Here is a 57,671-nt window from a genome sequence, read left to right on the forward strand (position 1 = left end):
GAGTACGGGATGGGCGGAGCGCCCCCTGTGACCCAGGCGACGTGGTGTGCCCCACACATCGAGCGAATGTGGAACGGGACGAACCGGTCGTAGCGTTGAAGTGGGTTACGGGGACTTGCATGTTCGGTTCGGTACGGGGACTCGTGGTCCTGACGGTTCGGGGATTCGGCAACGATGGAGAAGCGTGTGATGACGGACAGTAGGCGGCGCAAGGGTCTGATGGCCGCGTCCGCCCTGCTCGGTGGCGTGCTGGTGCTCTCTGCGTGCAGCGGAGGCGACAGCGACAGTGCCTCCAAGGGCGACAGCGGCACCGACACCTCGCAGGCCAAGGCCGACGAGGCGGCGGCGGCGAAGACCTCCGAGGCCCAGATCAAGATCACACCCGGGGACGGCTCGAACAACGCCTCCATCAACAACGCGGCCCAGGTGGCGGTGACCAAGGGCACCCTGACGTCGGTGGAGATGACGACGGCGGACGGCACCGCGGTCGCCGGTGAGATATCCGCCGACAAGACCAGCTGGAAGCCGAGCGCCCAGCTGGAGCGCGCCACCACCTACAAGGTGACCGCGGAGGCCACGGACACCAAGGGCCGTACCGCCCACGAGAACGCCTCCTTCACCACGGTCTCCGCCGGGAACAGCTTCGTCGGCTACTTCACCCCCGAGGACGGCTCGACCGTCGGTGTGGGCATGCCCGTGTCGATCAACTTCGACAAGGCGATCACCGAGAAGGCGGCCGTGCAGAAGGCCGTCACGGTCTCCTCGACCAGCGGTCAGGAGGTCGTCTGCCACTGGTTCAACGACACCCGCATGGACTGCCGGCCCGACGACTACTGGCAGGAGAACTCCACCGTCACGCTGAAGCTGGCGCTCGACGGCGTGGAGGGCGCGAGCGGTGTCTACGGCGTGCAGCAGAAGACGGTCACCTTCAAGATCGGCCGCAACCAGGTCTCCATCGTCGACGCCAAGACGAAGACGATGAAGGTCATGCACAACGACACGGTCATCAAGACCATCCCGATCTCCGCCGGTTCGCCCGAGAACAAGACGTACGAGGGCAAGATGGTGATGTCGGAGAAGTTCAAGGAGACGCGCATGAACGGCGCGACCGTGGGCTTCACCGACGACGACGGCAAGGGCGAGTACGACATCAAGGACGTGCCGCACGCCATCCGTCTGACCACCTCCGGCACCTTCGTGCACGGCAACTACTGGAGTTCCAGCAGTACTTTCGGCAGCGCCAACGTCAGCCACGGCTGTGTCGGCCTGGACGACACCAAGGGCGCCAACGACAAGAGTTCGGCGGGCTACTGGTTCTACACCAACTCGATCATCGGTGACGTCGTCGACGTCCGTAACACCGGTGACAAGACCGTCGACCCGGCCAACGGTCTCAACGGCTGGAACCTGAGCTGGGCGGACTGGAAGGCCGGTTCGGCCGTCTGATCCCGGGTCCCCCTGGGGGAGTTCACAGCTTTCCGATGCCGCCCCCAGGGGCGGCATCGGTGTTTCTGGGGTTCACCACAGCCTTCTCATGCATCTCTTATGCGGGGCTTATCCCGCCATCACACGGTGTACCTACCTTGCGGCCATGTTCTTCACCTACCTGAGGCGCGAACTGCGCCGCCGCAGAAAAGCGGCACTCGTCGTCGCCTCCGGGCTCGCGCTCGGCATCGCCCTGGTCATCGTGGTCACGTCCGTGTCCTCCGGCATGTCGAAGGCGCAGGACAAGGTCCTGGAGTCGCTGTACGGGCTCGGTACCGACATGACCGTCACCAAGGCCGCCGCGGCCCAGACCGGCACCGGTGACGCCCAGCGCCCGCGCTTCCAGTTCGACGCGCAGGACAACGACTCCGACACGGAACAGAGCAGCGACCGGGTGATGGTCCAGGGCTTCCAGACCCTGGCCTCCTCCACGGTCACCAAGGTCGGTACGCAGAAGGGCGTTTCGGACGCCGTCGGCGGACTGAGCCTCCAAGTCATCAAGGTGAGCGGCCAGTTCAGGCAGGGCCAGTTCCAGCAGGACGAGAGCGCCAGCGGCGGCACCGGCAACCAGCAGGGCGGCGGCCCGGGAGCGGGCGGCAACGGCGGCTCAACCGGCGCTCCCCAGGGGCGTGTTGAGGGCGGCGGCGCCGAGTTCGACGTCAACAACTACTCGGTGTACGGCACCGACGTCACCAAGCCGGAACTCGGCCCGCTGACCTCCTCGAAGATCACCAGCGGCCGTACCTTCACGACCTCCGAGACCGATGCCAAGGTCGTGGTCGTCGACGCCTCCTACGCCAAGGAGAAGAAGCTCAAGGTCGGCAGCACGGTCACCATCAAGAGCGTCAAGTACAAGGCCATCGGCATCGCGACGCCCGAGAGCGGCGACGCGGCGGCCAACCTCTACATCCCGCTGAAGCAGGCCCAGACCCTCAGCGACTCCAAGGACAAGGTCACCACGATCTACGTCCAGGCGACCGACTCCCAGCAGATCGGCGCGGTCAAGTCGACCATCCAGAAGAACATCTCGGGTACGACCGTCACGACCTCCGCCGATCTCGCCGACACCGTCTCCGGCTCCCTCTCCACCGCCTCCGACCTGGCCTCCAGCGTCGGCAAGTGGCTGTCGATCGCGGTGCTCGTCGCGGCCTTCCTGGTCGCGGGCCTGCTCACCTCCTCGGCGGTGTCCCGGCGTGTGCGTGAGTTCGGCACGCTGAAGGCGCTCGGCTGGAAGTCGGGCCGGGTCACCCGGCAGGTCGTCGGCGAGGCCATCGTCAACGGCCTGGTGGGCGGCGCCCTCGGTATCGCACTCGGCCTCGCCGGCGCGTACGTCGTCACCGCGATCAGCCCCGAACTCCAGGCGGAGCTGGGCAGTTCGGGCGGCAACGGCGGCGGTCCCGGCGGGGGCGGCGGCTTCCCCGGCGGCGGAGGCGGCCCCGGCCGCCAGACAGCGACCCAGGCCCTCTCGGTCGCCCTCACGGCCCCGGTAGCCCTCTCCACGATCGCCCTGGCGGTAGGCCTGGCGGTGGCGGGCGGCCTGATCGCGGGCGCCTTCGGCGGCTGGCGAGCATCAAGGCTCCGCCCGGCGGACGCGCTGAGGAGAGTCGAGTAGCGAGGGGGTTCGCTCAAAAACGGGCGGCGGCGGGGGCTTTCAGGGGCGCGGGGAACTGCGCGACAAGCCCCCACCGGCGGCCAGCCGACAAACAACCCCTCGCACCCCAATCCCACCCAGGAGCCACCACCATGTACGAACTAAAAGGCGTGACCAAGACCTACACCCGAGGCAAAAAAACGGTAGACGCCCTCGCGGGCATCGACCTCACCATCGCCGACGGCGACCGCCTCGTCATCCAGGGCCCCACCGGCGGCGGCAAGTCCACCCTCCTCCAAATGCTCGGCGGACTCGACCGCCCCACGGGCGGCAGCATCGACCTCGACGGCACAGATCTCGCCAAACTGTCCGAGAGCCGCCTCACAAAAGTCCGCAGCGAGAACATCGGTTTCGTCTTCCAGAGCTTCAATCTCATTCCGACCCTGTCGGCCCAGGAAAACGTCGAGACCGCTCTCGTACCGCTGGGCGTGAAGACCAAGGAACGCCGCGAACGGGCCGCCGAGGCACTGAAGTCGGTCGGCCTCGGCGAGCGCCTCGGGCACCTCCCGGGCGAGATGTCCGGCGGCCAGCAGCAGCGCGTCGCCATCGCCCGTGCGCTGGTCAAGCAGCCGAAGGTGCTCCTCGCCGACGAGCCCACCGGGAACCTCGACGAGTCGATGCGCGACGAGATCATGGACGTACTCGAAACCATGTGGAAGGAGCTGGGGCTCACTTTCATCATGGTCACGCATGATTCGGCGATCGCGAAGAAGGCCCCGCGGCTGGCCACCATCCGTAAGGGGAAGATCACGGTGAAGGAGAACGCGGGCGCGTAGGAATGTGACCACCGGCGCGTAAATGGAGAAAACCGGCGCGCAAAGTTTCGTAACTGCCTCGTAACAGCCCACTCGTGAGCGTCCAGTCTATTGAGCGGCTGATCACCCCTCGGCATAATTCACGGTCGGGGGGTGTACGCCTGTGCGTACGGGACCGCCCCCAGCCGGATGAACGGGGAATTTCTCCGGCACCTCAGCCACAGGCTCCAGGGGGAGACTTGCGCAAACAAGTGAAAAGAGCATGCGCGGCAACCGTAGCCACGGCAGCCGCAGTTGCCCTCGCGGCGGGCATGACCGGCCCGGCATCCGCGAAGGGCGAGGCGAAGGTCGAGCAGCAGCGGGTGACCGACGCTGCCCAGAAGCTCAAGCCTGCGCACCGCATCACCCTGATCACCGGTGACCGGGTCGCCGTCGACGCCAAGGGCCGTGTGATCGGCCTGGAGCGGGCGGCGGGGCGCGAGAAGATACCCGTACAGATCCGCAAGATCGACGGGCACACCCTCGTCATCCCGGCCGACGCGGCCCGGCTGGTCTCCAGCGGCAAGCTGGACCAACGGCTGTTCGACGTCACGGAGTTGAACAAGGCGGCGACCCGCAAGTCCCAGCAGAAGGGACTGAAGGTCATCGTCGGCTACACGGGGGCCGCGGCGGCCACCAAGGCCGACGTCCGCGACGCGGGCACGCTGCGCCAGACGCTGAAGTCCCTGAACGCGGACGCCGTACAGACACCGCAGAAGGACACTCCCGAACTCTGGGACGCGGTGACCAACGGTGACAGGACCGCCGCCGGGATCGCACACGTCTGGCTCGACGGCACCCGTAAGGCCAGCCTCGACAAGTCCGTGCCGCAGATCGGCGCGCCGAAGGCGTGGGCGGCCGGGTACGACGGCAAGGGCGTCAAGATCGCCGTCCTGGACACCGGGGTCGACGCCACCCACCCGGACCTCAAGACCCAGGTGATCGCGGCCAAGAACTTCTCCACGGCCGCCACCACGGACGACAAGGTCGGCCACGGCACGCACGTCGCGTCCATCGCGGCGGGCACCGGGGCCAAGTCCGGCGGCAAGTACAAGGGTGTCGCACCCGGCGCCAAGATCATCAGCGGCAAGGTCCTGGACGACACCGGCTCCGGTGACGACTCGGGCATCCTCGCCGGCATGGAGTGGGCGGCCGAGCAGGGCGCCCAGGTCGTCAACCTCAGCCTCGGCGGCCAGGACACCCCCGAGGTGGACCCGCTGGAGGCGCTGGTCAACAAGCTGTCCGAGGAGAAGGGCATTCTCTTCGCGATCGCGGCGGGCAACTCCGGTCCGGAGTCGGTCGGTTCGCCGGGCAGCGCGGACAAGGCGCTCACCGTCGGCGCGGTCGACGACAAGGACGTGCTGGCCCCGTTCTCCAGCACCGGCCCGCGCGTCGGCGACGGCGCCATCAAGCCGGACGTGACCGCGCCCGGCGTGGACATCACGGCCGCGGCGGCCCCGGGCAGCGCCATCGACCAGGAGGTCGGCGAGAACCCGGCCGGCTACCTCTCCATCTCGGGTACGTCGATGGCGACCCCGCATGTGGCGGGCGCGGCGGCGATCCTCAAGCAGGAGCACCCGGACTGGACGTACGCCGAGATCAAGGGCGCGCTCACCGGCTCCGCGAAGGGCGGCAAGTACACGCCGTTCGAGCAGGGTTCGGGCCGGATCCAGGTCGACAAGGCCATCAAGCAGACCGTGATCGCCGACCCCGCGTCGGTGAGCTTCGGTACGCAGGAGTGGCCGCACACCGACGACACCCCGGTCACCAAGCAGCTGACGTACCGCAACCTTGGCAAGACCGACGTCACGCTGAAGCTGTCGGCGACCGCGACCAACCCGAAGGGCCAGGCCGCTCCGGCGGGCTTCTTCAAGCTGGCCGCGACGACGGTGAAGGTCCCGGCGGGCGGCAGCGCCTCGGTCGGCTACACCGTCAACACCAAGCTGGGCGGCACCCTCGACGGCGCGTACTCCTCGTACGTGACGGCGACGGCCGGCGCGCAGAGCGTCCGTACGGGCGCGGCGGTCAACCGTGAGGTCGAGTCGTACGACCTGACGGTCAAGCACATCGACAAGACCGGGCAGCCGACCGGCGAGTACAACACGATCGTCGCCGGTTACTCCGGCCTGGCCACCGACCGCGGTTACCAGGTCCCGACCTCGGCCACCGGCACCACGACCATGCGTCTGCCCAAGGGCACGTACCTCCTGGACGCGTGGATCGCGAAGGACTTCACCAAGCCCGACCTGGGCGGTGAGGGCCTCGACTGGGTGGTCCAGCCGAAGCTGGCGGTCACCAAGGACACCTCGGTGACGATCGACGCCCGCACCACCAAGGCGGCGGACATCACGGTGCCGGACGCCGACGCCAAGCCGCTGGGCGCGATGATCAGCTACATGTACGACGACGCGGGCATCGGCATCGGAGTCGGCCTCGACTCCTTCGCCAACCTGCGGATGGCGCACCTCGGCGCGGAGACCCCCGGCCTCTCGCAGACCTGGTTCGGCCAGTTCAGCAAGGGTGCGGGCGCCGAGTACGACGCGATCACGACCGCCAAGGTCAAGAAGATCACCGGCGACAAGGTCCGGCACTTCAAGGCGAGCGAGTTCGCCACGGTGTCGAACAAGCTCGGTGGCGGGGCGCCGGGCAAGACCGGCGCGCTCGGTGCGATCGCGTTCCTGCCCGAGGACGTCGCCTTCGGCGGCCTCGTCGAGCAGGCGCTGCCGGCCACGCGTACGCAGTACGTGTCGACGGGCGAGAAGGTGCAGTGGCTGTTCGACTTCACCCAGTTCAAGGGGAAGGACGCACAGGGCTTCTCGATCCCCGAGGCCTACTACACGCTCGGTTCCGCGCAGACCCTGAAGGCGGGCGGCAAGTACTACCGCACGTTCAACACGGCGGTCTTCGGACCTCGTCTGCTCCCGGACTACGGCCTCTTCCGTGACGGCAACTACATCTACGGCCTGATCCCGCTGTTCTCCGACGGCGCGGGCCACCCCGGCTCGTCCGACTTCACGTCGGTCGCCACGACGCTCTACCGCAACGGGAAGAAGGTCGCCACGACCGACGACCCGCTGTTCGCCGAGAAGCCGTTCACGGTTCCGGCGGGCGACGCGGAGTACAAGCTGACGACGTCGGTCAAGCGCAGCGTCAAGGTGGCGCAGGCGTCCACGCGGATCGACGCGAGCTGGACGTTCCGGTCGAAGAAGCCTGGGGAGAACGGGGCCAAGCTCCCGGCGTCCTCGGTGCGCTTCAACGCGCCGGTCGGCCTGGACAACAAGGTCGCGGCCGGTACGAAGGTCACGTTCCCGGTCGTCGTCGAGGGTGCGGCGCGTGGCAGCAACCTGAAGTCGCTGTCGGTGTACGCGTCCTACGACTACGGCAAGACGTGGAAGAAGCTGACGGTGAAGGACGGGAAGGTGACTGTCGTGAACCCGAAGAAGGGGGAGGCGATCTCCTTCCACGCGAAGATCGCCGACAAGAAGGGGAACAAGTCGACGATCTCGATCTACAACGCGTATTACGGCAAGTAGCTCGCCGTTGACGTGATGGCGACGGCCCGTCGGGGGATGCCTCCGGCGGGCCGTTTCCGTGTTTTTCCTCGCCCCCGCCGCCCCTACCCGTCCCATCCCTGGGGGCTGCGCCCCCAGACCCCCCTTTGTCCTCAAACGCCGGACGGGCTGACTATCCAGCCCCTCCGGCGTTTGAGGAGCGGGGGTTCGGGGGCGGAGCCGCCGAGGATGGGACGGGTAGGGGCGGCGGGGGCGAGAACAGCTACCGGTTCAGGAGCCCGTGCCCGCCTTTGTTGCGTCGCGGCCCCAACTCGCCAGCAGGCGCAGGGCCTCTGCCGAAGGCGAGGACGGTTCTGCGTGGTAGACGATCAGGGTCTGGTCGCTGTCGTCGGGGAGTCGGAACGACTCGTAGTTCAGGGTCAGTTCGCCTACCAGGGGGTGGCGGAAACGCTTCACGCCGTGGCTTTTCTCCTTGACGTCGTGGGTGGCCCACAGGCGTCGGAACTCCTCGCTCTTCACCGACAACTCGCCCACCAGGGCGGAGAGTTTCGGGTCCTCCGGGTAGCAGCCGGCGTCCATGCGCAGGTGGCAGACGATGTCGATCGCCTTCTGCTCCCAGTCCAGGAACAGGTCGTGGTACTCGGGGCGAAGGAACACCAGCCGGGCCCAGTTCCGGTCCTGCGGCGGCAGCTCGGCCCAGTCGCCGAAGACCGCCGCGGCCATGGCGTTCCACGCCAGGATGTCCGTACGCCGCCCGGCGACGTACGCCGGGACGCCGTCCATCGTGTCGAGCAGCTGCCGCAGCGTCCCGCGTACGACCTGTGCCCGCACCGACGGCTTCTTCTTGTGCTGCTTCGGCTTCGCGAGGTGGGTGAGGTGGGCGTGCTCCGCGCCCGTCAGCCGCAGGGCGCGGGCGATGGCGTCCAGGACCTCCGCTGAGACGTTCCGCCCGTTGCCCTGTTCGAGCCGGGTGTAGTACGCGACGGACACCCCGGCCAGCTGGGCCAGCTCCTCGCGGCGCAGCCCGGGCACCCTGCGGTGCCGGCCGAAGTCCGGCAGCCCCACGTCCTCCGGCTTGAGCCGGGCCCGTCGGGTGCGCAGGAACTCGCTCAGCTCGGCACGCCGGTCCAGGGCCTGTCCTGCGCCGGGAGCCGCCGGATGCACGGAATCGGGCTGTTCGTCCATGCGGTCCAGTATTCCCGGTCGTACGAACACCAGCCTGACCCCGCCAGTGGTAGGACCGGCGGACGTACGCAGAAGCGTGGGCTGGGTGAAAAGCGGAACGTTGGGCAGACTGATCGCCGTGCCCGGTCAGAAGGCGGCCGGGGACGGAATCCCCCCTAGGAGACCCCCGGCATGACCACTGTCGCTGCATACGCCGCCCCCTCCGCCAAGGCTCCGCTGGAGCGGACCACGATCGAGCGTCGTGAGGTGGGCGAGTTCGACGTCCTGATCGACATCAAGTTCGCCGGCATCTGCCACTCCGACATCCACCAGGCCCGCGAGGGCTGGGGCGAGGCCATCTTCCCGATGGTCCCCGGCCACGAGATCGCCGGTGTCGTCGAGGCGGTCGGTTCCGGTGTCACCAAGTTCACGGTCGGCGACCACGTCGGCGTCGGCTGTCTGGTCGACTCGTGCCGTGAGTGCGAGAACTGCCAGGCCGGCCTGGAGCAGTACTGCCTCAAGGGCGGTGTCGGCACGTACAACGCCCTCGACAAGAACGGTGAGCCGACCTACGGCGGCTACTCCGAGAAGATCGTCGTCGACGAGAACTACACCGTCCGTATCCCCGACGGCCTCTCCCTCGATGTGGCCGCGCCGCTGCTCTGCGCCGGCATCACCACGTACTCCCCGCTGAAGCACTGGAACGCCGGTCCCGGCAAGAAGGTCGCGATCCTCGGCATGGGTGGCCTCGGCCACATGGGCGTCAAGATCGCGAGCGCGCTCGGTGCGGAGGTGACCGTTCTCTCGCAGTCGCTGCGGAAGAAGGAGGACGGACTGAAGCTGGGTGCGTCGTCCTACTACGCGACCAGTGACGAGGCCACGTTCAAGGAGCTGCGTGGCACCTTCGACCTCATCCTGTCGACGGTGTCCGCTCCGCTGAACCTGGACGCGTATCTCTCGCTTCTCAAGACGGACGGCGCGTTCGTGAACGTGGGTGCGCCCGAGGAGCCTGTCGCGCTCAACCTGTTCTCGGTGATCGGTGGGCGTAAGACCCTTGCGGGGTCTGGCATCGGTGGGATTCAGGAGACCCAGGAGATGCTGGACTTCTGTGCGGAGCACGGGTTGGGGTCGGAGATTGAGCTGATCAGTGCGTCTGAGATCAACGAGGCGTATGAGCGGGTGCTCGCGAGTGATGTGCGGTACCGGTTTGTGATCGACACCGCGACGATCTAGTTCCGTCGGGGGGTGCGTACTCGGCTGCGGGTGCTTCGTGGCTTGTCGCGCAGTTCCCCGCGCCCCTAGGGGACGACGGGGCTGCGCCCCTGTCCCCTAGGGGCGGCCAGGAGCCATAGCAGGTACGGGCCGCCCACCAGTGCTGTTAGTGCCCCTACTGGGATTTCCAGTGGGGGCATTAGCATGCGGGCCGTCAGGTCGGCCCCGACCAGTACCACTGCGCCCGTCAACGCCGAGCCCAGCAGGGGTAGTTGAGGGGTGCGGGTGAGGCGTTTCGCCAGTTGGGGTGCGGTGAGTGCTATGAAGCCGATCGGGCCGGCGGCGCCCGTTGCTGTGGCGGCCAGGACGACCCCAAGGACCGTCAGGCCGAGCTGCGTTCGCTGTACCCGTACCCCAAGCGCGGCTGCCGTGTCGGTGTCCAGGCCCAGGGGGCGCAGCGCTCGGCTCGCCCAGATCAGCGCGGGGAGGCACAGCAGCAGTACGACGGTCAGTGGGCCCGCCTGTTCCCAGCCGCGCCCGTTCAGGCTGCCCGTCAGCCACAGCTTGACCTGTTCGGCGGCCTCCAGTTCGCTGTCGGTGAGGTAGAGCTGGACGACCGCCGAGAGTGCGACGCCGATGCCGACCCCCGTCAGCACGAACCGGCTCGCCTGCATTCCGCGCCGCCAGGCGAGCACGTACACCAGCGTGGCAGCCGCGAGTCCGCCCGCGACGGACACGGCGGGCATGGCACCCGGCGAGGCGACGGCCCCGGTGGCGAGCGCCAGCACGGTCGCGGCGGCGGCCCCGTGCCCGACGCCGATGACGTCCGGGCTGGCCAGCGGATTGCGCGTCACGCTCTGCACGAGCGCCCCGGCGAGGCCGAGGGCGGCCCCGACGAGAGCCCCGAGCACGATCCGGGGCACCCGCAGCTCATTGACGACGAGATCGTGGGGGCCGCTGCCGCTTCGGACCGTCGCCCACACCTCACCGGGTGAGATGTACGTCTGCCCGACACACGCTGACACCCCCATCACGAACGCGAGTACGACGAGAAGGGCGACGGCTACGAGGGCCGACCGCCGGTGCAGGAGGAGGGAGAGACGGTGTCCGGGCCGCAGTACGGCGACCCCGCGAGGGAGGGAGCCCGGAGTGCTGGTGGTCACGTACTCGCCACCTTCCGCCGTACGAGCACCACCAGCACCGGCACGCCCACCAGCGCCGTCATGACACCGGCGGGGACTTCGGCGGGCGCCCGTACGACCCGTCCGGCCACATCGGCGGCCAGGAGCAGGGCCGCGCCGAGGAGGGCGGACAGGGGGAGGATGCGGCGATGCCCGCCGGGGACGAGGCGGCGGGCCAGGTGGGGTACGGCGAGGCCGATGAAGGCGATCGGCCCGGCGGCGGCGACCGCGGCGGCCGTCAGCAGGGTCGCGCCGAGCGCCGCAGAACCCCGTACGACGTGCACGCGGTGCCCGAGTGCGCGGGCCGTGTCGTCGCCGAGCGCGAGGGCGTCGAGGCCGGGGGCGCAGGCCAGCACGAGCAGCGCCCCGGCGACGAGGAACGGCAGCATCCGCGCGACCGTGTCCGCGTCCCGTCCGCTGAGCGCGCCCACCTGCCAGAAGCGGAACTGGTCGAGCGTGGCGGAGCTGGAGGTGAGGACGACGGTGGTGGCACCGCCGGTCATCGCGGCCAGCGCGGTGCCGGCGAGGGCGAGCTTCACGGGGGAGGCGCCGCCCCGGCCGCGCGAGGCGATGGCGTAGACGAGACACGCGGCTACGACAGCACCGGCGAAGGCGTACCAGACGTACCCGCCGAAGCCGTTCGCGAGGCCGAGCGCGATGGCGAACACGACACCGGCCGCCGCGCCCTGGCTGAGCCCGAGGATGCCCGGGTCGGCGAGCGGATTGCGGGTGACGGCCTGGAGCGCGGCCCCGGCGAGCCCGAGGGCGGCCCCGGCGGTGAGCCCGATCTCGGTCCGGGGCACCCGCAGCGAACGTACGACCAGTGCGTCCGGGGTACTCCCGCCGTGCAGCAGCGCGTCGAGGACGGCACCCGGCGGCACGGGCCGGGTGCCGACGGCGAGGCTGAGGAGGGAGACGGCGGCCACTGTGACGATGGCCGCCGGCCAGGCGATACGGGGGCTCACTTGCCGATGTGCTCGGCGAGCTGTCGTACGACGAGACGGGCGGCGGTCGGACCGGCGTTGAGGTACCAGGGGTCGTCGTCGACCTTGACGGCGTGACCGGCGGTGACGGCCTTCATGGACTTCCAGAGCGGCCCGGCGACGACGCTCGCGGCATCGGTCTCGCCCGCGTCCCCCTGTACGGAGTAGAAGATCCAGTCGGCGTCGGCGGTGTCGATGCTCTCGGCCCCGATGTCCTCCGAAATCGCCCTGAACTGCTGGGACTTGGGCCGTCCGAGCCCCATGTCGACGGCGATGGACCCGGTGAAGGAGGAGACGCCGAACATCCGGGTGCGGTCGGGGGTGAAGCGGACCATGGAGACGGTGGTGGAGCCGAGCGCCTTGCCTTGCTCGGCCGCATCGGCGGCGATGTCGTCGACCATCTCCTGAGCGGCCTCGCCCTTACCGACCGCCTCCCCGACGAGCAGCAGATCGCGCTTCCAATTGATGCCGTTGCCGGCGGTGACGACGGTCGGCGCGATCTTGGAGAGCTTGGGGTAGAGGTCGCCGAGGGAGTCGTTGGCGAGGATGAGATCGGGCTTGGCGGCGGCGAGGGTTTCGAGGTTGGGTGCCTGCCGGGTACCCGCGTCGGTCATGTCTCCGAGCTTCGCCTTGTACTGCGGGAAGGCGTCGGCGAGGTAGTCGGGGACGAGCCCGGCGTTGTCGGCGCGGGTGGTGGCGGCGGGGACGAGCCCGAGGGACAGCAGGTCGTCGAGCTGACCGGTGCTGAGGACGGCGATCCGGGTGGGGGCGGTCTTGAGGGTGGTCGTGCCCTTGAAGTGGGTGACGGTACGGGGGAAGGTGCCGTCCGTGCCGACGTCGGAGCCCATGCCGTCGGCGAGGGCGGAGGGGGCGGCGGAGGGCCCTTCGGAGGCGCCCTCGGAGGCACCCATGACAGGGTTGCGGGCTTCTGCGCCGGCCGCCTTGGCATCGTTGTCGGAGGCCGACGAGCAGCTGGTCAGCAGCCCTCCGGCGAGGATCGCGGCCACGACGGCCTGCCACTTCAACGTACGCACTTGTCACTCCGCAACAGGTCAATTTCTAAGGCAAGCCTTACCTTAACTTGCCTGTCGGGCTGGGTGGACACGGGGTCGTAGCGTGGGAGATGGAGACAAAGGGGGTTCACAGATGACAGTCCAGCTGAACCACACCATCGTGGCCGCGCACGACAAGAAGACCTCGGCGCGATTCCTGGCCGACGTCCTCGGCCTGGAGGTGAGCCCGCAGTACGGCCCGTTCGTCCCGGTCGCGATACCCAACAGCGTGACCCTGGACTACATGGACACGCAGGGCACGATCACGCCCCAGCACTACGCGTTCCTGGTCTCGGAGGACGACTTCGACACGATCCTCACCCGCATCCGGGAAACGGGCCTCATGTACTGGGCAGACCCCTTCCACCACCGCCCGCACGAGATCAACAGGAACGACGGCGGCCGTGGGACGTACTTCGAGGATCCGAACGGACACAGCCTGGAGATCCTCACTCGGCCTTACGGGAGCGGGAGTGGGTGAGGGCGGCGGGGGTTGAGCGGCTCGGGTGCCAGGGCTGTCCGGGGCTACAACCCGCTCGGCCGGCTGGAGAGCCACTCGGGGTGGCGGTCGCGCAGTCGGTCGCGCTCCTCCGGGGTGGGCATGATGACGTCCGCGCCGCCGTCGTAGGGGTGATGGATGCCTTGGAGTCCGGTGTCGGTGATGAGCACGCCGCTGAGGACGTCGTCCGCGACCGCGCGGAGGATCCCGTCGACGCTGCCTCGTCGCCAGATGCGGCGGTCCGCGTAGAGGTGCGTGTACGTGTGGAACTCGGGGTCGGGATCGTCCTCGTACGCCAAGGTCAGCCAGCGGGAACCCGCGGCGTGCAACTCACCCCGCTCGGGCGGGAGTTCGTCCCCGTGCGGCTCCCAGGACCAGGACACGGTGATGACGTACACCTCCGAGCCGTCGAAGAGTTCGTCCAGGACCGTGTTGTAGCGGTCCAGGGCGATGGCGTACTCGTCCTCGGTCTCCGGGTAGCGCTTCGAGCCGGGCAGGCTGTGGAAGCGCACCCAGCGCTCGCTGTAGGCAGCGCGCAGCTCATGTCCGACGGGCGGTCCCTTAGGCCATTGGCGTTGCCACAGCGCCGACAGACGATCTCTGTCGAGGTCCTCGTTCATCTGGTCATTCGGTCTTTCCCTTCGTACGGGTCATCCGGTCCCGTTGCACAATTACTCGGTGAACGACGGTACTTCGCCCATGACGGCCACCCAACCGCCGCCTCGGCTGATCGATGACGACCAGCTGACCGGGCACTCCGTCGTGGCCAACAACACGATGAACCGCGAGCGGGTGTTGACCGGCGTCAACAGCTACGCGCGCGAACTCGGCTTCGATCCGGTCGAGTTCCTCGACGGGTGTGGTCCCGCGCCGTCCTGGCTCGACCTGTGCAGTGGGGAAGGGCTGGCTCTCCGTGCGGCGGCCCGGAGGCTTCCGGGGGTGGCGATCACCGGCGTGGATCTGGTCGGCCCGTTGCGGATGCTCGACCTGCCCGACGGTCTCGAACTCGTCGCCGCCGACCTCGGTCAGTGGTCCCCGGGTCGTCGGTACGACCTCATCACCTGCGTCCACGGCCTCCACTACGTCGGCGACCGCCTCGCCCTCCTGGAACGGGCGGCCTCCTGGCTCACCGGCACCGGCCGACTGGTCGCCCACTTCGACCCCGCGACGCTGCGGCGCCCCGACGGCACCGACGCCTCCCGCCCGGTCCTAGCGGCGTTGCGCGCTGCGGGCTTCGACTACTCGGCCCGGCATCACCGGCTGACCTTGCGGGGCGGCCGGTCGATCGAGCTTCCCTTCACCTACCTGGGGGCCGACCCCGACGCGGGGCCCAACTACACCGGGCAGCCGGCTGTGGCGTCGTACTACCGCCAAGTGGTCAGTGCGCGGTGTCCCTGACGAGTCGGACGAACGGGGCGCGACCCTCGCCGCCGTCGGGCAGGCGCCAGCCGGCGGTGATGTGGCCCTGGGTCTCGGTTGTGTCGGCCGCCGGGTCCTGCTGCTCCGGCGAGAGGATGCGCGTCACTGCGAGTGTCAGGGTGCGCGCAGGGGTTTCCACGACTACGGCGGTGCCGTGCTGCCCATCGGTGATGGTGAGGGAGGTGACCTCGGCCTCGGCCTCCGTTCCCGTGAAGTGGCTGATGACGGAAGAGTCGGGAGTGTCGGACACGCTCTGGGCCTGCGCCTCGGTGCGGCCCTGGAGGAGGGCGATCAACTGGGCGCCGAGGACCGGGTCCTGGGTCCCGTCGTACACCCAGCGCTTGCCCAGCACCCCGTGCTCGGACGTGCCCACAAGTGCCTCCTCGGCTCCGTCGAGCGGGGCGCCGCGGTAGCTGAGGGGCACGTGGTAGGAGAGCGGTGTCCTGCCTGAGGCGTCCGTTACCACCATGAACTCGATGCCCACTTCCCCCTCCGGATCGTCGAGCCGAAACCCGCCGACCTTGGCCAACTCGGGCGCACGCCCCGTGCCGACGTACCAGGGCCGCGTGGGCAGCCAGGCGGCGAGCAGTTCCAGCTTGCCGGGGGACATGGTCGTGTGATGGATGACAGCCATGCCCCGTGAACTTCCGCCGTCGGCAGATGATTCCCCTGCCGCACTGTTGTTTGGAGGTGGGCCGTTCGAGCCCTAGCCTGGCCACCGTGAGCGGCGGTGACAGGCCGCGAAAGGGGGACTGGCGCAGTGGAACTCGCCTTCGCAGGCCGGGTGATCGAGTGGCGCGGGCCGGCGCCGTACTACTTCGTCCCCGTGCCGGACGAGGAGTCCGCCGACATCCGCGAAGTGGCCGCGATGGCCTCGTACGGCTGGGGTGTGATCCCGGTCGAGGCGCGTATCGGCGAAGTCGTCTTCGAGACGTCCCTCTTTCCGAAGGATGGGGGCTATCTGCTGCCGCTCAAGGCCGCCGTACGCAAGAGGCAGGACATCTCGGTGGGGGACGACGTCGCCGTTGAGATCTCTGTTCGTCTCTCCAGCCTCAAGCGGTGAGTGCTGCATAGGGAGAAAAAACTCCATGCGTCGGTTCGTACCTCTCTGCGACCATCCCGGAATGGCGCACAGTTTCGAATCGCTGGTCATCCGGCACACCCACCGCCTTGCCACTCCCAAGGGCTCCCTCGGGGCTTTCGCCGGTCAAGGGGCCGCCGCCGCGCGGCAGTTCGACGTGGCGCTGGCCTCCGTGGGCTTCAAGCTCTCGGCGGAGTTGCTGGAGCGGCTGTCGGGGCTGTCCGAGGCCGCGGTCCTGCACACCGCCAGGCGGACGCTGCGTACCGTGAGCGAGATGGTGGGCGACCACGTCCGGCACAACGCGTACTTCATCGACTTCCCGGCGAACGTGCCGGACACCGAGGAGTTCTGGACGCGGTGCGTGGCGCAGGCACTCGGCGACGAGAAGTCGCGGCAGGGCGTGCTCACGCAGCTCGCGCACGGCGTGCTGGATCTGCTCAGCCTCCCCTCGTACGGCCGCTACCAGCACACGTACGAGGAGATGCTCGCCGCCCAGGACGAGCTGATCGCCTCGGCGGGCGACCGGGTCACCGTGCTGCACCTCGGGCGGGACCTGGACGATGAACTCACCGACCTGTACCTGGCGTTGGCGGGCAGCACGACCCCGCTGGGCGAGGACGACCTGCGCGACCTCAAGGCCCTCGCCGAGCGGTGCGCGCTCGGGCCGCAGCCGGAGGCGATCCCGGTACGGGAGATCCGCGCGGTCGTGAACGAGGCCCGCGTCGGTGTCGGCGCGTCCCCGCTCCTCGACACCGTCACCGACGTACTGCGGCTCGCGTGCGCGCTGTCGGGCGGTGACGTGACCCTCCAGGAGCCGACCCCGTTCCGGTCGCTGTCGCGGCCGGTGCGGCGGGCGCTGCTCGCGGGCCTCGACGCCGTGATCGCGGCGAACCCGGCGAAGCTGGCCGACGTACACGCGCACCGGGAGCCCTTCAAGCGGCTCGGTGAGCGGCTCCACCCGCACGAGTACCCGCGCTGGCCGCACGCCGCCGACGTGTTCGCCGTCGCGCGGGGCGAGAAGGAGGCGCGGTCCTTCGACAGCCGGGTGGACAAGCTGCTCGACGAGTTCGACGTGCTCGGTGCGGTGAAGCTGCTGGAGTCCGCTCCGGGCCGACTCTTCCGCGCCCTCGATCTGCTGCTGCGCATCGCCGCCGATCAGGAGGAGCGGGACGCGGTCGTGGCCGCCGCGGTACGGGTCGCTCCCGGGGTCTCCGGCCGGGTCGTGCTGTCCGTGCGCGAGCACTTCCACAACCGCGAGCGGGAGACCGACGCACCCCGTATCTTCGTCAACCGCCGGGGCCGCGCCTGGGTGACCCCCGACCACCGCCCGACCGTACCGGCCGCCGACCGCGACCGTCTGACCGCCGCCCTCGACGCCGAACTGCGCCGCCGGCTCCCGGCGCCGGGCCGGCTGCTCATCGACCCGGACGTCCTGGACGTGGCGCTCCCGCTCAGCGGCAGGGCGACCGCGCAGGGGCTCGGCGTACTGCCGCGAGGGTCGGTCTCGGCGGTCGACGGCGAACGGCTGCGCTTCTTCGTGTACTGGAAGGAGAAGGACCGGCGGACCGACTACGACCTGTCGGCGCTTCTCCTCCACGCCGACTACAGCACCGACACCTGGCTCTCGTACACGTCCCTTTCGGCGGTCGGGGGCCGGCACTCGGGCGACATCACCGAGGCGCCGGACGGGGCCTCGGAGTTCATCGACCTCACCCTGGACCGCGTACGCGGCACATTCATCGTTCCGCAGGTCAACATCTACGCCGGCGAAGGCTTCGAGGAGGCCGAGGAGTCGTTCTTCGGCTTCATGCTGCGCGACGGCGACCAGAAGGGCCGGCCGTTCGAACCGCGCACGGTACGGACGAAGTCGGAGCTGCGCGGGGTGGGCCGGGTTGCGCTGCCGCTGGTGTTCCGGCGCGAGGACGACGGCAGGTGGCGTGCGAAGTGGCTGCACCTGTATCTGAAGGGCATCTCGGATGCCAACCGGGTCGAGGAGAACCAGGTGTCGGTGTCGAAGGTGGTGCGTGCCGTCGTGGAGCGCGAGCAGCTGACGGTGGGGTACCTGATCGACCTGATGTCCGCCGGCACCACGGCAGTTGACCTGTGGGACGGCGACCCGGCAGACCCGGCCCCGGACGAGCCGGTGACGTACATCGGTCTCCAACGCCCCGAGGGACTGCACCCGGACTCCCGGATCATCACCCTCGAAAATCTGCGCGACCTGATCCCGGCCTGAGTGCTAGCGTCTGCGGTGGCGAGGCCATGAAGGGGCTTCCTTCTCAATCACTCTCACTGACTCAAGTCCTTTCGCTTTCCTCGCCGTTCACGTCGCTCCGGGCGGCGCCCGCGCTCACTGCGCGAGCGTCGCCCGAGCCGTTTTCCACCACGTCGACTGCCCGGACGGTACGTCGAACGCCCCGAAGTCCACGACGGTGTGACCGCCCGCGTGCCCTGCCGTCCCTGGCCGATCCGGAACCCGTCCGGCGATACTCCGTACGCATGAGCCGTGATGATCACCACGGGGACGTGATGCCCACGACTCGTTCACGTTCTCGTGGTTGATCCTCATGGCACAGCGCGGGTCTGATGGCACATCACCGCTCACTGCGCCCGGACAGTTCCTCGAACCGCAGGGCCCCGGGCACAGGGAAATGAGCGAAATCGGAATCGGAACCGCACCCGCGCTCCAACTCACAGCGCACAGCTCAGAGTTCAGAGCTCAGAGTTCAGAAAACGTTCTGGAGACATACCCGATGAAACTCGCCAAGCGAATCATCCTCACCACCACGGCTCTCGCCGCCGCGTCCACCGCCACGCTCCTGGGCGCGACGGTCGGCCAGGCCGCTCCCGTGCAGACGGTCCGCCCCGTCGTGGACGCTCCCGCCGCACTGAAGGTCCCGGACGGCAACAGACTGACCGGCGTCTTCTCCGCCGAAGGCGTCCAGACCTACACCTGCACGGACGGCGCCTGGAAGCTGCTGGAGCCGGCCGCCACCCTCTGGGCCAAGAACGACCACTCCCGCCGCACGGTCGCCCTCCACTCCCGTGGCCCGGTCTGGGTGTCCACGGTGGACGGCAGCGCGGTGAACGCGGCCGCGATAGCCAACTCCCCCAAGACGGGCACGATCCCGGAACTCCTCCTCCAGTCCACCGCGACGCGCGGCACGGGCACCTTCGCGGGCGTCTCCTACATCCAGCGCCTCAACACCCGGGGCGGCGTGGCCCCGACCACGGCCTGCACGGGCACGGACCAGGTCAGCGTCCCGTACTCGGCCACGTACACGTTCTACAAGCCCGCCAAGTAGTCATGGGTCGTCAACTTCCCTGGCTCCAGGGCCGGAAGTGACGTGACACGAAATCCCCGGTGCCGTCAGGCACCGGGGATTTCGCATGGTCCTGGTTACTCTCCAGTCACGTTGACCTGCGGGTACGGCCGGGTCGACCGCCTTTGACGAGTGGATATGCGAGACGCTGATTGCTGGGTAGAGTCGTCTGGTTACAGCCAGTTGTGGGACTGGTTGTGGGGACAACCGAAGTCTCTTCGGCTGCCAACGTCCTGGGGAGGGACCGCAGCACATGAGTCGTCGCTCTACTGGTTCTGTCGGCATCTGGGCCGAGATGCAGCGGCAGCAGCAGCGCCAGTCGCAAGCCGTGGTCAGACAGCGGAGACAAGAGGAACAGCAGGCGCGGGCCTACCAGAGGCGGGCCCAGCAGAACCACCGCGAGTACCGCCAGGCGGAGGCGCAGCGTCGTACGGAGGAACTGGACGCACAGGTCGCGTCGCTGCAAGCCCTGCTGGCCGTCGGCTGCCAGGCGCCGGCCTTCACGCCGGCGGCGATCATGCGGGTCGAGGAGGTCCAGCCGTTCTCCCCCGGATCACTGGCCCACCCCGTGCCCATGCCGAGCCCGGACCAGTACCAGGCGCAGGGCGGCTGGACCGCGAGCCGCCGAGCACAGGCGCAGGCCGAGGCACGGGCACGCTTCGAGCGGGACTGGCAGGCCGCACAGGCCGCGGAGATTCAGCGTCAGCACCAACTCGCCGCGTCTCAGAGGGAGTACGAGCAATGGGCCGGCGCTCAGCTGGCTGAGATCCGTCGGCACAACGCCGGGATCCGCGAGGCGACAGAAGGCGTCAGGCGGCGGGACCCCGGTGCGGTGGTCGAGTACTTCTCCGCAGCCCTGTACGCCTCGGGCACCTGGCCCGAGGACTTCCCCCGCCAGATCTCGGCGGCGTACGACGCTGCGGCTCGACAACTGGTTCTCGACTGGGAGCTGCCCGGCTACGGAGTGGTCCCCGAAGCGAAGTCCGTGCGGTACGTGTCGTCCCTCGACCAGGACAAGGAGACTCCCCGCCCGGCGGGCCAACGCCGTGCCCTGTACCGGGAGGTGCTCGCGCAGTGCGTGCTGCTCGTCCTGCACGAGCTGTTCGCCGCAGACCAGTTGGGCACGCTGGAGTCGGTGTCGTTGAACGGGTTCGTGGACGAGCACGACCCGACGACAGGCCAACGCGGCCACATCTTCCTCGCGACAGCGATGGCTTCGGCGTCGTCGTTCCGTGAACTGCACCTGGCCCAGGTGGACGCTGTCAGCTGCCTGGCCGACGGGCTCCGAGGGCAGCTTTCGGCGCGCCCGGACCAGCTCACTCCCGTACGACCGAGTCGACGGCCGCGGGATGTCGGCAATCGTGTGGTGGCTCACGGCAGCGGCACCGATGAGGAACCGGACCTGTTCGCCATGGATCCGGCCGCGTTCGAGGATCTCGTCGCCGACCTCTTCCGGGCCATGGGGATGCGCGCGGTGACCACGCAGCGCTCGAACGACGGCGGCGTGGACGTCAACGCGCACGACCCCACCCCGATCCGCGGCGGCAAGATCGTCGTACAGGTGAAGCGCTACCGCAACACGGTCCCACCCACCGCCGTGCGCGACCTGTACGGGACCGTGCAGGACGCCGGCGCCAACAAGGGCGTACTGGTGACGACGTCGGCCTTCGGCCCCGGCTCCCACACGTTCGCCAACGGAAAACCCCTGGAACTGATCTCGGGCACGGAACTGGTCGACCTGCTGCACCGCCACGGCCTAAAGGGCCGCCTGGGCGAGCGAGGAGGCGGCACCCCGACCACGACGCAACCGGCGGCACCACCGGTCCCGGACACACAACTGCCCGCCGACTACAACATCCTGGGCATGTCATGGACCGGAAGCGTCGCCCTGGACGTGTGCGCTCTCGTCTGCCACGGCAACCGCGTACTCAGCGATGATCACTTCGTCTTCTTCAACAACCACCAGACACCCGACGGCGCGGTACGAGCCCTCCCCGCCGCCGCACCCGACAAGGCCGCGATCTGCGTGACCTTCGACGGGCTGCCGGAGACCGCCGACCGGTTCGTGCTCGTGGCCGCCATCGACCCGGAGGTGAATCCGGACGCGGACCTCTCCGGCTTCACGGACGCCTGCATCCGGCTCCTCGATCCGGGGATGACCGAACTGGGACGCCTCGATGTCTCCGACGGCCGTCCCGGCGAGACCGCCCTGGTGCTCGGCTCCTTCCGCCGAAGGTCCAACGGGGACTGGGACTTCGTCCTCGGCGGCAAGGGGTACGGGGGTGGCCTGGAGCAACTTGTCCAGGACTACGGGATCGACGTCGAGTAGACCGGTCGGTCGGGCGCGGAATCGTCCGGTGGTCTCGTGCGTTGAGCGGTGTGGGCAGGGAATGCCGGTGGTGTGCGAGCCGAGCAGCCCGAGAGTGATCGAGCTGACAGAGAGTGGAGGGCCGCAATGGCTGCGCAGACGCAGAGGGCCGTGCTGGCTGGTGGGTGCTTCTGGGGGATGGAGGATCTGATCCGCCGGCTCCCGGGCGTGACGGCGACCCGGGTGGGATACACCGGCGGGGACGTGCCGAACGCGACGTACCGGAACCACGGCACGCACGCGGAGGCCATCGAGATCCTGTTCGACCCCGAGGCCACCGACTTCCGCGCGATCCTGGAGTTCTTCTTCCAGATCCACGACCCGAGCACCAAGAACCGCCAGGGCAACGACATCGGCCTCAGCTACCGCTCCGCCATCTACTACGTGGACGACGAGCAGAAGCGGATCGCAGAGGACACGATCGCGGATGTGGACGCCTCCGGACTGTGGCCGGGCAAGGTCGTCACCGAGGTGGAGCCGGTCGGCCCCTTCTGGGAGGCCGAGCCCGAGCACCAGGACTATCTGCTGCGTTACCCGAACGGCTACACCTGCCACTTCCCGCGCCCCGGCTGGCGCCTGCCGAGCCGCACGACGGGCTGACCGCACGCGGGCGGCGGAGAGCCTCAGCCGCCCGCGCCGGCCACACCGATCGGGCACGAGACGCCCGTCCCACCCAGGCCGCAGTACCCGTCCGGATTCTTGCCGTCCGACAGGTACTGCTGGTGGTACCCCTCCGCCGGGTAGAACACCCGTCCCTCCGCCGGGAGGATCTCGGTGGTGATCTCGCCGTACCCGGAGTCCGTGAGCACCTTCTGGTACGCCTCGCGGGACGACTCCGCCGCGGCCGCCTGGGCCGGGGTGTGGGTGTAGATCGCGGAGCGGTACTGGGTGCCGACGTCGTTGCCCTGGCGGAAGCCCTGGGTCGGGTTGTGGGACTCCCAGAAGAGCTGGAGCAGGCGTTCGTACGAGATCCGCTGGGGGTCGAAGACCACGCGGACCGCCTCCGTGTGGCCGGTCAGGCCCGAGCAGACCTCCTCGTACACCGGGTGCTCTGTGTGGCCGCCCTGGTAGCCGACCAGCGTGGTCCACACGCCCGCCGGGAGCTGCCAGAACTTGCGTTCGGCACCCCAGAAGCAGCCCAGGCCGAAGTCGGCGGTCTCCAGGCCCTCGGGGTAGGGGCCCAGGAGCGGGTTGCCGAGGACGGCGTGGCGGTCGGGGACCTCGTACGGGAGCGCGGGCCTGCCCTTGAGCGCTTGTTCGGGGGTGGGCAGCTGAGGCGTACGGCCGAAGAACATGAGGGTCTCCGTAAGACGGCTGGGCAGGCAGCGGGGCACTGGACGCCGGCGGCATCGACGGCGACACCCTCGATGCTGCCAGCATTCCGTCGCCACGAATAGATTAGAACGGAGAGTCCATTCTTCGGCCCGTGGGTTCAGCTCGCCCCGGCCTTCGCGGACTCCGTCGCCGCCGACGTCACCGCCCGCGCCGCCAGGTTCCGTATCCGGCAGTACCGCGCTGTCATCCCCGTGCCGTGATACCGCCACGGCAGCGCGTCCACATACCCGTCCACCAGCCGGAACTGCTCGATCGCGGCTTCGTCGCGGTCCTGGAGGGCGAGGTAGTACGCCAGCAGGTGGCGCAGCTCCGGGAGGCGCGGGTGGGTCGGGTCGGCCGCTGCGGCGTCGGCGAGGCCGGCGTTCACGCGGGCGATCATCTCGGGGGTGCGGTCGGTAGCGCTGTCGTCCGACTCGTCGTGCTCGAAGTGGGCGATCAGGGGGAGGACGGTGAGCAGGCTGCCCAGGGGGGCCGCCGACGCCGCGCGCTCGGCGAACTCCGCCGCCAGCTGCTCCGAGCCGCACCACTTCTTGCACCAGTACTGCAGCGCACGCCAGTGGGCCTCGTAATGGTGCGGGGCGCGGGTGGTGATCTCCGCCCACAGCTTGTCCATCTCGGAATGCGGGTAGTTGAGGCCGGTCGCCACCGTGATTTCCGAGATGTACGGAGTGGGGTCGTCGGGGTTCAGCGCCGCCGCCCGGGCTATCTCCTCACGGGAGCGCCGCAGCATCCGGTGGAAGCCGTCGAACTGCTCCCGCGTGGTGTGCTTGGCCCGCTGGGCGCCTCTGAGCCGGCCGGCGAGCATGACTGTGCTGCTCGCTCGGACCACAGCCGCGTCCGGGTCGTCGGGACCGGCGGCCTCCCAGGCAATCAGCCACTCGTCCTCCTCGGCCGCGAACCCGGCGAGGTGCGCCACGGCCATGGACCGGAGATCCCAGTCCCGCCCGATGCCGTCCAACAGCAGGGCGCCGGCCTTCCAGTCACCGCCTCGCACAGCAGCGAACGCCGCCTCCCAGCCAGTCGGAAGCGGGCCCGCGTACTCGGTGTTCTGCCGCTCGGCGGGCAGCAGCCCGAGCTGCTCGGCGGCCGCCGCACCGCCGTCACCGTCCTCGTCGCCACCGGCCCCCGACATCTGTGCGAAGAACTCCTTGACGAACACCCCGCCCAGCCACAGCACGGCGATCAGGGTGGGCACGGCCAGGATTCCCAGGATCCACAGCAGTACGGTCATCGAGGGGCGTCCGTTTCTCGGGAGGAGCGGGGAGCGGGGGGAAGCAGGGCGCGCAGCGGGGCGGTGTCCGGGTGGTCGGCCAGGGCCCGGTCCACGGCGGCGCCGATCGAGGCGTCGAGTTCGGCGGGGCCGTCGTCCGGGGCGCTGTCCGGCGCCGGAAGCAGCCGCGCCTTCGCCGACTGCTCCCAGGAGAACTCCCAGCGCATCCGCGACCGCGCGCTGAACTCCGCCATCACCATGCTGTGCAGCGAGTTGTGCAGCGTCGGCCGTACGAACTCACGGAACGCCCGCCCCTTCGCAGCGACCGCCTCGTCCGACAGGGGCAGTCTGCGCGCCAGCTGCCACAGCTGGCCGTCGTCGATGAGGGTGAGGAGGGCCGGGAGGGTCGGGCTGGCCTTCGTGTACAGGACCAGCGCCCGGTGCAACGGGGTGTTGAGCGCGGCGAGGCTGCCCGCCATCGCGCCGTCGAGGAGTTCCTGCCAGTCGGTGGTACGCCGGTACTGCCGAACCTCGTCCGTCAGCACCGCGTCCTCCAGTGCCGCGTACGCCCGCTCCTCGTCGGCGAGGAGGCTGATGGCCGCGCCGTGGGCCTCGTCCGCGCGGCCGTCGGCGGGGAGCAGCTCGATACGGCGTACGCGGTCGGCGATCGGCGGGTGGGAGTCGTACGGCGAAGTCTGCTCTGTCGGCAACTCGCTGCGCAGGCCCGCCAGTTCGAGCTGGCGGGCGGAGAGCATCCGGCCGAAGCCGCCGAACACCTCACCGGGCGGCGGCAGCAGCCGTGCTTCGGCGCCGAGGGTGGCGTAGCAGCGCACGTAGAACCCGAACGCGCCTTCCAGGACGGGGATTTCGCGCAGTGCGGACGCGGTGGCGTCGCGGCCGGCGATGCGGGCGGCCGAGGCGTCGGCGGCGTACTCCTGGCGGCGGGAGTCGGCGAGCGTGGCGCGCAGGTACAGCTTGGCGTACGCGGTGTAGATCCGGGCCATCGCGCGGTACGTGACGCCCGCGCGGCCCGTGTCGACCTCCCGCGTCTGCTTGCCCTTCGCCTCGGCCTTGGCGTTCTTCCGCTCCTGCCGGGCGCGCTCCCGGGCCTCCGTGCTGCCTGCGCGCTCCTCGAAGTTCCTTATGGTGCGCAGGAGTTGGACGCGTCCGCGCAGGGTGAGGGCGGTGAGGCGGGTGTCGGAGCCGGCGTAGTGGCCGAGTTCATGGGCGAGGACCGCGCGCAGCTGAGCCTCGGTCAGGCCCTGCATGAGGGGTACGCCGAGATAGAGCCGGCGCGGCCCGGGGAGCAGGCCGAGCAGCCGGGCGTCCTCGCTGACGGCGGCGTTGGTGTCGCCCATGAGCACGATGCGGGACGGGGCACGGGTACCGACCTGGTCGGCCAACTCCCGCACAGTACGCCAGAGTTCGGGCTCGTCGGCCTCGGTGACGGGCAGGCCGGAAGGCTCCTCGCCCTTCGGCGTACGGAGCATCAGCAGGCCACGAACCAGCGGAATCGCCAGCAGTACGGAGACGACGGCCAGCTTCGTCGCGACGGCGGCCGGGGTGTGTACGAAGAGCAGATAGTCGGTGCCGGCGAGCACCGCCAGCAGGAGCACGCCGAGCAGATAGAAGCCGGCGAGCAGTACGAGAGCGCGCAGCGCGCGCAGGGTCGAGCCCATCGGGCCGGGATCCCTCCACGGGGAACGGGGACGGTGGAAAGGGCGCGCGGCCGAGCGGTGGGGTCATGACCGGCGGGTGGGGGAAAGCGGAGTATCGCGTACGGGCACGCTGGCAGGCAAGACATGGCCATGCCACCGGACGCTCATGTCCCGCAGGGGTGCATTTGGGCGGCTCCCGCTACCCGCCCGGGGCTCGTGCGGAGGGCCCGGGCGGTGGTCCTCCAACCCCCTGGCTCACCTCACCGCAGCAGCGTCGCCGGGCTTCCTCCGTTCGCCTCGTACCCCGCCACCGCCAGCGCGCGGTAGATCGCGAACTCGGCCGCCGGGTCGGCGGTGAGGGTCCAGGGGAGGGCGCCCACGTGGCCGTCGACGTGCACCAGCTGGTTCATGGCCTCCGCCCAGCGCTCGGAGCGCACCAGGAAGAAGATCAGCAGATGGCGTACGTGGGCCAGCATCGGGTCGTTGGGACGGGCCGCGTGGACGGCGAACAGCGCGCCGTGGACCGCCTTCGTCACGACCTCGCTCTGGTAGAAGCCGCTGACCAGGTTCACCTCGGGGAGGTGCTCGAATACCGCGAACAGGGGCATCGCCGCCAGCAGCGAGCCCTGCGGGGCCCGGGCCGCCGCCGCTTCCGCGAACGACATCGCCAGCTCGCGCGAGCCGTGCCACTTCTCGCACCAGTAGTGCAGGGCCGCGAGATGCGCCCCCATGTGCTCCGGCGCGCGGTCGAGGATCTTCAGCCAGAGCTGCTCGAACTCCGGCTGGGAGTACGCCAGTCCGCGTGCCACCGACAGCTCGACGATGTACGGGACCGGGTCACCGGGGGAGAGGAGCGCCGCCTCGCCGCACGCCGACCTCGCCTCCTCCATGATGATCCGGAACTCGTCCGTGCCGGGCGTCGACGTCCGCCACGCCTGCTGCACCAGGAACTCCGCGTGCACGGCCGCGCCGCCCGCGTCCTTGGGCGCCTCCGTCCGCCACACCCGCAGCCACTGGCCGCCCGGCGACTCGCTCACCCCGCCGGGGCGCTGCTGCAGCTCCAGCGACGCGGCGCCCGCGAAGGCCTGCACGCGCTGCCAGCGCCGCTCGCCGTCCTTCTCGGTGCCGACGAGCAGCTGCGACGCGGCTCTGTAGTCCTGCGAACGCTGCACGACGTCGAGGACATCGAGCAGATCCTGGTCGGGGCCGGGCATCCGGATGTCCAGCGCCTCCTGCCGCACGAAGCCGTAGTTCGCCGGGTCCGCCGCGTCCGGGTCACCGGGCGAGACCTGCTGAATACCGGCACGGCTGCGCCGCACGAACGGCAACACCACGAAGCCGAGCATGACCAGCGCCATCAGGACCCAGAGAATCTCCATGACACAAGCGAACCAGACGGGTCTGACAATTGGCCAACCCGGTCCAGTACAAGGCCCACGGCTGCCCGGATTTCTTCGCCCCCGCCGCCCCTACCCATTCCCGTCCCCTGGGGGCTGCCGCCCCCAGACCCCCGCTGTCGGCCTGAACGGCCTCGTCCTCAAACGCCGGACGGGCTGGATAGTCAGCCCGTCCGGCGTTTGAGGACAAAGGGGGGTCTGGGGGCGCAGCCCCCAGGGATGGGACGGGTAGGGGCGGCGGGGGCGAAACAAACCCCGCCTCGCCCCCACCCCCAGTGGCCGTCACCAATCCCGCGGGCGGACTACGCTCGGTCCACATGAGCGACAGGCACATCAGTCAGCACTTCGAGACCCTCGCGATCCACGCGGGCAACACCGCGGATCCCCTCACCGGCGCGGTCGTCCCGCCGATCTACCAGGTCTCGACCTACAAGCAGGACGGCGTCGGCGGGCTGCGCGGCGGCTACGAGTACAGCCGGAGCGCCAATCCGACCCGTACCGCCCTCGAAGAGAACCTCGCGGCCCTGGAGGGCGGTCGCCGCGGTCTCGCGTTCGCGTCCGGACTGGCGGCCGAGGACTGCCTGTTGCGTACGCTGCTCAGCCCCGGCGACCACGTGGTCATCCCCAACGACGCGTACGGCGGCACGTTCCGGCTCTTCGCGAAGGTCGTCGCCCGGTGGGGCGTGGAGTGGTCGGTCGCGGACACCAGCGACCCCGCCGCCGTACGGGCCGCCCTCACCCCGAAGACCAAGGCCGTGTGGGTGGAGACGCCCTCCAACCCGCTCCTCGGCATCACCGACATCGCCGCCGTCGCCCAGATCGCCCGCGAGGCCGGCGCCCGGCTCGTCGTCGACAACACCTTCGCCACGCCCTACCTCCAGCAGCCGCTGGCGCTCGGCGCGGACGTCGTCGTGCACTCGCTGACCAAGTACATGGGCGGCCACTCGGACGTCGTCGGCGGTGCGCTGATCACCGGTGACCAGGAACTCGGCGAGGAACTGGCGTACCACCAGAACGCCATGGGCGCGGTCGCCGGGCCCTTCGACTCCTGGCTGGTGCTGCGCGGCGCCAAGACGCTCTCCGTACGGATGGACCGGCACAGCGAGAACGCCACCAAGGTCGCCGACATGCTCACCCGGCACGCGCGCGTGACCCGCGTTCTGTACCCGGGGCTCCCGGAGCACCCCGGTCACGAGGTCGCCGCCAAGCAGATGCGGTCGTTCGGCGGCATGGTGTCGTTCCAGGTCCAGGCCGGCGAGGAGGCGGCCGTCGAGGTCTGCAACCGCGCCAAGGTGTTCACCCTCGGCGAGTCCCTCGGCGGCGTGGAGTCCCTGATCGAGCACCCGGGACGCATGACGCACGCGTCCGTCGCCGGGTCGGCCCTGGAGGTCCCGGGCGACCTCGTCCGCCTCTCCGTGGGCATCGAGAACGTCGACGACCTCCTGGAGGACCTCCAGCAGGCCCTGGGCTGACCTGCCCCCGCCTCACCAGCCTGTCACGGGTGGAGTCGTCTCCGACGGCGGCTCCACCCAGGGCTGGACCGTCGCCGCCCACACGGCGAAGACGACCACCGCGGCGACCAGCAGCAGCCACATCAGCCGCCGTACCGCCCGCCTGCGCCGCATCATGCGGCTGCCACGCCGTACGACCTCCACGTACAGGTCGGGCGGCACCGGAGGCGGCGTGCCCTCCATGAGCCGCCGCGCGGCGCCCTCCCGGTCCCGGCGGCTCACGACGGCACCACCTTCGGACCGGCCACGGCGGGCGCCGGACCGCGTGGCGGGTGCAGCAGCGTCGCCGTCGCCCGGTCGCAGATCGCGTGCACCCGCTCCGTGGGCAGGCCGAGCAGCGCCGCCGTCTGCTCCTCACCGACCCCCTCGTACAGCCGCAGGACCATGATCAGCCGCTGCTGCGGGGTGAGCACGGCCAGGGCGCTGCCGGGATGCGGGCGGGCCCGGCCGAGACCGCCGTACTGGTGCCACGCCCCGCGCGCGAAGCGGACGGCCAGATACTGACGGGTCCTGTCGTACGGGTCCTCGCCCCGCATCCGGTCCCAGCACGCGTACGTGTGCGCCAAGGCGTACGTGAGCAGGCGCCGCGCGCGCGGGTTGTCGTACGGCGCCTCCGCGGTGAGCAGCGTGGCGGCGTGCAGCAGCCGGCCCGCCGCTCCCGCGACGAACGCCTCGAAGTCCCTGGCCCGGCCGGCACCCTGGGACACCTGCCGTTCTCGCACCGCGCCTCCCGCCGTACGACAAGGACCCGGTCTCATCTGAGGCCAGATGCCGCCCGCCGGTCAAGAGCCGGGAAGCAGGCGATGGTCAGGAGGCGGACTCCGGTTCCCCCACCGGGATGCCCTGGGCGGCCTGACGGGCCGAAAGCGCGGTGTTGAAGCGCGTGAGGAGCGTGCAGAACGCCTCGCGCTCCTGCGGCGACCACTCCTGCGTCAGCTCAGCCATCAACTGACGCCTCGACGACCGGACTTCCTCCAGCCGTGACAGCCCGCGCGGGGACAGTTGGAGGACCACCGCGCGCCCGTCCTCGGGGTGCGAGGTGCGCTTGACGAGGCCCGTGTCGACGAGCGGCGCCACCTGCCGGGTGACCGTCGACGAGTCGATGCCCATGCTCGCGGCGAGCGCCTTGACGCCCATCGGGCCTTCCTTGTCGAGGCGGTTGAGCAGCAGATACGCGGCGCGGTCCATCGAGTTGCGCACCTGCCCGACTCCCCCGAGCCGGGTCTGTTCGGCACGGCGCGCGAACACCGCGACCTCGTGCTGCAACGTGTCGAGGAGACCGGTGTCACCGACGGTCGTCATGTCCATCGACATTTCAGGTGTTGTGGGCATGGCCGGGGGCTCACTTCATGAAAGGGGTGCTGGGTTGGGGGACAGGGTACGCGGCCGGAAGGCGGGCCGTACCGACGCTGCGGAAACCGGTCTCGGAGCTTGGTCACACCGCGAGTCCGCGCCTGTGAACTGCGAGACTTGAGTCATGAGCTACAGCACGGCTGACTCCTTGCACTCCCTGAGGCCTGTCACTCTCGACGACGTACGCGGTGCCCGGAAGATGCTCCTGGGCGTGGCGCGGGTGACGGCCATGGAGGGCAGCAGGCATCTGACCCAGCTGGTGGGCGCGCCGGTGCACCTCAAGTGCGAGAACCTCCAGCGGACCGGTTCCTTCAAACTGCGGGGCGCGTACGTCCGTATCGCCGGGCTGCTGCCCGAGGAGCGGGCCGCCGGTGTCGTGGCGGCCAGTGCGGGCAACCACGCGCAGGGGGTCGCGCTGGCATCGGCGCTGCTCGGAGTGCGTGCCACGGTGTTCATGCCGCAGGGCGCGCCGCTGCCGAAGATCAGCGCCACCCGTGAGTACGGCGCCGAGGTGATACTGCACGGACAGGTCGTCGACGAGACGCTGACCGCCGCCCAGGAGTACGCGGACCGGACGGGCGCGGTGCTCATCCACCCCTTCGACCACGCCGACATCATCGCCGGGCAGGGCACGGTGGGCCTGGAGATCCTGGAACAGTGCCCCGAGGTACGCACGATCGTGGTCGGGATCGGTGGCGGCGGTCTGGCCGCCGGGATCGCGGTCGCCGTGAAGTCGGTGCGGCCCGACGTACGGATCGTGGGCGTGCAGGCGGCGGGCGCGGCCGCGTATCCGCCCTCGCTGGCGGCCGGGCGGCCGGTGTCGATCCGCAACCCGGTCACGATGGCCGACGGGATCAAGGTCGGGCGGCCCGGCGAGGTGCCGTTCGGGATCATCGGCGACCTGGTGGACGAGGTCCGCACGGTCAGCGAGGACGAGCTGTCGGCCGCGCTGCTGCTCTGCCTGGAGCGCGCCAAGCTCGTCGTGGAACCGGCGGGGGCGAGTCCGGTCGCGGCGCTGCTGAGCGAGCCGGGGGCCTTCGAGGGACCGGTCGTCGCGGTGCTGTCCGGCGGCAACGTCGACCCGGTGCTGCTGGAGCGCATCCTGCGCCACGGCATGGCGGCGCAGGGCCGCTACCTGGCGGTTCGGCTGCGTCTTACGGACCGGCCGGGCGCCCTCGCGACGCTGCTCGGGGTGTTGTCAGTGGTCGACGTCAATGTCCTCGACGTGAGCCATGTCCGGACCGATCCGCGGCTCGGGCTCACGGAGGCGGAGGTCGAGCTGCACCTGGAGACGAAGGGTCCTGAGCACTGCGCCGAGGTCGGACTGGCGCTGCGCGAGGCCGGTTACACCGTCATCGACTGAGGTCAGGGCGCTGCTCTCACTCGGACGGGTGGACTCGGGAAAAATGCATTGAGAGACGCGATACATCGCGTTATGGTGTGTGTCACGCGAAGCCTCTACTCTTCCATGCTCCTCGTGCTCGCCGGGCGGGGCAAACGAGAAAAATCTAGGCTTCTTGCGGTAATCCCCAACGACGTGGAGAACTGATATGCCAGGCGCCATCTATGCCGAAGGCCTGGTGAAGACCTTCGGTGACGTAAAGGCTCTGGACGGCGTCGACCTGGACGTCCCGGAGGGCACGGTCCTCGGCCTCCTCGGGCCGAACGGAGCGGGCAAGACCACCACGGTCCGCTGTCTGACGACCCTGCTGCGGCCCGACAGCGGCTCGGCGGTCGTCGCGGGCATCGACGTCCTGAAGCACCCCGACGAGGTCCGCCGCTCGATCGGCCTCTCCGGCCAGTTCGCGGCGGTCGACGAGTATCTGACCGGCCGCGAGAACCTCCAGATGGTCGGCCAGCTGTACCAGATGAAGGCCAAGGCGGCGAAGGCCCGCGCGGTCGAACTGCTGGAGCAGTTCCATCTCGCGGACGCAGCCGACCGCCCCGCGAAGACCTACTCCGGAGGCATGCGCCGCCGGCTCGACCTCGCGGCGGCCCTGGTCGTCTCGCCGCCGGTGATGTTCATGGACGAGCCGACGACCGGACTCGACCCGCGCAACCGCCAGCAACTGTGGGAGGTCATCAAGCAGTTGGTCTCCGGCGGGACGACACTCCTGCTGACCACCCAGTATCTGGAGGAGGCCGACCATCTCGCACACGACATCGCGGTGGTCGACCACGGCAAGGTCATCGCCCGTGGCACCTCCGACCAGCTCAAGGCCCGCACCGGCGGCGAGCGCGTCGAGGTCGTCGTGCACGAGCGAGAGCACATAGCGACCGCGTCCGAGGTGCTCAACGCCTTCGGCAAGGGCCAGGGCGAGGTCACCGTCGAGGAGCACATGCGCAAGCTCACCGTGCCCGTCACCGGCGGCGCGAAGCTCCTCGCCGAGGTCATCCGGGAACTGGACACCCGCGGCATCGAGATAGACGACATCGGCCTGCGCCGCCCCACCCTCGACGACGTCTTCCTCTCCCTGACGGGCCACATCGCCGAGGCGAAGGACGAGGAGAACGGCACGGAGCACGGAAAGGAGACCGCCAAGTGAGCGCTGTGAACGACTCCCTGGTCATGGCCCGCAGGAACCTGATCCGCATGAGCCGGATTCCCGAGATGATCATTTTCGGGCTGATCCAGCCGATCATGTTCGTGGTCCTCTTCACATACGTCTTCGGCGGCTCGATGAACATCGGCGGCTCCACCGACGCGGACGTCTACAAGAACTTCCTGATGGCCGGCATCTTCGCGCAGACCGTCACCTTCGCCACCGCCAGTGCCGGAGCGGGCATCGCCGACGACATGCACAAGGGCCTCGTGGACCGCTTCCGCTCCCTGCCCATGGCGCGTGGCGCGGTGCTCACCGGTCGAACCATGGCAGACCTCGTACAGACCGCGCTGACCCTGCTGGTCCTGGCCGTGGTCGCCCTTCTGGTGGGTTGGCGTCCCGGCTCCGAGGCGCCCACCAACTTCGCCAAGATCATGGCGGGCTTCGGCTTGCTGCTGCTCCTCGGCTATGCGTTCACCTGGATCGGGGCGCTCATCGGCCTGAGCGTCCGCACCCCGGAGGCAGCCACCTCCGGCGGGCTGATCTGGCTCTTCCCGGTGACCTTCATCTCCAACGCGTTCGTGGACTCCAGCCAGATGACCCCCTGGCTGCGCCATGTCGCCGACTGGAACCCGTTCAGCGCCACCGTCCAAGCCTGCCGCAAGCTCTTCGGCGACCCGGGTGTCTCACCGTCCGACGCATGGCCCATGCAGCACCCGGTGTGGGCCTCGGTCATCTACTCGGTGCTGATCGTCCTCATATTCAGGACGCTGGCGGTCCGCAAGTACCGCTCGGCCACCGCGTGACGGCGCCCCGGGGCATGACGAAGCCCCCGGCGTCGGGAGGGCGCCGGGGGCTCGCAAGGGCTGATGCGGGGAACCGTGAAGGGGTGAAGGCTCAGCTCTGGTAGGGCACGGCCTTCAGGATCTTCACGGAGGCGAGCTTGCCGTTCGGCAGCTCGTACTGGGCCTCGGAGCCGACCCTCTTGTCGCTCACTCCGCGGCCCAGCGGGGACTGCGGGGAGTAGGTCTCGATGTCGGCGCTGGCGTACTCGCGGGAGGCGAGCAGGAAGGTCAGCGTGTCGTCCTCGTCGCCGTCGAAGGCGATGGTCACGACCATGCCGGGCGCGACCGCGCCGTTCGCCGCCGGAGCCTCGCCGACCTTCGCGTTCTCCAGGAGCTGGGTCAGCTGGCGCACACGGAGCTCCTGCTTGCCCTGCTCCTCCTTGGCCGCGTGGTACCCGCCGTTCTCGCGCAGGTCGCCCTCCTCACGCGCAGCGGCGATCTTGGCGGCGATCTCCGTGCGCGCAGGACCAGTAAGGTGCTCAAGCTCGTCCTTGAGCTTGTTGTACGCCTCCTGGGTCAGCCAGGTGACGTTCTCGCTGGTCTGGGTCACAGGTGCTCCTCGTAGGTACTGGGAATACAAAGCATCGCCCTACCCAGAAGAATGTTCCTTCTCGGATGGGCGAAACCACGAGCCTAACAATTCAGCGGCGGCAGGGGGAGGACATAAGCCATCAGAAAAACATCAACGCAGGTCAGCGCTTATGTGATGAGAGTGACCCTGATGCCCGGTCCTGGTAGGGGACTCAGTCGGCGTGACAGCCGAGCAGCTCGGCCGTGGTGCCCTGGGACGTCGTACGGAGGGTGACGACCTGGTCGATCCGGGTGGCGTCGCCGTCGAAGCGGAAGTCGGCGCGGCCGACCTCGGCGCCGTTCTCGGCCTGGGAGCGGACCGTGCAGTAGCCGTTCGTGCCGGAGTCCTTGCGGACCTCCAGGTGAACCTTCACCGACGTGCTGTACGTCTTGAAGGTGATGATCTCGGCGCTGATCTTGTTGCCGACGACATAGTGGTAGCCGAACCAGCCGACCACGACGAGAAGTACGGTTCCGAGTACCGCGGCGGCGACCTTGAGCCTGTGGTCGGCGCGCTCGTCCGTGGAGCGGCCGTACCGTCCCTCGGGCGGTCGCGTGGTCGCCGTACTCATGATCGTCCTCTCCGCGAGGCCTCTGGAAAGCCGGGCCCCGGAATTATTGGCCGCCAGGTTCGGTCACTATAGAAGCCGCTCACTGCACCCGTTCACACCGGGCGCCGACTTACGAGGATTGAGTCTTGACTGACCAGCTGCGACTGATGGCCGTGCACGCGCACCCCGACGACGAGTCGAGCAAGGGTGCGGCCACCATGGCGAAGTACGTGTCCGAGGGGGTGGACGTGCTCGTCGTGACCTGCACGGGCGGGGAGCGCGGGTCCATCCTCAACCCGAAGCTGCAGGGCGACAAGTACATCGAGGAGCACATCCACGAGGTACGCAAGAAGGAGATGGACGAGGCCCGCGAGATCCTCGGCATCAAGCAGGAGTGGCTCGGCTTCGTCGACTCCGGCCTGCCGGAGGGCGACCCGCTGCCCCCGCTCCCCGAGGGCTGCTTCGCCCTGGAGGACGTGGACAAGGCGGCCGGTGAGCTGGTCAAGCAGATCCGCTCGTTCCGCCCGCAGGTGATCACGACGTACGACGAGAACGGCGGGTACCCGCACCCCGACCACATCATGACCCACAAGATCTCGATGGTGGCCTTCGAGGGCGCGGCCGACACCGAGACCTATCCGGAGTCGGAGTACGGCCCGGCGTACCAGCCGCAGAAGCTGTACTACAACCAGGGCTTCAACCGGCCGCGCACCGAGGCGCTGCACAACGCGCTGCTCGAGCGCGGGATGGAGTCGCCGTACGGGGACTGGCTGAAGCGGTGGTCGGAGTTCGAGCGCGCCGAGCGCACGCTGACCACGCATGTTCCGTGCGCGGAGTTCTACGAGATCCGCGACAAGGCACTGCTCGCGCACGCCACCCAGATCGACCCCGACGGGGGCTGGTTCCGGGTGCCGCTGGAGCTCCAGCGGGAGGTCTGGCCGACGGAGGAGTACGAGCTGGCGAAGTCGCTCGTGGACACTTCCCTCCCCGAGGACGACCTCTTTGCGGGCATCCGCGACAATGCCTGACATGAGCGCAAGCGCAAGCCTGGCAATGACGCATCTCGTCCCGCTCGCGGCGGAGGTCGACGAGGACAAGGTGACCCCCGGCGTCCTCGGATTCATCGTGTTCGCGGTGATGGCCCTCGCGGTGTGGGGCCTGATGAAGTCGATGAACAAGCAGATGGGCCGGATCGAGTTCAAGGAGGCACCGGAGGCCGAAGAGACCCCCAGTGCCGCCAAGGGCTCCTCTCAGGAGTAGCCCTTCACCGTCCGGCCGGTCACCTCTGACCGGCCGCCGCCACCGGCACCCCCATGACCTCCCGGGCGTGCCGGTTCGGGATCATGCCCAGGCGCCATGCCTGCCAGCCCGACTCCAGGGCCACACCGCGCTCCAGGAGAAGCTGATAGGCATCGGCGAAGTCGTCGAGTTTCTCGTCGCGGGACGGGTGGCGGGCGCGGATGAGCTGGGACAGTTCCTCCTGGGCCACCGCCGTGCCGATCTCGACGCCGCCGGGGGCCGCGTACGGCAGCAGGGTGCAGCGCAGGAAGCGGGCCCAGTCCTCGCCGCGTCGGTCGCCGTACGAGGTGAACAGGGCGATCGCCTCGTCGCACAGGGCCAGTGCCTGCTGGGTACGGGTGTTGCCCGCGTCGACCACCGCCAGTTCCAGGCAGGTCCAGGCCTCGCCGTGGGCGACTCCGATGCGCTGGAAGTCGGCGCGGGCGTCCACCAGGAGCTGGCGGGCGAAGCCCGAGTTGCGCAGCGAGCCCGTCTGGACGGCCCGCTGGTCCCGGGTGACGCGGGCCGAGTGATGGCGGGCGCAGGCGAGGCCGTAGACGTCGCGGATGCGGGAGAACATCGTGCGGGAACGTTCCAGCTCGCGGACCGCGAGATCCAGGTTGCCGGTCTCCTCCAGGGACTGGCCCAGGTAGTAGACCGACCAGGCCTCGCCGCGCGCGTCCTCGTTGTCCCGGTGGACCGCCGCCGCCTGCCGCAGCCCGTCCACCGCCGCCGACGCGTCCCCGGCGACCAGCCGGGCCCGGGCCAGCTGGGTCAGGGCCCAGGCCTCGCCACGGGCGTCGCGCGTACGGCCGTACAGATCGAGGGCCGTACGCAGTTCGGTCTCGGCGCGCGGTACGTCGCCCATCCGCAGGCCGAGCTGGCCGAGCTGGAAGTGGGCCCACGCCTCGCCGTGGATCGACTCGCCCTCGCGGTGCAGGACCAGGGAACGGGTCAGCAGGTCCCAGGCCTCGGCGAGGCGGGAGCGGTCGCGTTCGACGGCGGCGAGCGCGTGCATCGTCCAGGCGCGGTCGGTCGCCAGTTCGGGGGCCTGCTGCAGATCCAGGGCCTCCTGGAGCTTGGCCGCCGCCTCGACCAGGTTGCCCTGGTGGTGCAGCGTGATGCCGAGCGAGCACAGGGCCCGGGCGGCGCCCGCGTCGTGGTGGGCCTCCATGTACAGCTCGACGACCGAGGTGAGCGTCGTGCGCGCCTTGTCCAGCTCGCCCAGCTGCCGGGCCGCGATGCCCGTACGCCACTGCACCGAGCGAACCAGCAGACCCTGGTCGACGGACTCCGCCAGCTCGCTGATCTCGCCGAGCCGGTAGAGGTCGCCGCGCAGCAGACAGTAGTCGCACAGGGCGCCGAGGAGATTGAGTACGGCGGCCTGGTTGACGCCCTCCGCGTGCCGCAGGGTCGCCGTGATGAAGCTCGACTCGTCGTCCAGCCAGCGCAGCGCCTCGTCGAGGGAGGTGAAGCCGTGCGGGCTGAAGCGGTCCGAGCGGGTCGACATGTTGCCGTCGACCAGCCGCAGCACCGAGTCGGCCAGCTCGCCGTAGTTCACGATCAGGCGTTCCTGTGCGGCCGTGCGCTCGGCCGGTCGCTCCTCGTCCAGGAGGCGGGCCTGCGCGAAGGCGCGGACCAGGTCGTGCAGCCGGTAACGGCTGCCCCGGACATGGTCGATCAGACCGGCGCGGGCGAGCGCGTCCAGCTGCCGGGTCGCCTCCGTCTGGTCGGTGCCCAGCAGGGACGCGGCAGCGGCGACGCCGAGCGAGGCGCGTCCGGCCAGCGCCAGCCTGCGCAGCAGCCGCCGGGCCTGCTCCGACTGGTCGGTGTAGCGCAGCCACAGCACCCGCTCGACCGGCTCCACAGGGCCGTACGCGCCGAGGTCCGCCGCCAGCCGGCGCGGGCTGCGCGGACCGAGCGCGGAGCCCGCGATACGCAGCGCGAGCGGCAGCCCGCCGCACAACTCCCTTATCCGGGCGGCGGATTCGGCGTCGCGGGGCCCGGCCTCTGTTTGCGCGGACGCGGTCAGAAGCTCCTCCGAGCCCCCCGCGTCCAGGGCCTCGACGGGCAGCTGATGGACCCAGAAGGGCAGATCGGCCGGGAGGTCGAGGGGCTCCCGGGTGGTGGCGATGACGAGGCTGTCGGAGCGCTCCGGGATGAGGGTGCGGACCTGCTCGGGGTCCTGGGCGTCGTCCAGGACGATGGTCACCGGGACCCTGGTGAGATGCTGGTGGTACAGCTCGCCCAGCCTTCTGACCTGCTGGTCCGGTGACGAACGCTCACGGAAGAGCAGCTGTTCGCGGGAGGCGCCGAGCCGGTTCAGGAGGTGCAGGAGGGCATCGCGGGTGGGCAGCGGCGGCTCCTCCCGGCTGTCGCCGCGCAGATCCACCACGCACGCGCCCCGGAACTGGTCCCGCAGATCGTGCGCCGCGTGGATCGCCAGCGCGCTGCGGCCACTGCCGGACGCGCCGTGCAGGACGACCAGCGTCGGCTTGGTCTCCGTACTCGCCCGGGCCGCGTGCACCCACTGCCGGATCCGGGCCAGCTCCTGGCGCCGGCCCGCGAACGGCTCGTCCGGGTCCGGGAGTTGGGCGAACGACTGCTCAAGGACGCTACGGCTGCGGGCCGCCGCGCTCTTGTCGCTGCCGCGCAGCCTCGGCCCCGGCTTCTTCGGCCCGGTGGACGCGCTGAGCACCCGCTGCTGGTCGAGGAACGGGCGGATACCGCGTACCTCGAGCGCCGTCAGCCAGGTCAGCCGCAGCTGTTCGGGCCCGCCGGGCTGGCTCACGGCACCGGCGCGGTGGTGGGCGGCGGGGAGGTGGGAGGCGGTCACCTTGAGGACGGTCGCGGCGGCGCCGACGACGCCGACGGTGAGCGCCGCGCCGACGGCGGTGCCTGTGCCGGTGCCGAGCGCGAGGTCGGCGACGCCTGCGGCCAGGGCGGCAACGGCCGCCACCAGCAAGGGAGTTCCGGCGCCCTCGCGGGCGTATCGCTGGCCGAACGTGAGCTGTCCGGCCTTTGTCTCGTCGAGTGCCCGCGTGTACGCCTCGTACTCCTCCGCGGACGACTGCGCCATGGCGTCCAGCGCGCCACGCGCCCGCGTGAGCAGTACGCCCCCGTCGGTACGTCCGCCGGACCGGCGTACCTCTTCCTCCACGGCCCGGACCAACAGCCGCTCGGCTTCCGCCCGGTGGCTGTCCCGCATGGTGTGTCCCCCTCTGGCAACGACGGCTTGTCCTTGGTCAAGTGTCCTGCGTAGGGGGCATTCGGGCGAGGGGGCGTCGCTTGTTCGGCGGGTGCGGGCCGGTGGGGGCTCGGCGCAGCCGCAGATGTCGCAGCCCCGCGCCCGCAAAGGCAGGCGCGTCCCTGTGAAGGCTGCTCACACGTACTGCGGCAGGATGGTCCCCATGCCGAACCGACTGGCTCACGAGACGTCCCCTTACCTCCTCCAGCACGCCGACAATCCCGTCGACTGGTGGCCGTGGTCGGCCGAGGCGTTCGAGGAGGCTCGGCGGAGTGGCAGACCGGTGCTGCTCAGCGTCGGGTACAGCAGCTGCCACTGGTGTCATGTGATGGCTCATGAGTCCTTCGAGGACCAGGCCACCGCCGACTATCTCAACGAGCACTTCGTCAGCGTCAAGGTCGACCGGGAGGAGCGGCCGGACGTCGACGCCGTCTACATGGAGGCCGTCCAGGCGGCGACCGGGCAGGGCGGCTGGCCCATGACCGTGTTCCTCACGCCCGAGGCCGAGCCCTTCTACTTCGGTACGTACTTCCCGCCCGCGCCCCGCAGCGGCATGCCCTCCTTCCGGCAGGTGCTGGAGGGGGTCCGGGCCGCCTGGACCGACCGGCGGGACGAGGTCGCCGAGGTCGCGCAGAAGATCGTGCGGGACCTGGGCGAGCGGGAGGTCGGGTACGGCGGCACCGAGGCGCCCGGTGAGGAGGAGCAGGCGCGGGCGCTGCTCGGGCTCACCCGGGAGTACGACGCCCAGCGCGGCGGGTTCGGCGGGGCGCCGAAGTTCCCGCCGTCCATGGTGCTGGAGTTCCTGCTGCGGCACGCGGCCCGTACGGGGGCCGAGGGGGCGTTGCAGATGGCCCAGGACACCTGTGAGCGCATGGCCCGGGGCGGGATCTACGACCAGCTCGGTGGCGGCTTCGCCCGGTACTCCGTCGACCGGGAGTGGGTCGTGCCCCACTTCGAGAAGATGCTGTACGACAACGCGCTGCTGTGCCGCGTGTACGCCCATCTCTGGCGGGCCACCGGCTCCGAGCTGGCGCGGCGCGTCGCTCTGGAGACCGCCGACTTCATGGTGCGTGAACTCCGCACCAACGAAGGGGGGTTCGCCTCCGCGCTCGACGCCGACAGTGATGACGGAAGCGGTAAGCACGTCGAGGGTGCCTACTACGTCTGGACTCCGGCCCAGCTCGCCGAGGTGCTCGGGGCCGAGGACGCGGAGCTTGCCGCGCACTACTTCGGGGTCACGGCGGACGGGACCTTCGAGGAGGGGGCCTCTGTTCTTCAACTTCCGCAGCACGAGGGTGTGTTCGACGCGGAGAAGGTCGAGTCCATCCGGGTGCGGTTGCTCGATGCTCGTGGCGCGCGGCCCGCTCCTGGGCGGGACGACAAGGTGGTCGCCGCCTGGAACGGGCTCGCCATCGCCGCGTTGGCCGAGACCGGCGCGTACTTCGAGCGGCCCGACCTTGTGGACGCCGCGCTGGCCGCCGCCGATCTTCTCGTACGGGTTCATCTGGACGACCGGGCGCATCTCGCCCGTACCAGCAAGGACGGTCAAGTCGGGTCCAACGCCGGGGTGTTGGAGGACTACGCCGATGTCGCCGAGGGGTTCCTCGCGCTGGCCTCCGTGACGGGGGAGGGGGTGTGGCTGGAGTTCGCCGGGTTCCTGCTCGACCATGTGCTCGTGCGGTTCGTTGACGCCGAGTCAGGTTCCTTGTACGACACGGCGAGTGATGCCGAGCAGCTCATTCGGCGGCCTCAGGATCCGACCGACAACGCGGTGCCCTCCGGGTGGAGTGCTGCTGCGGGGGCGTTGCTCGGGTATGCGGCGCAGACCGGGGCGGAGCCTCATCGGGCCGCTGCTGAGCGGGCGTTGGGGGTGGTGAAGGCGCTTGGGCCGCGTGTGCCTCGGTTCATCGGGTGGGGGTTGGCTGTTGCCGAGGCGTTGCTGGACGGGCCTCGGGAGGTCGCGGTGGTCGGGCCGTCGCTCGGAGATCCGGCCACAACCGCCCTGCACCGTATGGCGCTTCTCGCTACCGCTCCGGGGGCTGTTGTCGCTGTGGGGGTTGCGGACAGTGACGAGTTGCCGTTGCTTGCGGGGCGGCCGTTGGTCGGGGGTGCGCCGACTGCGTATGTGTGCCGGAACTTCACGTGTGATGCTCCGACGACTGATCCGGAGGGGTTGCGGGTGGCGCTGGGTGGCTGAATCGGGTGCGGTCGGTAGGTGTGTGTTTTCGCCCCCGCCGCCCCTACCCGTCCCATCCCTGGGGGCTGCGCCCCCAGACCCCCCTATCGCGCTGAACGCGCTCGTCCTCAAACGCCGGACGGGCTGGATGGTGCCGGACGAGGCTGGAGGGTGCCGGCCGAGGCTGGGTGGTGCAGGCCGAGGCTGGAGGGTGGCCGTCGGGGCTGGAGGGGTGCGGCCGGGGCTTGATCTTTCAGCTCGGGCCCAGGCATTTCAGCCCGTCCGGCGTTTGAGGACAAAGGGGGGTCTGGGGGCGCAGCCCCCAGAAGGATGGGACGGGTAGGGGCGGCGGGGGCGAGGAAAGTGTCCTTGGACCCGGCGCCCGGTCCGCCCGCCCAGCCATGGCTCAGTCCCTCGGCAGGCCGTGCTCCAGTACATTCAGCGCTCGGTTCGCCAACTCGGCCAAATCTCCCTCGCAGTTGTTCTCCGCCCAGTAGACGCTGATCTCCGACACGCCGCCGATCAGGGACATCGCGTAGACGCGGACCTCCAGGTCGGTGGCGTCGCGGCCTGTGCGTTCCGCGATGACCCGGCAGAGGAGGCGGCCCGTCTCGGACATGCTCTCGATCATGCGGGAGCGGACCGCAGGTACCTCCAGCATCAGCCGGCTGCGCAGCCGGATCACCCCGGGCTCCTCGGCCGCGGTGACACCGATGGCCTTCGTCAGGACGTACCGCAGGGAGTCGATCCAGGGCTCGTCGGCCGGACGGGCGCGCAGCTCCTCCTCCATGAGGGCGTCGTACTCGTCGGTGAGCACGATGTCCTCCTTCGTGGGGAAGTAGCGGAAGACCGTGGACTGCGACACCTCGGCGCGCTCGGCGATCTGCTCGATCGTCGTGGCTTCGTACCCCTGGTCCTCGATCAGTTCGTACGTCGCGGCACGGATCGCCATCCGGGTCTTGATCTTCTTCCGTTCACGGAGGCCCAGCTGAGGGCGGTCGGTGAGGGGAGAGGTACGTGCGGCCGTCATACGCGTCATTGTCGGTCATCGGGCCGGTCGGCTGCCATGTCCGGGGTGTTCGGGAGAAACGCTCCTGCCAGCAGGGCCGCCGCCAGCGCCGCCACTCCGCTCACCAGCAGGACGACGCCCATGCCATGGACGTACGCACTGTTCGCGGAGGCCAGGAGGTCCGCCGAGCCCGTCCTCTCCGCGATCAGGTGCGCCGCCACCACCGAGTCCCCGGCCGTGTCCGCCGCGCCCGCGGGCAGGCCCGTGACGTCCAGGCGGTCGCGGAACGTGCCCGCCAGCAGGCTGCCCAGCAGCGCGATGCCGATCGCGCCGCCGACCTGGCGCAGTGTCATCAGCAGCCCGGAGCCGCTGCCCGCGCGGTCGGCGGGCAGGGCCGCCAGGGCGCCGTCCATCGCCGGGACCACGGCGAAGCCGAAGCCGAAACCGGCGATGGTGAGCCACAGGGCCGTGTAGCCGTAGCCCGCGTCGACCGTCGTACGGCTGCCCAGGATCGCCGAGAAGGCCAGGATCACCAGGCCGGCCGTGACCGTCGCCCGTGAGCCGAACCTGGCTCCCAGTGGCTGTGCCGTCCGCGCGGCCACCATCAGGCCGCCCATCAGCGGCAGCAGCCGTACGCCCGTGCCCAGCGCGTCGCTGCCCAGGACCGCCTGGAGATACGGCGGCAGGACGAACATCAGGCCGGACAGGACGAACATCACCAGCGTCGCCGCGACCGTGTTCAGCAGGAAGCCCCGCTGGGAGAGCAGTGTCATGTCGAGCATGGGGCGGGTTGCCCGGCGTTCGCGCAGGACGAGGGCTGTCAGGAGTACGGCCGCCGCTGCGAACAGGGACAGGACCAACGCGTCCGTCCAGCCTCGGGTCGGGGCCTCGATGATCGCGTAGATCAGTGCGCCCAGGCCCGTCGCCGTGAGCGCCGTGGAGGTCAGGTCCACCTTGGGGGAGGACGGGTCGCTGGTCTCCGGGAGCAGGAACACGCAGGCCGCGATGCCTATGGCGACCATCGGGACGTTGATCAGGAAGACCGAGCCCCACCAGAAGTGGTTCAGGAGCCAGCCGCCGATGATCGGGCCCAGCGGCATACCGAGCGCGGAGGCCGCCGAGATGACACCGACCGCCTTGGTGCGCTCGTGGGACGGGAAGAGGGAGGGGAGCACCGAGAGGGCCAGTGGCATCACCAGGGCCGCTCCCACGCCCATCAGCGCTCGGGCCGCGACCACCCAGTTCACGTCGGGGGCCAGTGCGCCCACCAGTGAACCGGCCAGGAAGATGCCGAGGCCGGCGATCAGCATCCGGCGTCGTCCGAAGCGGTCGCCCAGCAGGCCCGCCGGGAGCATCAGGGCCGCGAACACGACGATGTACGCGTCCGCCATCCACTGCTGCTCGCCCGTGGTCGCGCCGAGCTGCTCGGCCATCGTCGGCAGCGCCACGTTGAGGATCGTCATGTCGAAGCCGAGCACGAGCATGCTCGCGACCAGGGCTCCCAGGGCCCACCAGCGGCGGGGGTCGAGGGGTGGGGTGTCGGCCGTACTCGCGTCTGTGTTGGTGACAGTAGCCATGAAATGAGAGTAGCTCTCAAAAGGTGGTGAGTGTCAAACTTGTTTTGTCCTCCGGGCATGAAAAATGGCCGCGGCTCGGAAGCCGCGGCCAGCAGGAAGGGGTGAGGAGGCTAGTGCTGGTACGCCACCAGCGAGATCCCCACGTAGTGCGTCACGAACGCCGCGAGGGTCAGGGAGTGGAACACCTCGTGGAAGCCGAACCAGCGCGGAGACGGGTTGGGGCGCTTGATCCCGTAGATCACACCGCCCGCGCTGTAGAGGATCCCGCCGACGATGACCAGCACCAGGACGGCGATGCCGCCCGCCCGCATGAAGTCCGGCAGGAAGAAGACCGCCGCCCAGCCCATCGCGATGTAGCAGGGGGTGTAGAGCCAGCGCGGGGCGCCGACCCAGAACACACGGAAGGCGATGCCTGCCCCGGCGGCCCCCCAGATGCCCCACAGGAGCCACTGGCCCTTGCTCTCCGGGAGCAGCAGCATCGTGAGCGGCGTGTAGGTGCCCGCGATGATCAGGAAGATGTTCGCGTGGTCGAGCCTGCGCAGGACGCCGTCCATGCGCGGGCTCCAGGTGCCGCGGTGGTAGAGCGCGCTCACGCCGAACAGCAGGCAGGCCGTGAGGGTGAAGATCCCGCAGGCGATGCGTGCCCTGCTCGTACCGGCGAGTGCGGTGAGCACCAGACCCGAGATGAGTACGGCCGGAAACATGCCGAGATGCAGCCAGCCTCGCAGCTTGGGCTTGATCTCATCGGAATGTGGCAGCGAGAGCGCCATGGGGCCACGGCCGACAGCCGGTGAGTCCAGAGGCGCGTCGGGGACGGACGCAGTCATGACGGGCATCGTACCTACGTAACCGTAAGTTACGCGTCAGTGCGGTGTGGGGAGGGGCTGGAAGTGGCCATCCTCTCACGCGGTTTGGGGATTCGGCACTGCAGGTGAATGCGTGGTGACCCGGAGGAAACTCCAGAGGGAGTAAAGGGTGAGTGGCAATGGTCACGTCGCTCAGGTGTGGGGCCCTCTGGACAGATGGGCACTCCAGTCGGATGATCAAATGAGTGCGGTCGGCACCGGATGAGCGCCAGAGATCAATTCCGTGAAGCATCCGGGTCGCGGCCCCCAAGGGGCAGTCAACAAAAAACCCTCATTCAAGGAGCAATCGTGGCGCGCGACATCGCGGCTCCCGTTCTCTCTGGCACGTCCCTGTCCGGCACCGTCCCGACCAACCACAAGCAACTGGTCTCGTGGGTGAACGAGATCGCAGAACTGACGCAACCGGACAGCGTGGTCTGGTGTGACGGATCCGAGGCCGAGTACGAGCGACTGTGCGAAGAGCTCGTCCAAAAAGGCACCTTCAGGAAACTGGACCCGATCAAGCGCCCCAACTCCTACTACGCGGCCTCCGACCCGACCGATGTCGCGCGTGTCGAGGACCGCACCTTCATCTGCTCCGAGAAGGAGGAGGACGCGGGTCCGACGAACCACTGGAAGGACCCCGCCGAGATGCGGGACATCTTCGCGGGGGACAAGGGCGTCTTCCGCGGCTCCATGAAGGGCCGGACGATGTACGTCGTCCCGTTCTGCATGGGTCCCCTCGGCTCGGACCTCTCCGCGATCGGCGTCGAGATCACCGACTCCGCGTACGTCGCCGTCTCCATGCGCACGATGACGCGCATGGGGCAGCCGGTCCTCGACGAACTCGGCACCGACGGTTTCTTCGTGCGTGCAGTGCACACGCTCGGGGCGCCGCTGGCCGAGGGCGAGGCCGACGTGCCGTGGCCGTGCAACTCCACGAAGTACATCTCGCACTTCCCGGAGTCCCGCGAGATCTGGTCCTACGGCTCCGGGTACGGCGGCAACGCGCTGCTCGGCAAGAAGTGCTACGCCCTGCGCATCGCGTCCGTGATGGCGCGGGACGAGGGCTGGCTGGCCGAGCACATGCTCATCCTGAAGCTGACCCCGCCGCAGGGTGAGTCGAAGTACGTCGCCGCCGCCTTCCCGTCGGCCTGCGGCAAGACGAACCTCGCGATGCTGGAACCGACCACTCGCGGCTGGACCGTCGAGACGATCGGCGACGACATCGCCTGGATGCGCTTCGGCGAGGACGGCCGGCTGTACGCCATCAACCCCGAGGCCGGTTTCTTCGGTGTCGCGCCCGGCACCGGTGAGCACACCAACGCCAACGCGATGAAGACCCTGTGGGGCAACTCGGTCTTCACCAACGTCGCCCTCACCGACGACGGCGACATCTGGTGGGAGGGTATGACGGAGGAGACTCCGGCCCATCTGACCGACTGGAAAGGCAACGACTGGACGCCTTCCTCGGGCGTGCCGGCCGCCCACCCCAACGCCCGTTTCACCACCCCCGCCTCGCAGTGCCCGATCATCGCGCCCGAGTGGGAGGACCCCAGGGGCGTGCCGATCTCGGCGATCCTGTTCGGCGGGCGGCGCGCCACCGCCGTACCCCTCGTCACGGAGTCCTTCGACTGGAACCACGGTGTCTTCCTGGGCGCCAACGTGGCCTCCGAGAAGACGGCCGCCGCCGAGGGCAAGGTCGGCGAGCTGCGCCGGGACCCCTTCGCCATGCTGCCGTTCTGCGGCTACAACATGGGCGACTACATGGCCCACTGGATCGACGTGGCGAAGGACAAGGACCAGTCCAAGCTGCCGAAGATCTACTACGTCAACTGGTTCCGGAAGGACGACGAGGGCAAGTTCGTCTGGCCCGGCTTCGGTGAGAACAGCCGGGTCCTGAAGTGGATCGTGGACCGGCTGGACGGCAGGGCCGAGGGCGTCGAGACGCCGATCGGCGTTCTGCCGGCCAAGGGCGCGCTCGACACGGACGGTCTCGAACTCTCCGAGGCCGACCTGGACTTCCTGCTCACGGTCGACAAGGACGTGTGGCGCGAGGAGGCCGCTCTGGTCCCCGAGCACCTCAACACGTTCGGCGAGCACACCCCGAAGGAGCTGTGGGACGAGTACCGGGCGCTGGTGCAGCGTCTGGGCTGACGCCCACGGCCCGTAGAACTCCGCGGCCGGTCGGACTTGCCCTGACCTGCGACGTCGTCACGGCCGGCCGCGGTGACCACCATTCCTACGGGTCTTGTTGGTCGTACATTCGTATCGTCGATCACCCGTGGTGATGGATTTTCGGCGGCCAGAGAGCGCAATACTGGCCACTGGTGGGCGGAACGCCGCATGTCCGGCGGAAAGCTGCCGACATGCCCACATCACTTCCCTCATTCCGCTCGCGGTTCTCACTCAGACCGTTCGTCGTGGCGGCCGTCGGACTGGCGCTCGTCCTGGTTCTGCCCGGCACCGCGCTTGCCGCCCCCGGCGACCTCGATCCCACCTTCAGCGGCGACGGCAGGGTGCTCACCGACTTCGCCGACGGTGACCAGGCCCGCGATGTGGCGGTGCAGCCCGACGGAAAGATCGTCTCCGTCGGCTCCTCCGTCGACGAATCGCTGCTGGAGAGCCGCTTCGCGCTGACCCGCCACAACGCCGACGGCACCCTGGACACCGGCTTCGGCGGTGTCGACGGCGACGAGGCCGGCACGGTGACGACCGCCGTCAACAACATGGGCCCGAGCCTCCAGTGGAGCGAGGCCAACGCCGTGGCGCTGCAGGCCGACGGCAAGATCGTCGTGGTGGGCATGAGCTGGCGGGAGTACGAGGACTGCTGCTGGTTCGTGGTGGCCCGCTACAACGCCGACGGCACCCTGGACAACACCTTCAGCGACGACGGCAGGGTCTTCGCCGACATCGCCGGCCCGACCGAGGCCAAGGACGTGGCGATCGACTCCGCCGGCCGGATCGTCGCCGCCGGATACACGGGCGGCCACATGGCGGTGCTCCGCCTCACCGGCGACGGCACTCCGGACACCACGTTCGGCGGCGACGGCACGGTCACCGCCAATCCGGCGGGGCCGGGCCTCCAGGAGGGCGGGGACGGCCGTGCCCTGGCGTTGCAGCCCGACGGGAAGATCGTCGTCGGCGGCGAGGTCGGTTCGACCCGGTTCGACTTCGCGCTGATGCGCTTCAACACCGACGGCAGCGTGGACACGGGCTTCGACGGCGACGGCATCGTCCGCACCGACTTCGGCGGCTACGACGCGGTGGGATCGCTGGCGGTACAGACCGACGGCAGGATCGTCGCGGCGGGCGGCAGCGACGGCCGGGGTGCGCTGGCCCGCTACAACACCAACGGCAGCCTGGACACGAGCTTCGACGGTGACGGCCTGGTCGTCACGCCCGCCGCCGGCGCCGCGGGCATGGTGCTCCAGCCGGACGGGCGGATCGTCACCGCCGGCAGCAACGGCTCCAACTTCTCGGTCCTGAGGTACACCACCGGCGGCAGCCTGGACAGCGGCTTCGGCATCGGCGGCCGGGCGACCGCGGACTTCGGCGGCATCGATGTGGCGTACGGCGTGCAGCTCGACTCCACCGGCCGGATCGTCGCCGCCGGCGGGGGCGGACCGGACAGCGACTTCGCCCTGGCCCGCTTCGAGGGCGGTGGCACTGCGCCGCCGCCTCCGGCTCCGGACCTGGCGGTCACGAAGAGCGGCACCGGCACGGTGAGCATCGGCGACCGTGCCACGTACACCGTGACGGTCACCAACACGACCGCCGGCACCTCGGCGACCGGCGTCACCCTCACCGACGCGCTCAGCGGCCCCGCCTTCTCGGTCGTCTCCGCGACCACCAGCCAGGGCAGCTGCACGATCAGTGCAACCGGCGCCGGCTGCAACCTGGGCACACTCACCGCCGGTACGCCCAGTGCCACGGTGACGATCGTCGTGGAACCCCGCGCCACCGGCACCCTCACGAACACCGCCACGGCCACCTCGACCCCGGGCGACCCAGCCCCCGGCAACAACACCGCCGTGGCGACCACCGCCGTGAACAACTCCCGGGGCTGCACGATCACCGGCACCAGCGCCTCCGAGACCCTCAACGGGACCGGCGGCAACGACGTGATCTGCGGTCTCGGCGGCAACGACATCATCCGCCCCGGGATCGGCAACGACACCGTCCACGGCAACTTCGGCAACGACAACGTCGACGGCGCATCCGGTGCGGACACCCTGAACGGCGGTCCGGGCAACGACACCCTGACCGGCAACATCGGCAACGACCGGCTCGACACCCGCGACGGCGTCGGCGGCAACGACACCGCCAACGGCGGCACCGGCTTCGACACCTGCACCACCGACCCGGGCGACGCGCGCATCAGCTGCCCCTGACGACCGACGGCGTACGTCAGTCGCCCAGCCCGCCGCTCCGGGGCCCCCGGCCCTCCAGATAGCGGGTGTGCGACTCCTGGCGGCGGGCCTCGATCTCCCTGAGGCCGGCCGCCAGCGCCTCGGCCTCGTCCCGCAACAGCCCGAGCTGCCGCTCCAGATGCCGTTCCGGCGGCTCCTGACCCGGCGCGAGCCGCGTCCACCAGCGGGTCCGTACGAAACTGTCGACGGCCTCGGGCAGATCCTGCCGCACGATCCGCGACAGCGCGTGCACGCCCTCCGGGTCCTGCGCCAGTACGTCCGTCACCCACCCGGGCTCCAGCAACGCACCGACCAGCCCGGACAGTTCGGTCACCTGCCCGGCCGCCGCCGGTGGCAGCTCGACCTGCCCCAGATAGGCGCCCAGCCGCTCGAAGTCCCCGCGCAGCTCGTCGAGTTGGGCGGAGAGCTGCGCCGACGGGTCCGGGAAGTCGGGCAGCGGCTGCCGTTCCGGCGGGGCGATCAGCGCGCCCGCGCCGTACAGTCCCGCGACGACGACCGGCCAGTACGGTCCCGCCACACCCGTGAAGGTCAGCACCAGGCCCACCAGCCCGCACGCGCTGCCCGCGATGTTCTTCCGGGACTCCAGATACCCGACGAACCTACTGGTAGCCACGGATCTCCTTGAACGCGCCGTCGAGCGAGCCCTTCTGGGCGTCGAAGAGACGGCCGCCGGTCAGCTCGGCGATGTGCGCCAGTTCGGCGCGGTCGGAGTCGCCGAACAGGATGGGGAAGACTGGTATCTCCCGTTGATGAGAGGGGAGTTGGCGGTAGAAGCCGTCGAACTCCGCTGCCTTCGCGCCCGCCGTGTTCTCGCCGTCCGTCATCAGCACGATCGACGTGAACGTGTCGCGGTCGGCGCCGAGTTGCTCGTACGCCTTCTCCAGCGAGGTGTAGATCGCGGTGTCGCCGTCCGCTGAGAGGGCGTCGGTGTCCCGGCGGATCGCGTCCAGCCCGCTCTGCGGATCGGTGGAGCTCACGACATGCGTCGACACGCTCTTCACGTCCGACCCGAACGGCATCAGCGTGACCTCCTCGCGGTGCCGGAAGTCGCCGGTGAGACCCTTCAGCGCCTCCTTCAGGCCGGACAGCCGGTCGCCCTCCATCGAGCCCGAGGTGTCGAGGACGTACACGGTCCGCGAGGGGCGGCGCAGCTTGTTCTCGTACGCGTCGAGCAGACCGTCGGCGACGGATCGGCTGCCGGGGAAGGGGAGTTCGCGGCGGCGGGAGGTGTCGAGGCCGGTCGCGGGCGGTACGGAGGCGACGACCGGGCGGCGGTGGGTCACGTCAGTGATCTCCCGCTGTGTCGCCGGGGTGCGCAGGGCCTCCGTCAGTCGGCGGACGTTCTCGCGGGTCGCCGCGTCGGTCGAGGCGAGGGAGGTGATCGGGTAGTCGGCGGTGACGACTCCGTCGCGCGGGCGGATCACCGTCAGCTCCGGGATGCCCTTGAGGACGGACTCGTAGTTGAGCAGGGCGTCCACGGTGCCGCGCCGGTCGTAGGCGGCGGCCAGCCAGCCCGACGAACTGGACGTCAGCTTCTGCCCCTTGAAGAACTCCTTCAGCCGGGGCGACGCCTTCTCCACATCCGCGTCGGTGAGCGCCGACTGCGCTCCGGACAGTCCCGAGGCCACCGAAACCAGCGTGGAGAAGCCGGAGTTGGAGCGCGCAGGGTCGGTCATGCCGTACGTCAGCTTCCCGTCCCGTACCGCCTGCTCCACCTGGGACCAGGTGACCTGGTCCGGCTGCCAGCCCAACTCCGCGACGGTGGCGGGCTTTACGCCGATGGCGACCGGGCTCGACATGATCGGCGTCTCCGACACGACCTTCTTCGCCGCGTCGGGACGCAGCCGCAGATAGTCGTTGGAGGACAGCCACAGGGCGTCGTAGCGCCCGTCCGTCTTCCCGTTCGCCAGCATGTCGATGGCGTCGAGGGTGCCCATGTAGGTGGGCCTGACCTTGATGCCGGTGTCCTTCTCGACCTTGTCGAGGACCGGCGTCATGTCGGACAGCTCGCTGGAGGCGAGGACACGGAGGGTGCCGGGCTCGGGGGAGCCGTTGTCGAAGAGCTGCTCGGGCTCCTGCTGCGTCGTGCAGGCGGTCAGGAGAGCGAGGGCGAGAACGGCTGTGACGGTGAACCTGCGTCTCCTGCTCATATCTGGCCTCCGTCCAGCGCGCTCTGTGAGCGGCTGCGGTCCAAGTAGGCGCTCGCGTGCTGGAGTTCGGAGGTCAGCGACTCCACGGTCGCCGCCATCGCCTCCGTCGCCTGGACCTTGTAGGTGTCGATGGTGTCGAGGGTGCGGTAGATCTGCTGGAAGGCGGTGCGGAGGGTCTCCGCCCCGACGGCCGGGTCGGCGGCGATCCGCTGGATCTCGCCGCTCTGGGTGGCGAGCATCTCCGCGTTGCCCCGGATGAGATCCTCGGTCGTCCCGCGCAACGCGTTGACCTGCTCGATGACCTTCTTCTGGTTGTCGAGGGCGGACGCCAGCATCACGGAGATGCGCAGCGCGGACACGGTCGTGGTGGCCGCGCGGTCGACCCCCTTGATCAGCTCGTCGTTGTTGCGGCGTACGACGTCCATGGCGAGGTAGCCCTGGGCGCATACGGCGAGTTGGGTGAGCAGGTCCTGGTGCTTCTGCCGGACCGGGAAGAGGACGTCGGCGCGGAGGTGGTCGGCGGCCGTCGGATCGGTCAACTCCAGGCCGCTGATGTGCTGTTCGACGGCGGAGTCCAGGGCCTCGGTCAGGACCACGTACTCCTGGAGCTTGCCCATGGTCTCCCAGAGGCGGACGCGTTCTGTCTGGAGGGCCGCGCTGTCTCTGCGCAGCTCATCCTGTCCGCCGCGCAGCGAGCCCACGATCTTGTTCAGGGTGGCCTGCGAGGAGGCGTACTTGGCGACGTGGTCGCGCAGCTTGTTGCCGCCGGGCAGTCTGGACAGGAGCTTGCGCCCCTTGCTCGCGGGCAGGTCACGCGGGTCCAAGTCCTCGACCACGCGCCGGAGTTCGACGAGTGAGCCCGCGACCAGCGACTGGGCGTCCCCGCCCTTGCCCGGCAGGCTGCGCACGGCCCGTTCCAGCATGCGGTTGGACTGCGCGGCGGCCGACCGCATCTCACCGGCGCCGAGGCCGGTGATCTCCCCGACCCGGCCCGCGAACTCGGGCGAGCGGGCGTCGAGGGAAGCGAGCTGTCCGACGTACTCGGCGGCCTTGCGGGCCATGTCCGTACGGACACTGTCGTCGACCGGGACGAGCCCGCCGGCCTTCTCGCGCGGCACGGCCGCGACGGGCTCGGGCGCGGTGAGCGTGAAGACGTCGTCGCCGCTCAGGCTGGTGTTCTGACTGCTGTTCTGGTTCGGGAACTGACCCGGGTTCTGGTTCGGCTTCTGGAAGTTCATCTGTGATCCCCCCTGGTTACGACTGGCTCCGGGCCCGGCGCGCCATCTCGCGCAGCACCTCGGAGGTGGGCACGGGCGCCTGCCGGACGCCGGTCAGCTTCTGGTTGAGGTAGGCGGCGTCGGCCGCGGTGGCCGCGACGAACTCGGCGGCGTCGCCCTGCGGCCGGAACCCGTGCCGGACGGCGAGCTTGCGCAACACCGGGTCGTCGCTGAGGAGTTCACCGAGCGCGCGGCCCTCCTCGGTCAGCGGTACGACGGTGTGGTCGCTGTTGGCCGTCGTGTCGGGGTAGAGGACGGTGAGGTCGCCCGCGCTCTGCTGACCGCTGTCGTCGCCGAGCAGGGAGGCGACCTGCGACTCGTACACAAGCACCAGCGGGTTGCCGGCGCCGCTCACGAAGTCCCGGAACGCCGCGTCGGAGCTGGGCTGTTGGGCGCCCTGGACGCTGATCAGCTTGTGCATCAGGGGCGCGGTGCGGTCGATGTCGGCGTCGCTCGCGACCACCCTGCCGCCGTTCGCCACATAGCTGGTCGCGGCGAGGTAGAGGGCACCGGAGCTGGAACTCTCCGGGTCGGTGGAGGCGATGTACAGGGTGCCGGTCAACTCCCCATATTTGTCGGCGCCCTTGAGCTGCTGCCAGGTGCGGTCGTCGCCCGCGGCCTTGACGTAGGCGGCCATCTTGAGGGTGCCGCGATGCTGCCCCTTGTCGAGCGTGGCGAGTCCGTTGGCGGCCAACACCTCGGCGGCGTTGCGGTGGGCCACGACGACGAGCGGCGAGTAGAAGGGCCTCGGGAGCGGCTGGCGTGCCTTGTACTTGGCGGCCAGTTCGTCGGCGGGGGCCTGGCTGGACGGGAACGCGAAGTCGTAGCCCTTGAGGTCGAGGCCCTCCATGGCCCACGACCCGGAGGTCTCCGTCCGCACGGTGTAGCCCTTGGCGGCAAGGGCCTTCACCACATCGGGATCGGCGAAGAACTCGGCCTTCTCCGACCCGACAACTCCGTGCACGGTCTTCGTTGCCGTGCTCTGGTCCCCGTTGTCCCGGCCCGCCACGACGGCTGCCACCACGCCACCGATCAGCAGGACCGCGAGGACAATCCCTACGATTCGTCTCACGCGGGGAGCGTGCTCCCGGAATCCAACGTTCCCCGCCTAGAAGGATGAACGGAGGGTGAAGCACCCGTCCCGGTACGCAACGGAATCCAGCCAACGCAGGGGACTGCACCCCCTGAGGGGCGGTAGCCCCTAAGGGGCGCGGGGAACTGCGCGATCAGCCACGAACAACCCGCAGCCGCACACAACAGAAGCCCCCACGGCGAACCGCACCGCAACCACCGGCACCTCACAACCCGGAGCCACAAGACCAACCCTGCTCAAGCGAACGCAGTGCTGTGGCACCCGGTCCGCACGTCGCTGCGGGAGCGCGCGGACCGGGGCCGTAGGGGGAGCCCCGGAGGGGGCTAGCGGGACGCGAGCGCGCGAGGCCCGCTGGCCTCCGCGTGGGCGTCCATACGTTCGGCGGCGAGAATCGCGGCAGCCGTATCCGCCCGCGACGCCGCGACAACCAGCGCCCGCCCCGCAAGCGCATGCGCCCGCCGATGCAGCGCGGCGACATCGGCCCCGGCATCGCGGGACGCCGACGCCCGGGCCGGCGTACGCCCACGCCGCAACCTGCTCACCTCGGCGGTGAGCCGCTCCGCGGCCGTGTCCAGGTCAGCGGAGGGCGCGACGGCGCGCAGATCATCGGTCGCGGTGAGAAGCGCGGCGAGGTGGCCGGCCAGCTGAATGTCCAGCTCTTCCTCGCGCGACCGGTGGGGGAAGTCCGGGGCGGCGCCGGCCAGCGTGCTGTGGACCGACGGGGTGCGGATCGGTTCGTACATGGGGAGATGGCCTCCTGTGCGCTGACAGGAAACCATCCTAGCTTAGATTTCGTCTAAAGTTGACCCCGGTCGCGGAGGGTGAAGCGCTGACTACGGCTGGCTGTAGCCGTCCAGGAATGTGCCGATACGGGTCACCGCGTCGCGCAGATCGTTGACCGTGGGGAGCGTGACGACGCGGAAGTGGTCCTGCTCGGGCCAGTTGAAGCCCGTACCGTGCACGACCATGATCTTCTCGCGGCGGAGCAGGTCCAGGACCATCCGCCGGTCGTCCTTGATCTTGAAGACGTTCGGGTCGAGGCGCGGGAAGAGATAGAGCGCGCCCTTGGGTCGTACACACGTCACGCCCGGAATCTGCGTGAGCAGTTCGTAGGCGACGTCCATCTGTTCCTTGAGCCGCCCGCCCGGCAGTACCAGGTCGTTGATCGTCTGGCGCCCGCTGAGCGCGGCGACGACACCGTGCTGGCCCGGCATGTTCGCGCACAGGCGCATGTTCGCCAGGATCGTCAGGCCCTCGATGTAGGAGTCGGCGTGCGCGCGGGGGCCGGAGATCGACATCCAGCCGACGCGGTAACCGGCGACGCGGTACGCCTTCGACATGCCGTTGAAGGTGAGCGTGAGGAGATCGGGGGCGATCTTGGCGGTCGAGGTGTGCGTGGTGCCGTCGTACAGGATCTTGTCGTAGATCTCGTCGGAGCAGACGAGGAGGTTGTGGCGGCGGGCGATGTCGGTCAGACCCCGGAGCATGGCGTCGTCGTACACCGCACCGGTCGGGTTGTTCGGGTTGATGATGACGATCGCCTTGGTGCGGTCGGTGACCTTGCGCTCGATGTCCGCGAGGTCGGGCATCCAGTCGGCCTGCTCGTCGCAGCGGTAGTGGACCGCCGTACCGCCGGAGAGGGAGACGGCCGCCGTCCACAGGGGGTAGTCGGGGGCTGGGACGAGCACCTCGTCGCCGTCGTCGAGCAGGGCCTGCATCGCCATCACGATCAGCTCGGAGACGCCGTTGCCGACGAATACGTGTTCGACGTCCGTCTCGATACCGAGGGTCTGGTTGTGCATGACGACGGCCCGGCGCGCGGCCAGCAGTCCCTTCGCGTCGCCGTACCCGTGGGCCGACGACACGTTGCGGAGGATGTCCTCCAGGATCTCGGGCGGAGCCTCGAAGCCGAAGGCGGCCGGGTTGCCGGTGTTCAGCTTGAGGATGCGATGCCCTGCCGCCTCAAGCCGCATCGCCTCTTCGAGAACCGGGCCCCGGATCTCGTAACAGACGTTGGCGAGCTTGGTCGACTGGATCAGCTGCATGGCGGTGAGTTTACGGGGCCGTAATGCGTGGGGCGTCGTGTTATCCGCCACGTGGGACGAGGTCGGGGACGGAGACGGGGCGCGGAAGGGGAACGTGTGGACCTGGAGACCGTCGCCTTCGATTCCGCCGAGGCGTTCGAGGCGTGGCTCGGAGAGAATCACGCCGTCCACCGGGACAAGGTGGCCGCCTTGATCGAGCAGGGCCGGATGCGTCCGCCGGGGCCGGCGGAGATCGACCGGGCCAGAGCGGACGATGAGCGCAGTCGCCCGGGAGTCAGCTCTTACAGGCGAGCGCATATTGCTCAGCCGGTCCGAGCCGCCCGTCGTACCCGCTACTCGTTGCGTGCCGTTTCGGGTCCCGTGATCCGTCTGAGCAGCGGCATCGTGGATGCGATGACCCCGAGCGAGGCGACGAGCCCGGCGAACACGATCGCGTAGTACTGGATCCCCGGTGCCCGGATCGAGTAGCTGAACTGTGCCTGTACGAACAGCTGGGCGGCCAGGAAACCCATCCCGATCGCCACCACCGCGACCACCAGGAGCGGGACCGCGCTCTCCAGCAGTACCACCCGCCGCAGCACCCCGAGCTGCGTACCGGTCAGCCGCAGCAGACTGAAGGGTCGCTTGCGGTCGCGCAGGCCCCCGGCCACGCTCACCGCCAGGCTGCAGCCGGCGATGGGGAAACTGACCAGAATGACCACGTTGGCCAGTTGCTGGTATCCGGCCAGCTCCGCACCACGCTCGGCATGGTCCTCACGGACGGTCGACGGGACCTCCTGGCCGGGATACGTGTTCACGAGGATGGTGCGCGCGCGTTCGATCGTCGGCGTCGACCCGTCGGTGGCCACGACGATCTCCCGGACCGGCAGGCGGGCGAGCCGCTGGTCGGAGATGGCGGCGGCCGGCCATGCCGTGGGCCAGCGCTCCCAGTCGTATGTGCCGAAGGTGCCGTAGTTCTCGCTGACCGACACCGCTTCGGCTCCGGCGGCGCAGGCGCTGTAGGCCGGCATCTTCGCGAGCTCGGCGCACGAGGCCAGGCCGGCCACCGGCGGTGTTTCGGAGCCCTGGGGATCGCGATAGCCCGGGTCCGTGGTGCCGAGCGGGTTCGTGTGGATCGTCAGCACGCCATTGACGCCCGGTACGGAGTTCAGGTCGTCCAGCGCGGCCTGCGAGAGCGGTGGTACGCCTCCGGTCGACTCCCCTGACGATGGGCTGACCCCGTGGACGTAGCCGGCGACCAGGGCGTCGGCGACCGCCGGGCTGCCCTTCGGGATGCCCCGCTCGGCGTTCAACGAGCCGATGATCCCGACGGCGGCGCTGGTGACGCACAGGGCGAGCACCAGCCCGCTGACCGCGCGGAAGCCGGCCTTCGGGTCGTCCGCGAGCCGTCGGCCCGCGACGAGCAGCGCGGGCCGGCTGGTGTGCCGGGCCAGGACGCGGGCTCCGGCCATGGTCAGCCAGGGTCCGGCGATGACGAGTCCGGTCAGGACCAGCAGGATCCCCGGGACGAAGGCCCAGATCTGGCCGTTGGTGCTCCGGGGCACCCGGCCGATGATGTACGAGAGTTCGGCGATACCGGCGGCCAGTGGGATCACCCGATAGACCCGCGGCGGGCGTGGCGTGACGCGCCGGGTGACCCCGAGCGGGGAGACCTGCACGCGGCGCAGGGAGATCCGGGCCGCGATCGCGGCCCCCACCGGGACGGCGACGGCGACGAGCAGGATGTCGCCGGTCCGGAGCGTGATGTCGTCGGCGAAGTACGGCGTACGGGTGAGGTTGACCGCCGCCAGTTGCGTACGGAACAGGGCGAAGAGGCCGAAGCCGAGGATCGTGCCGACGACCGC

At 69.7% G+C, this 57,671-nt stretch carries 47 protein-coding genes (1 of these 47 cut by a window edge); 21 read left to right on the top strand and 26 right to left on the bottom strand.

Features of this window, described 5'->3' with window-relative positions:
- Positions 1-174 precede the first annotated feature (174 nt).
- The 4 genes from ACFYXF_RS44675 to ACFYXF_RS44690 all read left to right on the top strand — a co-directional run bounded on the left by ACFYXF_RS44675 (position 175) and on the right by ACFYXF_RS44690 (position 7,463).
- A complete protein-coding gene (locus ACFYXF_RS44675; RefSeq protein ID WP_389358757.1) occupies positions 175-1,446 on the top strand; it encodes an Ig-like domain-containing protein in 1,272 nt (423 codons plus the stop codon).
- A gap of 145 nt (positions 1,447-1,591) precedes the next feature.
- Positions 1,592-3,097, top strand: a complete 1,506-nt coding sequence (locus ACFYXF_RS44680; protein WP_389358759.1) for an ABC transporter permease — start codon at positions 1,592-1,594, stop codon at positions 3,095-3,097.
- Between the two features lie 131 nt (positions 3,098-3,228).
- On the top strand, positions 3,229-3,912 hold the full coding sequence (locus tag ACFYXF_RS44685; RefSeq protein WP_235475260.1) for an ABC transporter ATP-binding protein: 684 nt from the start codon (positions 3,229-3,231) through the stop codon (positions 3,910-3,912).
- 290 nt (positions 3,913-4,202) lie between these two features.
- Positions 4,203-7,463: a S8 family serine peptidase gene (locus ACFYXF_RS44690; RefSeq protein WP_389358761.1), complete on the top strand. Its 3,261-nt coding sequence runs from the start codon at positions 4,203-4,205 to the stop codon at positions 7,461-7,463.
- 249 nt (positions 7,464-7,712) lie between these two features.
- Here the strand turns inward: ACFYXF_RS44690 and ACFYXF_RS44695 are convergent, their stop codons facing one another.
- Positions 7,713-8,627, bottom strand: coding sequence for a helix-turn-helix domain-containing protein (locus ACFYXF_RS44695; RefSeq protein WP_389358763.1), 915 nt, complete (start codon positions 8,625-8,627; stop codon positions 7,713-7,715).
- Positions 8,628-8,798: 171 nt separating this feature from the next.
- Between ACFYXF_RS44695 and ACFYXF_RS44700 the strand changes: the two genes are divergently transcribed.
- On the top strand, positions 8,799-9,839 hold the full coding sequence (locus ACFYXF_RS44700) for an NAD(P)-dependent alcohol dehydrogenase (protein ID WP_389358765.1): 1,041 nt from the start codon (positions 8,799-8,801) through the stop codon (positions 9,837-9,839).
- Between the two features lie 65 nt (positions 9,840-9,904).
- On the opposite strand, the gene ACFYXF_RS44705 is transcribed toward ACFYXF_RS44700, so the two are convergent.
- From ACFYXF_RS44705 to ACFYXF_RS44715, 3 genes are read right to left on the bottom strand one after another with little or no spacing between them, the layout of a single operon-like run.
- A complete protein-coding gene (locus ACFYXF_RS44705; RefSeq protein WP_389358767.1) occupies positions 9,905-10,981 on the bottom strand; it encodes a FecCD family ABC transporter permease in 1,077 nt (358 codons plus the stop codon).
- A complete protein-coding gene (locus tag ACFYXF_RS44710) occupies positions 10,978-11,964 on the bottom strand; it encodes a FecCD family ABC transporter permease (RefSeq protein ID WP_389358769.1) in 987 nt (328 codons plus the stop codon). Before ACFYXF_RS44710 ends, ACFYXF_RS44705 begins: the two co-directional genes overlap by 4 nt.
- Positions 11,961-13,016 carry an ABC transporter substrate-binding protein gene (locus tag ACFYXF_RS44715; protein ID WP_389358771.1) on the bottom strand — a complete coding sequence of 352 codons (1,056 nt, stop codon included), beginning with the start codon at positions 13,014-13,016 and terminating at the stop codon, positions 11,961-11,963. Before ACFYXF_RS44715 ends, ACFYXF_RS44710 begins: the two co-directional genes overlap by 4 nt.
- Positions 13,017-13,128: 112 nt before the next feature.
- Here ACFYXF_RS44715 and ACFYXF_RS44720 point away from each other — a divergent pair, with 112 nt between their 5' ends.
- Positions 13,129-13,515: a VOC family protein gene (locus tag ACFYXF_RS44720; RefSeq protein ID WP_389358773.1), complete on the top strand. Its 387-nt coding sequence runs from the start codon at positions 13,129-13,131 to the stop codon at positions 13,513-13,515.
- A gap of 44 nt (positions 13,516-13,559) precedes the next feature.
- Here ACFYXF_RS44720 and ACFYXF_RS44725 read toward each other — a convergent pair whose 3' ends face one another.
- A complete protein-coding gene (locus ACFYXF_RS44725; protein WP_389358775.1) occupies positions 13,560-14,153 on the bottom strand; it encodes a hypothetical protein in 594 nt (197 codons plus the stop codon).
- Between the two features lie 58 nt (positions 14,154-14,211).
- On the opposite strand from ACFYXF_RS44725, the gene ACFYXF_RS44730 reads away from it, so the two are divergent.
- Complete coding sequence (locus ACFYXF_RS44730) at positions 14,212-14,931, top strand: class I SAM-dependent methyltransferase (RefSeq protein ID WP_389358777.1); 720 nt, start codon at positions 14,212-14,214, stop codon at positions 14,929-14,931.
- Here the strand turns inward: ACFYXF_RS44730 and ACFYXF_RS44735 are convergent.
- Positions 14,912-15,586 carry a 1,4-alpha-glucan branching protein gene (locus tag ACFYXF_RS44735; protein WP_389358779.1) on the bottom strand — a complete coding sequence of 225 codons (675 nt, stop codon included), beginning with the start codon at positions 15,584-15,586 and terminating at the stop codon, positions 14,912-14,914. The genes ACFYXF_RS44730 and ACFYXF_RS44735 overlap by 20 nt on opposite strands.
- Before the next feature lie 126 nt (positions 15,587-15,712).
- Between ACFYXF_RS44735 and ACFYXF_RS44740 the strand changes: the two genes are divergently transcribed.
- The 5 genes from ACFYXF_RS44740 to msrA (ACFYXF_RS44760) all read left to right on the top strand — a co-directional run bounded on the left by ACFYXF_RS44740 (position 15,713) and on the right by msrA (ACFYXF_RS44760) (position 22,324).
- The gene (locus tag ACFYXF_RS44740) at positions 15,713-16,015 is read left to right on the top strand and encodes a DUF1905 domain-containing protein (protein WP_389358781.1); all 303 of its coding nucleotides are present in this window, start codon (positions 15,713-15,715) and stop codon (positions 16,013-16,015) included.
- A gap of 61 nt (positions 16,016-16,076) precedes the next feature.
- Entirely contained in the window at positions 16,077-18,269 is a 2,193-nt protein-coding gene (locus ACFYXF_RS44745) for a hypothetical protein (RefSeq protein ID WP_389358783.1), read from the top strand.
- Positions 18,270-18,786: 517 nt separating this feature from the next.
- Positions 18,787-19,338, top strand: a complete 552-nt coding sequence (locus ACFYXF_RS44750; protein ID WP_389358785.1) for a DUF3455 domain-containing protein — start codon at positions 18,787-18,789, stop codon at positions 19,336-19,338.
- 271 nt (positions 19,339-19,609) lie between these two features.
- The gene (locus ACFYXF_RS44755; RefSeq protein WP_389358787.1) at positions 19,610-21,685 is read left to right on the top strand and encodes a restriction endonuclease; all 2,076 of its coding nucleotides are present in this window, start codon (positions 19,610-19,612) and stop codon (positions 21,683-21,685) included.
- A gap of 126 nt (positions 21,686-21,811) precedes the next feature.
- On the top strand, positions 21,812-22,324 hold the full coding sequence (gene msrA / locus ACFYXF_RS44760; RefSeq protein WP_389358789.1) for a peptide-methionine (S)-S-oxide reductase MsrA: 513 nt from the start codon (positions 21,812-21,814) through the stop codon (positions 22,322-22,324).
- A gap of 23 nt (positions 22,325-22,347) precedes the next feature.
- On the opposite strand, the gene msrA (ACFYXF_RS44765) is transcribed toward msrA (ACFYXF_RS44760), so the two are convergent.
- The 4 genes from msrA (ACFYXF_RS44765) to ACFYXF_RS44780 all read right to left on the bottom strand — a co-directional run bounded on the left by msrA (ACFYXF_RS44765) (position 22,348) and on the right by ACFYXF_RS44780 (position 27,306).
- Complete coding sequence (gene msrA / locus ACFYXF_RS44765; RefSeq protein WP_389358791.1) at positions 22,348-23,019, bottom strand: peptide-methionine (S)-S-oxide reductase MsrA; 672 nt, start codon at positions 23,017-23,019, stop codon at positions 22,348-22,350.
- Positions 23,020-23,156: 137 nt separating this feature from the next.
- Positions 23,157-24,290, bottom strand: coding sequence for a hypothetical protein (locus tag ACFYXF_RS44770; protein WP_389358793.1), 1,134 nt, complete (start codon positions 24,288-24,290; stop codon positions 23,157-23,159).
- Positions 24,287-25,948, bottom strand: coding sequence for a M48 family metalloprotease (locus ACFYXF_RS44775; RefSeq protein WP_389358795.1), 1,662 nt, complete (start codon positions 25,946-25,948; stop codon positions 24,287-24,289). The genes ACFYXF_RS44770 and ACFYXF_RS44775 overlap by 4 nt, the downstream gene beginning before the upstream one ends.
- Positions 25,949-26,187: 239 nt before the next feature.
- Positions 26,188-27,306: a hypothetical protein gene (locus ACFYXF_RS44780; RefSeq protein WP_389358797.1), complete on the bottom strand. Its 1,119-nt coding sequence runs from the start codon at positions 27,304-27,306 to the stop codon at positions 26,188-26,190.
- A gap of 335 nt (positions 27,307-27,641) precedes the next feature.
- Between ACFYXF_RS44780 and ACFYXF_RS44785 the strand changes: the two genes are divergently transcribed.
- On the top strand, positions 27,642-28,796 hold the full coding sequence (locus ACFYXF_RS44785; RefSeq protein WP_389358799.1) for a cystathionine gamma-synthase: 1,155 nt from the start codon (positions 27,642-27,644) through the stop codon (positions 28,794-28,796).
- Positions 28,797-28,808: 12 nt separating this feature from the next.
- Here the strand turns inward: ACFYXF_RS44785 and ACFYXF_RS44790 are convergent, their stop codons facing one another.
- The 3 genes from ACFYXF_RS44790 to ACFYXF_RS44800 all read right to left on the bottom strand — a co-directional run bounded on the left by ACFYXF_RS44790 (position 28,809) and on the right by ACFYXF_RS44800 (position 30,149).
- Positions 28,809-29,057 (bottom strand): hypothetical protein, encoded by a 249-nt coding sequence (locus ACFYXF_RS44790; RefSeq protein ID WP_389358801.1) that lies wholly within the window; start codon positions 29,055-29,057, stop codon positions 28,809-28,811.
- On the bottom strand, positions 29,054-29,557 hold the full coding sequence (locus tag ACFYXF_RS44795) for a sigma factor-like helix-turn-helix DNA-binding protein (protein WP_389358803.1): 504 nt from the start codon (positions 29,555-29,557) through the stop codon (positions 29,054-29,056). The genes ACFYXF_RS44790 and ACFYXF_RS44795 overlap by 4 nt, the downstream gene beginning before the upstream one ends.
- Positions 29,558-29,642: 85 nt before the next feature.
- A complete protein-coding gene (locus ACFYXF_RS44800; protein ID WP_369036044.1) occupies positions 29,643-30,149 on the bottom strand; it encodes a MarR family winged helix-turn-helix transcriptional regulator in 507 nt (168 codons plus the stop codon).
- Between the two features lie 163 nt (positions 30,150-30,312).
- Between ACFYXF_RS44800 and ilvA the strand changes: the two genes are divergently transcribed.
- The 3 genes from ilvA to ACFYXF_RS44815 all read left to right on the top strand — a co-directional run bounded on the left by ilvA (position 30,313) and on the right by ACFYXF_RS44815 (position 33,537).
- Positions 30,313-31,551, top strand: a complete 1,239-nt coding sequence (gene ilvA / locus ACFYXF_RS44805) for a threonine ammonia-lyase (protein ID WP_389358805.1) — start codon at positions 30,313-30,315, stop codon at positions 31,549-31,551.
- Positions 31,552-31,738: 187 nt separating this feature from the next.
- Positions 31,739-32,734, top strand: coding sequence for an ATP-binding cassette domain-containing protein (locus ACFYXF_RS44810; protein WP_389358807.1), 996 nt, complete (start codon positions 31,739-31,741; stop codon positions 32,732-32,734).
- Between the two features lie 23 nt (positions 32,735-32,757).
- Positions 32,758-33,537, top strand: a complete 780-nt coding sequence (locus ACFYXF_RS44815; RefSeq protein WP_389359014.1) for an ABC transporter permease — start codon at positions 32,758-32,760, stop codon at positions 33,535-33,537.
- Positions 33,538-33,628: 91 nt separating this feature from the next.
- Here the strand turns inward: ACFYXF_RS44815 and greA are convergent, their stop codons facing one another.
- Complete coding sequence (gene greA / locus ACFYXF_RS44820; protein ID WP_389358809.1) at positions 33,629-34,126, bottom strand: transcription elongation factor GreA; 498 nt, start codon at positions 34,124-34,126, stop codon at positions 33,629-33,631.
- A 193-nt stretch (positions 34,127-34,319) separates the two neighbouring features.
- Entirely contained in the window at positions 34,320-34,718 is a 399-nt protein-coding gene (locus ACFYXF_RS44825) for a DUF4307 domain-containing protein (protein ID WP_389358811.1), read from the bottom strand.
- Between the two features lie 146 nt (positions 34,719-34,864).
- Here ACFYXF_RS44825 and mca point away from each other — a divergent pair, with 146 nt between their 5' ends.
- Entirely contained in the window at positions 34,865-35,725 is an 861-nt protein-coding gene (gene mca, locus ACFYXF_RS44830) for a mycothiol conjugate amidase Mca (protein ID WP_389359016.1), read from the top strand.
- Complete coding sequence (locus tag ACFYXF_RS44835; protein ID WP_389358813.1) at positions 35,718-35,957, top strand: hypothetical protein; 240 nt, start codon at positions 35,718-35,720, stop codon at positions 35,955-35,957. The genes mca and ACFYXF_RS44835 overlap by 8 nt, the downstream gene beginning before the upstream one ends.
- 19 nt (positions 35,958-35,976) lie before the next feature.
- On the opposite strand, the gene ACFYXF_RS44840 is transcribed toward ACFYXF_RS44835, so the two are convergent.
- The gene (locus ACFYXF_RS44840; RefSeq protein WP_389358815.1) at positions 35,977-39,183 is read right to left on the bottom strand and encodes a tetratricopeptide repeat protein; all 3,207 of its coding nucleotides are present in this window, start codon (positions 39,181-39,183) and stop codon (positions 35,977-35,979) included.
- 202 nt (positions 39,184-39,385) lie between these two features.
- Between ACFYXF_RS44840 and ACFYXF_RS44845 the strand changes: the two genes are divergently transcribed.
- Positions 39,386-41,419: a thioredoxin domain-containing protein gene (locus tag ACFYXF_RS44845; RefSeq protein ID WP_389358817.1), complete on the top strand. Its 2,034-nt coding sequence runs from the start codon at positions 39,386-39,388 to the stop codon at positions 41,417-41,419.
- 385 nt (positions 41,420-41,804) lie between these two features.
- On the opposite strand, the gene ACFYXF_RS44850 is transcribed toward ACFYXF_RS44845, so the two are convergent.
- From ACFYXF_RS44850 to ACFYXF_RS44860, 3 genes are all read right to left on the bottom strand, one after another.
- Positions 41,805-42,428, bottom strand: a complete 624-nt coding sequence (locus ACFYXF_RS44850; RefSeq protein WP_389358819.1) for a TetR/AcrR family transcriptional regulator — start codon at positions 42,426-42,428, stop codon at positions 41,805-41,807.
- Between the two features lie 5 nt (positions 42,429-42,433).
- Complete coding sequence (locus ACFYXF_RS44855) at positions 42,434-43,984, bottom strand: MFS transporter (protein ID WP_389358821.1); 1,551 nt, start codon at positions 43,982-43,984, stop codon at positions 42,434-42,436.
- A 110-nt stretch (positions 43,985-44,094) separates the two neighbouring features.
- On the bottom strand, positions 44,095-44,811 hold the full coding sequence (locus ACFYXF_RS44860) for a hemolysin III family protein (protein ID WP_235475220.1): 717 nt from the start codon (positions 44,809-44,811) through the stop codon (positions 44,095-44,097).
- 327 nt (positions 44,812-45,138) lie between these two features.
- Here ACFYXF_RS44860 and ACFYXF_RS44865 point away from each other — a divergent pair, with 327 nt between their 5' ends.
- Positions 45,139-46,986, top strand: coding sequence for a phosphoenolpyruvate carboxykinase (GTP) (locus ACFYXF_RS44865; RefSeq protein ID WP_389358823.1), 1,848 nt, complete (start codon positions 45,139-45,141; stop codon positions 46,984-46,986).
- Positions 46,987-47,252: 266 nt separating this feature from the next.
- The gene (locus ACFYXF_RS44870) at positions 47,253-49,223 is read left to right on the top strand and encodes a calcium-binding protein (RefSeq protein WP_389358825.1); all 1,971 of its coding nucleotides are present in this window, start codon (positions 47,253-47,255) and stop codon (positions 49,221-49,223) included.
- 16 nt (positions 49,224-49,239) lie between these two features.
- Here the strand turns inward: ACFYXF_RS44870 and ACFYXF_RS44875 are convergent, their stop codons facing one another.
- From ACFYXF_RS44875 to ACFYXF_RS44905, 7 genes are all read right to left on the bottom strand, one after another.
- Entirely contained in the window at positions 49,240-49,875 is a 636-nt protein-coding gene (locus ACFYXF_RS44875) for a hypothetical protein (RefSeq protein WP_389358827.1), read from the bottom strand.
- Positions 49,862-51,412 (bottom strand): substrate-binding domain-containing protein, encoded by a 1,551-nt coding sequence (locus ACFYXF_RS44880; RefSeq protein ID WP_389358829.1) that lies wholly within the window; start codon positions 51,410-51,412, stop codon positions 49,862-49,864. Before ACFYXF_RS44880 ends, ACFYXF_RS44875 begins: the two co-directional genes overlap by 14 nt.
- Entirely contained in the window at positions 51,409-52,650 is a 1,242-nt protein-coding gene (locus ACFYXF_RS44885; RefSeq protein WP_389358831.1) for a toxic anion resistance protein, read from the bottom strand. Before ACFYXF_RS44885 ends, ACFYXF_RS44880 begins: the two co-directional genes overlap by 4 nt.
- 16 nt (positions 52,651-52,666) lie before the next feature.
- Complete coding sequence (locus ACFYXF_RS44890; RefSeq protein ID WP_389358833.1) at positions 52,667-53,761, bottom strand: hypothetical protein; 1,095 nt, start codon at positions 53,759-53,761, stop codon at positions 52,667-52,669.
- 344 nt (positions 53,762-54,105) lie between these two features.
- A complete protein-coding gene (locus tag ACFYXF_RS44895; RefSeq protein ID WP_389358835.1) occupies positions 54,106-54,525 on the bottom strand; it encodes a hypothetical protein in 420 nt (139 codons plus the stop codon).
- Positions 54,526-54,615: 90 nt separating this feature from the next.
- Positions 54,616-55,827 carry a pyridoxal phosphate-dependent aminotransferase gene (locus ACFYXF_RS44900; protein WP_389358837.1) on the bottom strand — a complete coding sequence of 404 codons (1,212 nt, stop codon included), beginning with the start codon at positions 55,825-55,827 and terminating at the stop codon, positions 54,616-54,618.
- Between the two features lie 332 nt (positions 55,828-56,159).
- A protein-coding gene (locus ACFYXF_RS44905; protein ID WP_389358839.1) for an FtsX-like permease family protein crosses the window boundary here: on the bottom strand, positions 56,160-57,671 show its 3' portion. It continues 786 nt past the right edge of the window; 1,512 of the gene's 2,298 nt are visible here — the last part of the coding sequence; its start codon lies off the right edge, out of view; the stop codon is at positions 56,160-56,162.

Origin of the sequence: Streptomyces sp. NPDC002680 (assembly GCF_042889145.1) — a bacterium.
Taxonomy (GTDB): Bacteria; Actinomycetota; Actinomycetes; order Streptomycetales; family Streptomycetaceae; genus Streptomyces; species Streptomyces adonidis.

Excerpts from the sequence above, each read along its gene's own strand:
- ACFYXF_RS44675 (WP_389358757.1), top strand. The coding sequence starts at position 175 with ATGGAGAAGCGTGTGATGACGGACAGTAGGCGGCGCAAGGGTCTGATG.
- ACFYXF_RS44680 (WP_389358759.1), top strand. The coding sequence starts at position 1,592 with ATGTTCTTCACCTACCTGAGGCGCGAACTGCGCCGCCGCAGAAAAGCG.
- ACFYXF_RS44685 (WP_235475260.1), top strand. The coding sequence starts at position 3,229 with ATGTACGAACTAAAAGGCGTGACCAAGACCTACACCCGAGGCAAAAAA.
- ACFYXF_RS44690 (WP_389358761.1), top strand. The coding sequence starts at position 4,203 with ATGACCGGCCCGGCATCCGCGAAGGGCGAGGCGAAGGTCGAGCAGCAG.
- ACFYXF_RS44695 (WP_389358763.1), bottom strand. The coding sequence starts at position 8,627 with ATGGACGAACAGCCCGATTCCGTGCATCCGGCGGCTCCCGGCGCAGGA.
- ACFYXF_RS44700 (WP_389358765.1), top strand. The coding sequence starts at position 8,799 with ATGACCACTGTCGCTGCATACGCCGCCCCCTCCGCCAAGGCTCCGCTG.
- ACFYXF_RS44720 (WP_389358773.1), top strand. The coding sequence starts at position 13,129 with ATGACAGTCCAGCTGAACCACACCATCGTGGCCGCGCACGACAAGAAG.
- ACFYXF_RS44725 (WP_389358775.1), bottom strand. The coding sequence starts at position 14,153 with ATGAACGAGGACCTCGACAGAGATCGTCTGTCGGCGCTGTGGCAACGC.
- ACFYXF_RS44735 (WP_389358779.1), bottom strand. The coding sequence starts at position 15,586 with ATGGCTGTCATCCATCACACGACCATGTCCCCCGGCAAGCTGGAACTG.
- ACFYXF_RS44745 (WP_389358783.1), top strand. The coding sequence starts at position 16,077 with ATGGCGCACAGTTTCGAATCGCTGGTCATCCGGCACACCCACCGCCTT.
- ACFYXF_RS44750 (WP_389358785.1), top strand. The coding sequence starts at position 18,787 with ATGAAACTCGCCAAGCGAATCATCCTCACCACCACGGCTCTCGCCGCC.
- ACFYXF_RS44755 (WP_389358787.1), top strand. The coding sequence starts at position 19,610 with ATGAGTCGTCGCTCTACTGGTTCTGTCGGCATCTGGGCCGAGATGCAG.
- msrA (WP_389358789.1), top strand. The coding sequence starts at position 21,812 with ATGGCTGCGCAGACGCAGAGGGCCGTGCTGGCTGGTGGGTGCTTCTGG.
- msrA (WP_389358791.1), bottom strand. The coding sequence starts at position 23,019 with ATGTTCTTCGGCCGTACGCCTCAGCTGCCCACCCCCGAACAAGCGCTC.
- ACFYXF_RS44770 (WP_389358793.1), bottom strand. The coding sequence starts at position 24,290 with ATGACCGTACTGCTGTGGATCCTGGGAATCCTGGCCGTGCCCACCCTG.
- ACFYXF_RS44775 (WP_389358795.1), bottom strand. The coding sequence starts at position 25,948 with ATGGGCTCGACCCTGCGCGCGCTGCGCGCTCTCGTACTGCTCGCCGGC.
- ACFYXF_RS44780 (WP_389358797.1), bottom strand. The coding sequence starts at position 27,306 with ATGGAGATTCTCTGGGTCCTGATGGCGCTGGTCATGCTCGGCTTCGTG.
- ACFYXF_RS44785 (WP_389358799.1), top strand. The coding sequence starts at position 27,642 with ATGAGCGACAGGCACATCAGTCAGCACTTCGAGACCCTCGCGATCCAC.
- ACFYXF_RS44800 (WP_369036044.1), bottom strand. The coding sequence starts at position 30,149 with ATGTCGATGGACATGACGACCGTCGGTGACACCGGTCTCCTCGACACG.
- ilvA (WP_389358805.1), top strand. The coding sequence starts at position 30,313 with ATGAGCTACAGCACGGCTGACTCCTTGCACTCCCTGAGGCCTGTCACT.
- ACFYXF_RS44810 (WP_389358807.1), top strand. The coding sequence starts at position 31,739 with ATGCCAGGCGCCATCTATGCCGAAGGCCTGGTGAAGACCTTCGGTGAC.
- ACFYXF_RS44815 (WP_389359014.1), top strand. The coding sequence starts at position 32,758 with ATGGCCCGCAGGAACCTGATCCGCATGAGCCGGATTCCCGAGATGATC.
- ACFYXF_RS44825 (WP_389358811.1), bottom strand. The coding sequence starts at position 34,718 with ATGAGTACGGCGACCACGCGACCGCCCGAGGGACGGTACGGCCGCTCC.
- mca (WP_389359016.1), top strand. The coding sequence starts at position 34,865 with ATGGCCGTGCACGCGCACCCCGACGACGAGTCGAGCAAGGGTGCGGCC.
- ACFYXF_RS44835 (WP_389358813.1), top strand. The coding sequence starts at position 35,718 with ATGCCTGACATGAGCGCAAGCGCAAGCCTGGCAATGACGCATCTCGTC.
- ACFYXF_RS44840 (WP_389358815.1), bottom strand. The coding sequence starts at position 39,183 with ATGCGGGACAGCCACCGGGCGGAAGCCGAGCGGCTGTTGGTCCGGGCC.
- ACFYXF_RS44845 (WP_389358817.1), top strand. The coding sequence starts at position 39,386 with ATGCCGAACCGACTGGCTCACGAGACGTCCCCTTACCTCCTCCAGCAC.
- ACFYXF_RS44850 (WP_389358819.1), bottom strand. The coding sequence starts at position 42,428 with ATGACGGCCGCACGTACCTCTCCCCTCACCGACCGCCCTCAGCTGGGC.
- ACFYXF_RS44855 (WP_389358821.1), bottom strand. The coding sequence starts at position 43,984 with ATGGCTACTGTCACCAACACAGACGCGAGTACGGCCGACACCCCACCC.
- ACFYXF_RS44860 (WP_235475220.1), bottom strand. The coding sequence starts at position 44,811 with ATGACTGCGTCCGTCCCCGACGCGCCTCTGGACTCACCGGCTGTCGGC.
- ACFYXF_RS44880 (WP_389358829.1), bottom strand. The coding sequence starts at position 51,412 with ATGAGCAGGAGACGCAGGTTCACCGTCACAGCCGTTCTCGCCCTCGCT.
- ACFYXF_RS44885 (WP_389358831.1), bottom strand. The coding sequence starts at position 52,650 with ATGAACTTCCAGAAGCCGAACCAGAACCCGGGTCAGTTCCCGAACCAG.
- ACFYXF_RS44895 (WP_389358835.1), bottom strand. The coding sequence starts at position 54,525 with ATGTACGAACCGATCCGCACCCCGTCGGTCCACAGCACGCTGGCCGGC.
- ACFYXF_RS44900 (WP_389358837.1), bottom strand. The coding sequence starts at position 55,827 with ATGCAGCTGATCCAGTCGACCAAGCTCGCCAACGTCTGTTACGAGATC.